52 protein-coding genes (1 of these 52 running past the window's edge) are annotated in these 56,495 nt (G+C 73.0%); 21 read left to right on the top strand and 31 right to left on the bottom strand.

Annotated features, from left to right (window positions below):
* The 3 genes in view from ABTZ99_RS25615 to ABTZ99_RS25605 are tightly spaced (at most 13 nt apart) and all read right to left on the bottom strand, a layout consistent with a single transcriptional unit that may run on beyond the window.
* Positions 1-645: the 5' portion of a class I SAM-dependent methyltransferase gene (locus ABTZ99_RS25615; RefSeq protein WP_499614615.1), read on the bottom strand. 120 nt of this gene lie to the left of the window's left edge; 645 of the gene's 765 nt are visible here — the first part of the coding sequence; the start codon lies at positions 643-645; the stop codon falls past the left edge of the window.
* A gap of 13 nt (positions 646-658) precedes the next feature.
* Positions 659-1,015, bottom strand: coding sequence for a hypothetical protein (locus ABTZ99_RS25610; protein WP_498777492.1), 357 nt, complete (start codon positions 1,013-1,015; stop codon positions 659-661).
* Entirely contained in the window at positions 1,012-2,178 is a 1,167-nt protein-coding gene (locus ABTZ99_RS25605; protein ID WP_499614612.1) for a beta-ketoacyl synthase N-terminal-like domain-containing protein, read from the bottom strand. The genes ABTZ99_RS25610 and ABTZ99_RS25605 overlap by 4 nt, the downstream gene beginning before the upstream one ends.
* A gap of 306 nt (positions 2,179-2,484) precedes the next feature.
* On the opposite strand from ABTZ99_RS25605, the gene ABTZ99_RS25600 reads away from it, so the two are divergent.
* Both ABTZ99_RS25600 and ABTZ99_RS25595 read left to right on the top strand, forming a co-directional pair.
* Entirely contained in the window at positions 2,485-5,424 is a 2,940-nt protein-coding gene (locus tag ABTZ99_RS25600) for an AfsR/SARP family transcriptional regulator (protein ID WP_498777488.1), read from the top strand.
* Positions 5,425-5,728: 304 nt separating this feature from the next.
* Positions 5,729-6,433, top strand: coding sequence for a G1 family glutamic endopeptidase (locus tag ABTZ99_RS25595; RefSeq protein ID WP_498777486.1), 705 nt, complete (start codon positions 5,729-5,731; stop codon positions 6,431-6,433).
* Positions 6,434-6,467: 34 nt separating this feature from the next.
* Here ABTZ99_RS25595 and ABTZ99_RS25590 read toward each other — a convergent pair whose 3' ends face one another.
* The 6 genes from ABTZ99_RS25590 to ABTZ99_RS25565 form a co-directional block, all read right to left on the bottom strand.
* Positions 6,468-7,403 carry a PDR/VanB family oxidoreductase gene (locus tag ABTZ99_RS25590; protein WP_499614609.1) on the bottom strand — a complete coding sequence of 312 codons (936 nt, stop codon included), beginning with the start codon at positions 7,401-7,403 and terminating at the stop codon, positions 6,468-6,470.
* Positions 7,404-7,414: 11 nt separating this feature from the next.
* Positions 7,415-7,657 (bottom strand): hypothetical protein, encoded by a 243-nt coding sequence (locus ABTZ99_RS25585; protein WP_499614606.1) that lies wholly within the window; start codon positions 7,655-7,657, stop codon positions 7,415-7,417.
* Positions 7,654-8,706: an aromatic ring-hydroxylating dioxygenase subunit alpha gene (locus ABTZ99_RS25580; protein ID WP_498777480.1), complete on the bottom strand. Its 1,053-nt coding sequence runs from the start codon at positions 8,704-8,706 to the stop codon at positions 7,654-7,656. The genes ABTZ99_RS25585 and ABTZ99_RS25580 overlap by 4 nt, the downstream gene beginning before the upstream one ends.
* A 156-nt stretch (positions 8,707-8,862) precedes the next feature.
* Positions 8,863-10,389: an acyl-CoA synthetase gene (locus ABTZ99_RS25575; RefSeq protein ID WP_499614603.1), complete on the bottom strand. Its 1,527-nt coding sequence runs from the start codon at positions 10,387-10,389 to the stop codon at positions 8,863-8,865.
* Positions 10,390-10,399: 10 nt separating this feature from the next.
* Positions 10,400-10,537: a hypothetical protein gene (locus tag ABTZ99_RS25570; protein ID WP_498777476.1), complete on the bottom strand. Its 138-nt coding sequence runs from the start codon at positions 10,535-10,537 to the stop codon at positions 10,400-10,402.
* Between the two features lie 131 nt (positions 10,538-10,668).
* Positions 10,669-14,631 carry a CHAT domain-containing protein gene (locus tag ABTZ99_RS25565; protein WP_499614600.1) on the bottom strand — a complete coding sequence of 1,321 codons (3,963 nt, stop codon included), beginning with the start codon at positions 14,629-14,631 and terminating at the stop codon, positions 10,669-10,671.
* A gap of 240 nt (positions 14,632-14,871) precedes the next feature.
* On the opposite strand from ABTZ99_RS25565, the gene ABTZ99_RS25560 reads away from it, so the two are divergent.
* From ABTZ99_RS25560 to ABTZ99_RS25535, 6 genes are all read left to right on the top strand, one after another.
* A complete protein-coding gene (locus tag ABTZ99_RS25560) occupies positions 14,872-15,627 on the top strand; it encodes a protein-L-isoaspartate O-methyltransferase family protein (protein ID WP_499614653.1) in 756 nt (251 codons plus the stop codon).
* Between the two features lie 397 nt (positions 15,628-16,024).
* Positions 16,025-19,642: a nitrate reductase subunit alpha gene (locus tag ABTZ99_RS25555; protein WP_499614651.1), complete on the top strand. Its 3,618-nt coding sequence runs from the start codon at positions 16,025-16,027 to the stop codon at positions 19,640-19,642.
* Positions 19,642-21,291: a nitrate reductase subunit beta gene (gene narH / locus ABTZ99_RS25550; protein ID WP_498777473.1), complete on the top strand. Its 1,650-nt coding sequence runs from the start codon at positions 19,642-19,644 to the stop codon at positions 21,289-21,291. The genes ABTZ99_RS25555 and narH overlap by 1 nt, the downstream gene beginning before the upstream one ends.
* A complete protein-coding gene (gene narJ / locus ABTZ99_RS25545) occupies positions 21,288-21,962 on the top strand; it encodes a nitrate reductase molybdenum cofactor assembly chaperone (protein ID WP_498777471.1) in 675 nt (224 codons plus the stop codon). Before narH ends, narJ begins: the two co-directional genes overlap by 4 nt.
* Positions 21,959-22,684 carry a respiratory nitrate reductase subunit gamma gene (narI, locus tag ABTZ99_RS25540; protein WP_498777469.1) on the top strand — a complete coding sequence of 242 codons (726 nt, stop codon included), beginning with the start codon at positions 21,959-21,961 and terminating at the stop codon, positions 22,682-22,684. Before narJ ends, narI begins: the two co-directional genes overlap by 4 nt.
* Positions 22,685-22,964: 280 nt before the next feature.
* Positions 22,965-24,566, top strand: a complete 1,602-nt coding sequence (locus tag ABTZ99_RS25535; RefSeq protein WP_499614596.1) for an ABC-F family ATP-binding cassette domain-containing protein — start codon at positions 22,965-22,967, stop codon at positions 24,564-24,566.
* 72 nt (positions 24,567-24,638) lie between these two features.
* On the opposite strand, the gene ABTZ99_RS25530 is transcribed toward ABTZ99_RS25535, so the two are convergent.
* Entirely contained in the window at positions 24,639-25,100 is a 462-nt protein-coding gene (locus ABTZ99_RS25530; RefSeq protein ID WP_499614594.1) for a DoxX family protein, read from the bottom strand.
* A 123-nt stretch (positions 25,101-25,223) separates the two neighbouring features.
* Here ABTZ99_RS25530 and ABTZ99_RS25525 point away from each other — a divergent pair, with 123 nt between their 5' ends.
* From ABTZ99_RS25525 to ABTZ99_RS25515, 3 genes are all read left to right on the top strand, one after another.
* A complete protein-coding gene (locus tag ABTZ99_RS25525; protein WP_498777463.1) occupies positions 25,224-25,727 on the top strand; it encodes a universal stress protein in 504 nt (167 codons plus the stop codon).
* Between the two features lie 71 nt (positions 25,728-25,798).
* Positions 25,799-26,152 (top strand): GntR family transcriptional regulator, encoded by a 354-nt coding sequence (locus ABTZ99_RS25520; protein WP_498777461.1) that lies wholly within the window; start codon positions 25,799-25,801, stop codon positions 26,150-26,152.
* Positions 26,149-27,135, top strand: coding sequence for a hypothetical protein (locus tag ABTZ99_RS25515; RefSeq protein WP_498777459.1), 987 nt, complete (start codon positions 26,149-26,151; stop codon positions 27,133-27,135). Before ABTZ99_RS25520 ends, ABTZ99_RS25515 begins: the two co-directional genes overlap by 4 nt.
* A 298-nt stretch (positions 27,136-27,433) precedes the next feature.
* Here ABTZ99_RS25515 and ABTZ99_RS25510 read toward each other — a convergent pair whose 3' ends face one another.
* From ABTZ99_RS25510 to ABTZ99_RS25500, 3 genes are read right to left on the bottom strand one after another with little or no spacing between them, the layout of a single operon-like run.
* Positions 27,434-28,090, bottom strand: coding sequence for an ESX secretion-associated protein EspG (locus ABTZ99_RS25510; protein ID WP_499614590.1), 657 nt, complete (start codon positions 28,088-28,090; stop codon positions 27,434-27,436).
* Positions 28,090-29,295, bottom strand: coding sequence for a WXG100 family type VII secretion target (locus ABTZ99_RS25505; protein ID WP_499614587.1), 1,206 nt, complete (start codon positions 29,293-29,295; stop codon positions 28,090-28,092). Before ABTZ99_RS25505 ends, ABTZ99_RS25510 begins: the two co-directional genes overlap by 1 nt.
* Complete coding sequence (locus ABTZ99_RS25500) at positions 29,295-29,600, bottom strand: hypothetical protein (protein ID WP_498777453.1); 306 nt, start codon at positions 29,598-29,600, stop codon at positions 29,295-29,297. The genes ABTZ99_RS25505 and ABTZ99_RS25500 overlap by 1 nt, the downstream gene beginning before the upstream one ends.
* A gap of 132 nt (positions 29,601-29,732) precedes the next feature.
* On the opposite strand from ABTZ99_RS25500, the gene ABTZ99_RS25495 reads away from it, so the two are divergent.
* Both ABTZ99_RS25495 and ABTZ99_RS25490 read left to right on the top strand, forming a co-directional pair.
* Complete coding sequence (locus ABTZ99_RS25495; RefSeq protein WP_498777451.1) at positions 29,733-30,488, top strand: FHA domain-containing protein; 756 nt, start codon at positions 29,733-29,735, stop codon at positions 30,486-30,488.
* Positions 30,489-30,597: 109 nt separating this feature from the next.
* On the top strand, positions 30,598-32,361 hold the full coding sequence (locus ABTZ99_RS25490) for a serine/threonine-protein kinase (RefSeq protein WP_499614583.1): 1,764 nt from the start codon (positions 30,598-30,600) through the stop codon (positions 32,359-32,361).
* Positions 32,362-32,430: 69 nt separating this feature from the next.
* On the opposite strand, the gene ABTZ99_RS25485 is transcribed toward ABTZ99_RS25490, so the two are convergent.
* Positions 32,431-33,951: a chondroitinase-B domain-containing protein gene (locus ABTZ99_RS25485; protein ID WP_499614581.1), complete on the bottom strand. Its 1,521-nt coding sequence runs from the start codon at positions 33,949-33,951 to the stop codon at positions 32,431-32,433.
* A gap of 386 nt (positions 33,952-34,337) precedes the next feature.
* Here ABTZ99_RS25485 and ABTZ99_RS25480 point away from each other — a divergent pair, with 386 nt between their 5' ends.
* The 6 genes from ABTZ99_RS25480 to ABTZ99_RS25455 all read left to right on the top strand — a co-directional run bounded on the left by ABTZ99_RS25480 (position 34,338) and on the right by ABTZ99_RS25455 (position 39,870).
* A complete protein-coding gene (locus tag ABTZ99_RS25480) occupies positions 34,338-34,616 on the top strand; it encodes a hypothetical protein (RefSeq protein ID WP_498777444.1) in 279 nt (92 codons plus the stop codon).
* 13 nt (positions 34,617-34,629) lie between these two features.
* Positions 34,630-36,426 (top strand): S8 family serine peptidase, encoded by a 1,797-nt coding sequence (locus tag ABTZ99_RS25475; RefSeq protein WP_499614578.1) that lies wholly within the window; start codon positions 34,630-34,632, stop codon positions 36,424-36,426.
* 91 nt (positions 36,427-36,517) lie between these two features.
* Entirely contained in the window at positions 36,518-36,913 is a 396-nt protein-coding gene (locus ABTZ99_RS25470) for a hypothetical protein (protein ID WP_499614575.1), read from the top strand.
* Between the two features lie 182 nt (positions 36,914-37,095).
* Positions 37,096-37,806 carry a ThuA domain-containing protein gene (locus tag ABTZ99_RS25465; protein WP_498777438.1) on the top strand — a complete coding sequence of 237 codons (711 nt, stop codon included), beginning with the start codon at positions 37,096-37,098 and terminating at the stop codon, positions 37,804-37,806.
* Positions 37,776-38,882 (top strand): Gfo/Idh/MocA family protein, encoded by a 1,107-nt coding sequence (locus tag ABTZ99_RS25460; RefSeq protein WP_499614572.1) that lies wholly within the window; start codon positions 37,776-37,778, stop codon positions 38,880-38,882. Before ABTZ99_RS25465 ends, ABTZ99_RS25460 begins: the two co-directional genes overlap by 31 nt.
* A 127-nt stretch (positions 38,883-39,009) precedes the next feature.
* Positions 39,010-39,870: an alpha/beta fold hydrolase gene (locus ABTZ99_RS25455; protein ID WP_499614569.1), complete on the top strand. Its 861-nt coding sequence runs from the start codon at positions 39,010-39,012 to the stop codon at positions 39,868-39,870.
* A gap of 110 nt (positions 39,871-39,980) precedes the next feature.
* Here the strand turns inward: ABTZ99_RS25455 and ABTZ99_RS25450 are convergent, their stop codons facing one another.
* From ABTZ99_RS25450 to ABTZ99_RS25385, 14 genes are read right to left on the bottom strand one after another with little or no spacing between them, the layout of a single operon-like run.
* Positions 39,981-40,355: a MerR family transcriptional regulator gene (locus ABTZ99_RS25450; protein WP_498777432.1), complete on the bottom strand. Its 375-nt coding sequence runs from the start codon at positions 40,353-40,355 to the stop codon at positions 39,981-39,983.
* A gap of 34 nt (positions 40,356-40,389) precedes the next feature.
* The gene (locus tag ABTZ99_RS25445; RefSeq protein WP_499614566.1) at positions 40,390-41,280 is read right to left on the bottom strand and encodes a carboxymuconolactone decarboxylase family protein; all 891 of its coding nucleotides are present in this window, start codon (positions 41,278-41,280) and stop codon (positions 40,390-40,392) included.
* Between the two features lie 34 nt (positions 41,281-41,314).
* Positions 41,315-43,084, bottom strand: coding sequence for an acetyl/propionyl/methylcrotonyl-CoA carboxylase subunit alpha (locus tag ABTZ99_RS25440; RefSeq protein WP_499614564.1), 1,770 nt, complete (start codon positions 43,082-43,084; stop codon positions 41,315-41,317).
* A 47-nt stretch (positions 43,085-43,131) separates the two neighbouring features.
* Positions 43,132-43,326 carry an acyl-CoA carboxylase epsilon subunit gene (locus ABTZ99_RS25435; protein ID WP_498777425.1) on the bottom strand — a complete coding sequence of 65 codons (195 nt, stop codon included), beginning with the start codon at positions 43,324-43,326 and terminating at the stop codon, positions 43,132-43,134.
* Positions 43,327-43,337: 11 nt separating this feature from the next.
* Entirely contained in the window at positions 43,338-44,885 is a 1,548-nt protein-coding gene (locus tag ABTZ99_RS25430) for an acyl-CoA carboxylase subunit beta (RefSeq protein ID WP_499614561.1), read from the bottom strand.
* A gap of 25 nt (positions 44,886-44,910) precedes the next feature.
* Positions 44,911-46,452, bottom strand: coding sequence for a class I adenylate-forming enzyme family protein (locus ABTZ99_RS25425; protein ID WP_499614649.1), 1,542 nt, complete (start codon positions 46,450-46,452; stop codon positions 44,911-44,913).
* A 13-nt stretch (positions 46,453-46,465) separates the two neighbouring features.
* Entirely contained in the window at positions 46,466-47,383 is a 918-nt protein-coding gene (locus ABTZ99_RS25420; protein ID WP_498777421.1) for an MBL fold metallo-hydrolase, read from the bottom strand.
* Between the two features lie 11 nt (positions 47,384-47,394).
* The gene (locus tag ABTZ99_RS25415; protein WP_499614558.1) at positions 47,395-48,297 is read right to left on the bottom strand and encodes an aromatase/cyclase; all 903 of its coding nucleotides are present in this window, start codon (positions 48,295-48,297) and stop codon (positions 47,395-47,397) included.
* A gap of 14 nt (positions 48,298-48,311) precedes the next feature.
* Complete coding sequence (locus ABTZ99_RS25410; protein WP_498777417.1) at positions 48,312-49,106, bottom strand: SDR family NAD(P)-dependent oxidoreductase; 795 nt, start codon at positions 49,104-49,106, stop codon at positions 48,312-48,314.
* Positions 49,096-49,344 (bottom strand): acyl carrier protein, encoded by a 249-nt coding sequence (locus ABTZ99_RS25405; protein ID WP_498777414.1) that lies wholly within the window; start codon positions 49,342-49,344, stop codon positions 49,096-49,098. Before ABTZ99_RS25405 ends, ABTZ99_RS25410 begins: the two co-directional genes overlap by 11 nt.
* An 11-nt stretch (positions 49,345-49,355) precedes the next feature.
* Positions 49,356-50,570 (bottom strand): beta-ketoacyl synthase N-terminal-like domain-containing protein, encoded by a 1,215-nt coding sequence (locus ABTZ99_RS25400; protein WP_499614553.1) that lies wholly within the window; start codon positions 50,568-50,570, stop codon positions 49,356-49,358.
* The gene (locus ABTZ99_RS25395) at positions 50,567-51,838 is read right to left on the bottom strand and encodes a beta-ketoacyl-[acyl-carrier-protein] synthase family protein (RefSeq protein WP_498777410.1); all 1,272 of its coding nucleotides are present in this window, start codon (positions 51,836-51,838) and stop codon (positions 50,567-50,569) included. Before ABTZ99_RS25395 ends, ABTZ99_RS25400 begins: the two co-directional genes overlap by 4 nt.
* A 37-nt stretch (positions 51,839-51,875) precedes the next feature.
* Positions 51,876-52,289 carry a nuclear transport factor 2 family protein gene (locus ABTZ99_RS25390; protein WP_499614550.1) on the bottom strand — a complete coding sequence of 138 codons (414 nt, stop codon included), beginning with the start codon at positions 52,287-52,289 and terminating at the stop codon, positions 51,876-51,878.
* Positions 52,277-52,720 carry a nuclear transport factor 2 family protein gene (locus ABTZ99_RS25385; protein ID WP_499614547.1) on the bottom strand — a complete coding sequence of 148 codons (444 nt, stop codon included), beginning with the start codon at positions 52,718-52,720 and terminating at the stop codon, positions 52,277-52,279. Before ABTZ99_RS25385 ends, ABTZ99_RS25390 begins: the two co-directional genes overlap by 13 nt.
* Before the next feature lie 594 nt (positions 52,721-53,314).
* Between ABTZ99_RS25385 and ABTZ99_RS25380 the strand changes: the two genes are divergently transcribed.
* On the top strand, positions 53,315-54,178 hold the full coding sequence (locus ABTZ99_RS25380) for a helix-turn-helix domain-containing protein (protein ID WP_498777404.1): 864 nt from the start codon (positions 53,315-53,317) through the stop codon (positions 54,176-54,178).
* A gap of 15 nt (positions 54,179-54,193) precedes the next feature.
* On the opposite strand, the gene ABTZ99_RS25375 is transcribed toward ABTZ99_RS25380, so the two are convergent.
* A complete protein-coding gene (locus ABTZ99_RS25375; RefSeq protein WP_498777402.1) occupies positions 54,194-54,658 on the bottom strand; it encodes an anthrone oxygenase family protein in 465 nt (154 codons plus the stop codon).
* Between the two features lie 34 nt (positions 54,659-54,692).
* Complete coding sequence (locus ABTZ99_RS25370) at positions 54,693-55,022, bottom strand: hypothetical protein (RefSeq protein WP_498777400.1); 330 nt, start codon at positions 55,020-55,022, stop codon at positions 54,693-54,695.
* Positions 55,023-55,094: 72 nt separating this feature from the next.
* On the opposite strand from ABTZ99_RS25370, the gene ABTZ99_RS25365 reads away from it, so the two are divergent.
* A complete protein-coding gene (locus ABTZ99_RS25365; RefSeq protein ID WP_498777398.1) occupies positions 55,095-55,547 on the top strand; it encodes a MarR family transcriptional regulator in 453 nt (150 codons plus the stop codon).
* Between the two features lie 179 nt (positions 55,548-55,726).
* Here ABTZ99_RS25365 and ABTZ99_RS25360 read toward each other — a convergent pair whose 3' ends face one another.
* Positions 55,727-56,293 carry a hypothetical protein gene (locus ABTZ99_RS25360; RefSeq protein WP_499614542.1) on the bottom strand — a complete coding sequence of 189 codons (567 nt, stop codon included), beginning with the start codon at positions 56,291-56,293 and terminating at the stop codon, positions 55,727-55,729.
* Positions 56,294-56,495: the final 202 nt, after the last annotated feature.

Genomic DNA, 56,495 nt, shown 5'->3' with positions numbered 1-56,495 from the left:
GCGGCCGCCCGCCTGCTCGCCGAGCGTCCAGTGCGAGCGCCACAGGTCGCACCACGCCTCGGCGTCGAGGTCGTAGACGGTCCGGCCGGAGATCCGCACGGGCCCCTCGAACAGCCCGCTCTCCTCGATCACCGTGCCCTGCTCGGACCGCCGCACGCCGTACCGGAAGTCCGGCACGTGCGACTTGATCAGCTCCTCGATCCGCGCCTGGAGCGGGTCGTCCAGCTCGCGGTGGTTCCACAGGCACACGAAGTGGCCGCCGGCGCGCAGCAGCCGGGCCGCCTCGCGCAGCGCGACCCCGCGGTCGGTGTGGTCGAACGAGCCGCCGTAGCTGACCAGCGCGTACCGCCCGGCCGGCCGTCCGGTGTCCTCGCCGACGCCGGTGTGCCAGCTCACCGAGCTGTAGTCGGCCGTGCGGCGCTGGCCGAGCACGCGCATGGCGTCGTTCGGCTCGACCGCGTCCACCAGCAGGCCGCGGTCCAGCAAGGGCTGGGTGAGGTGCCCGGAGCCGGCGCCGATGTCGCACGCGATGTCCCCGAAGCCGACACCGGCCACCCGGACCACCGCGTCGATCACGGTGGTGACGTACTCCGGCCGACCGCTGTAGGTGGACGCGTACTTGCCGAAGTCGAACTTGATCGGCATGGGAGGTCTCCTGTCACGTTGGCGTGCAGCGGCGGACGCGCACGGGTAGGGGTCGGAGGCGGTGGCCCAGCCGGGCGGCGGTGTCGACCGGGTCCGGCTCGCGGAAGCGCGCGGCGAGGTCCTCGTCGTCGATCCACTCGCGCCACTGGCCGACCTCGCCGCGCCGGTTGACCCGCGGCCCGTCCCCGGCGACGCGCGCCTCGTGCGCCCGCATGGCCTCGAAGGAGCCGCGCGCCACCGCCCGTTCCAGCTCGGACCGGTCCACCGCGGACCGCGGGAACCGGGGCAGCGCGCCGAGCAGGCGGAGGTCGGCCCGGTGCCGTTCGACGGCTTCCCGGTCGGCCCTCGACGTGGTCGACTGCCCGGTCATCGGCTGCTCCCGGTGTGCGGTTGGAGGACGGCCGCCGCGACGTTGCCGCCGAACCCGAGGCCGAGCTGCACGGCCGGTCCGCCGGGGTGCAGGAAGTGGCCCTCGGCGAGCTGCGGGTGGCGCTGCTCGGTTACCGCGCGCGGTGCGGGCACGACGCCCTCCACGACGGCTCGCGCCAGCGCCACCAGCTCCAGCAGCGGCGCGGTGCCCATGGTGTGGCCCAGGAGCGGCTTGAGGCCGTACGTGACGGCCTTGTCGCCCAGGTGCGCCAGCACCCGCTCGTCGGCGGTGTTGCAGGCCACCGTGCCGGTCGCGTGCGCGACGTACAGCCCGATCGCGGCCTTGTCCACGCCGGCGGCGGTCAGGGCCTGGTCGACGGTGCGCACCAGGTGCTCGCCGGACGGCTCGATCGACGTCGGGTGGTGGGCGTCGTTGCCCAGCGCGGTCGACAGCACGCGCAGGTAGCCCGCCGGGTGCGGCGCCGCGGTCAGCACTACCGCCGCCGCGGCCTCGCCGATGACGAACCCGCGCGTGCCCTCCTGGAACGGGCGGCAGACGTCGTCGGGCGGGCTGTCGTGCACCAGCGCGCCGAGGTCGGCGAACAGCCGGATCTCCTCGCCGTCGTAGCCGACGTCGGCGGACGTGACGACCACGTCGGTGGCGTCGCCCCAGCGCAGCAGCCGGTGGGCCAGCGCGACGGCGTGCAGGCCGGACGAGCACGCGGCGCTGAGCACGGCGCTCGGACCGAGGAACCGGTTCTTGATCATCACCTGGCCGGGCGGCGTCGTCCGCACCCGCTCGACGAACCGGCGGCGGTTCGTCGCGCCCGGGTACCGGTCGCGCCACAGCTCGCGGTCCGCGCCGGTGGTGGCGTGCAGCACGGCGACCCGCTCGCCCGGTTCCCAGCCGTGCGCGCGGGCGTCGGCGACGGCCTCCTCGGCGACCTCGGCGACGGCCCGCGCGTACCGCGTCGTCCCGCCCGACGCCTCCGGCCGGTCCGGCACGCGGGCGTACCAGCAGGGGTCGGGGAAGGCGTCGCCCAACCCGCGGTGCGGCCTGGCCGAGGAGACGCCGCCGACGAGCCCGTCCCACAGCGCGTCGACGCCCCAGCCGTAGCCGGTCGCCGCGCCGGCACCCACGACGTCGATCACCCCGTCGGACATTGCCGCCCTCTCTGGTCCGAGGCGCATACGCCCCCTCGGAGTCCGGCTGGGCGGAGCCCCTCGTGTCCGCCCAGCCGAAATCCGATTGCCGCGTCCGCTCGGCTCGCCGGCGGACGGCACAACTCTTCTCGGAGGTGGGCAAGTACCGCTGTCACAGCGCTTTAGCGCCAGCTCAAGGGCGGTGCGATGACGTGTGGCGCGGCGAGTGCCGCATAACGCCGACGTCGAATTCCCTCAACCGGCCGCTGGCCGACGCCAATTCCGGCAACTACGCTGGACGCCTTGGGGGAAAGGGTGGGGGACGCAATGCTCTCGGGTATTCGCTATTCCGCACTGGGGCCGCTGTCGGCCTGGCGGGCGACGGAGAAGATCGAGCTGGGCTGGGCCAAGCAGCAGGCCGTGCTGGGCGTGATGCTGCTGGAGATGAACCGGCCGGTGCCGGTGCGCAAGATCGTCGACGGGGTGTGGGGAGAGCAGGGGCCGCGCGACGCGCGCAACGCCGTGCAGACCTACATCAGCCGCCTGCGCCGGGTGTTGCGCGGGCCGGGCGAGTCGCTGGTGCACACCGAGGCCGGGTACCTGCTGCACGGCGAGCCGACGAACCTCGACGTCGTGGTGTTCGAGCAGCACCTCGACGCCGCGCACGAGCGCTACCGCGACAGCGACGTGGCGGGCACGGCCGAACAGGTGGATGCCGCGTTGGCGCTGTGGCGCGGCGAGCCGTTCAGCGGGCTCGACGGCCCGCTGCTGGAGGCGGAGCGGCAGCGGCTGGCGGAACGCCACCTCAGCGCGCAGGAGCTGCGGGCCCGCATCGGGATCGAGCTCGGCCGGGCCGGCGAGAGCGTCGCCGGGCTGACCAGGCTGGTCGCCGAGAACCCGTTGCAGGAACGGCTGCGCGCGCTGCTCATGCTGGCGCTGTACCAGTCGGGCAGGCGGGCCGCCGCGCTGGACGTGTTCCAGGAGACCAGGCGGCTGCTGGCGGACGAGCTGGGCGTGGACCCCGGCGAGGAGATCCGCGACCTGCACGAGCGGATCCTGCGCGGCGACCCCGGCCTGACCGCGCCCGGCGGGCAGCCGGCCACGCGCAACACGCTGCCGCGCGACGTCGCGGACTTCACCGGCCGGGCGGGCGAGCTGGCGCGGCTGCTGGCCGACCCGCCGCCGTCCACCGCGGCGGTGGTGGAGGCGGTGGACGGCAGCGCCGGGGTGGGCAAGACGGCGCTGGCCGTGCACGCGGCGCACCAGCTGGCCCACCGCTATCCCGACGCGCAGCTGTTCGTCAACCTGCACGGCCACTCGCCGGGCCGCACGCCGGTCGAGCCGCTGGCCGCGCTCGACACGCTGCTGCGCGCGCTCGGCGTGCCCGGCGAGCGGATCCCGGCGAAGCTGGACGCCCGCGCGGGCCTGTGGCGGGCCGAGCTCGCCGACCGCGCCGCGCTCGTGGTGCTGGACGACGCGACGGACGCCGAGCAGGTCCGCGCGCTGTTGCCGGGCACGGCCCGCAGCCTGACCCTCGTGACGAGCAGGCGCAGGCTGGTCGACCTGGAGGCCGCGCACGCGCTGTCGCTGGACGTCCTGCCGCACGACGACGCCGTCGCGCTGTTCGGCCGGATCGTCGGGGACCGCCGGGCCGACGACGAGGCGGACACGGTCGCCGAGGTCGTCGAGCTGTGCGGCCGCCTGCCGCTGGCGATCCGGATCGCCGCGGCCCGGCTGCGCACCCGTCCCGCGTGGACCGTCCGGTACCTGGCCGACCGGCTGCGCCAGGACCGGCCGCTGGCCGAGCTGGAGGCGGGCGACCGGGGCGTCACGGCGGCGTTCTCGCTGTCCTACCGGCACCTGACCGGCGGGCAGCAGCGGGTGTTCCGCATCCTGGGGCTGCACACCGGCCCCGACCTCGACGCCGACGCGGCCGCCGCGCTGGCCGGCCTGGAGGTCGGCGCGGCGCGCCGGGTGCTGGAGGACCTGGTCGACGTGCACGTGCTGGAGCAGCCGACGGCCGGGCGCTACCGGTTCCACGACCTGGTGCGGCACTTCGCCCGCGACGTGGTGGAGGGCACCGAGCCGGAGCCCGTGCGGTGCGCCGCGCTGGACCGGCTCGGGGACCACTACCTGCACACGGCCGCCGCGGCCATGAACACCATCGCGCCGCACGAGCGCTCGCGCCGTCCGGACCTGCCCGCGCCGGCCGTGCTCGCCGAGTACGACGAGGCGTTGGCGTGGCTGGACGCCGAGCGGCCGAACCTGCTGGCCGTGGCCGCGCGACCGCGGTACGCGACGCCGCTGGCCGACGTGCTGCACCGCTACCTGCACCTGCGCAACCACATCGACGACGCCCTGGCGCTCGACTCGCTCGCGTTGGCGGCGGCGACCGACCGCGACGCTTCGGGGCGTGCCCTGCACCGCCTGGGCCTCGGCCACTACCGGTCGGGCAACCAGGCGGCGGCGCGGTCGTTCCAGGAGCGGGCGATGGAGGTCTTCCGCACGTCCGAGGACCGCCAGTGGGAGGCGGACGTGCTGCGGGCGACGGGTGTGCTGGACGGCCTGGCCGGCAGGCACCGCGACGCGATCGACACGAACCTGCGGGCGTTGACGATCATCCGCGAGGTCGGCAGCGTGGCGTGCGAGACGGCGGCGCTGTCGAACATCGGCGTGGCCTACCAGCGCCTCGGCCGGTACGACGAGGCCTTGGAGCACCTGACGGAGGCCGCGTACCTGGCGCGCACCATCGGCCACGAGGTCGCCGAGGGCTACGCGTTGTGCGAGACGGGCGTCGTCCACCGCCGGCGCGGGGAGTACGCCGAGGCGCTCGACCACCACCGCCGGGCGTTGGCGAAGGCGTGCGCCAACGGCCACCGCGTCGGCGAGGGCTACGCGCTGGCCAGGCTGGGCGAGGTGCACGGCCTGATGGGTGACGAGGCGCAGGCCCTGGACCACCTGGACCGGGCGCTGGCCGCGAGCCGCGGTGCGGTGCACCGGGTCAGCGAGGGCGACGCGCGGTGCGCGTTGGGAGAGCTGCACTTGCGCGCCGGTCGTCGGGCGGAGGCGGCGGCGGAGTTCGGCCTGGCCTTGGCCATCGCCGTCGACACCGGTGACCGGGGGCAGGAGGCGCGGGCGCAGGAAGGACTGGGTGACGCGGCGGACGATCCCGAGGTGGCGCGGCGGCACTGGTTGCGGACGTTGGAGGTGTACGCGGTGATGGACGTGCCGGGCGCGGACGCCGTGCGGGACAAGCTGGGGAGTTAGCGGGCGCGACCCGCGTCGGCCGCCCCGGCGCCGAGGCTGCGACCGTTCTCCGGGCCGGGCGGCCCGACCGGCTTCCCGGCCAGGCGGACTTCGCAGCCAGGCGGACTTCCTGGCAGGGCACCGCACTTGGGCGTCGTCCCCCGCTCGAACGCCGGAACCCGTGTCGGCAAGCACCTCCCGCCGCGGCACCGCACGCCCGGTGTCGGCCGCCCGTGACCGGTGCTCTTTCGGGTGTACTTCACCTTCGGCGGCGCGAACCGGGCCGACACTGGTCGCTGAACCGGCTCCTCCAGAAGGTTGGACCATGCGCCGCATCCCCGCTCTGCTCGCCGCGCTGGTGCTGATGGTGGCGGTCACGCCTCCAGCATCGGCCGAGACCCGGGATTCACCGCACTGGGTCGGATACGGGGCACGCGACCCGGAGGGTTTCCGATCCGTGAGCGCCAGGTGGACCGTGCCGGCGTACGTGGGCGAATGCAGCGGGAACCGGTGGGCGGCGTACGCGGTGTGGGTCGGGATGGGCGGCCAGGACGGCGGCGCCACCGACACCGTCGAGCAGACCGGCACGATCGCCGAGTGCCGGGACGGGACGGTGGAGCACTGGGCCTTCGTCGAGGCGTACCCGGCCGAGGCCGAGCTGTTGTTCGAGGTGCAGCCCGGAGACGTCGTGGATGCCCAGATCACCATGAGGGAAGGGGTCTTCGACTTCCTGGTGGCCGATTCGACCTCCAAGAGGTGGGAGGACGGAACCCGGGCGACCACCGGGCTGGGGCGGACCGCGGAAGTGGTCGTCGAGAGCCCGGACGGCGAGTACTTCGGGAAGTTCGACCCGGTCCACTTCAGGAAGGCGAAGATCAACGGTCGGTCCATCGGCCTGCTGGACCTCACCCGCTGGACGTTGGTCGACTACGACGGCGACCACCCCACCGAGCCGCGCGTGGTCCGCGCCTGGGCCACCCACTTGTTCAACGCCGGAACGGCGTTCGACGTCCACTGGCTGTCCGAGTGACAGCGGCGCCCGCACGGCGCCGCAGGGGTCCCGGTCACAGGTCGAGGACGAGTCGTGGGCTTCGGGACCGCGACACGCAGATCATCATCACGTCGCAGGCCGCCCGCTCCCCCTCGTCGAGCACGGAGTCCCGGTGGTCCGGGACTCCCGCCAGCACACCCGTCTCGCACGTGCCGCACGTGCCCTCCCGGCACGACGACAGCACCGCGATCCCGGCCTCCTCCACCGCGTACAGGACCGACTCGCCCTCCGGCACGACCAGGGTCCGACCCGACCGCGCCAACTCGACCTCGAACGACGTGCGCGGGCCTTCGACGGCCCTGGGCGTGAAGCGCTCGACGTGCAGCCGAGCGGGAGAGCGCTGTTCGACGGCGGCCAGCAGCGGTTCCGGCCCGCAGCAGTAGATCTCGACGTCCGCCTCCAGGAACGAGTCCAGCTCCAGCAGCCCGGTCTCGTCCTGCGGCCGCACGACCACCCGGTCGCCGTACCGGTCGCGCAGTTCTCCGGCGAACGCCATGGACGAGCGCGTCCGCCCGCCGTACAGCAACCGCCACGACGCGCTCCGATCCGCGACAGCCCTGATCATGGGCACGATCGGCGTGATGCCGATGCCGCCCGCGACGAACAGGTAGCGCTCCGCCGCCACCAGCGGGAACTGGTTGCGCGGCCCGCGAACGCGCACCGCGGACCCCTCGCCGAGCGTCGAGTGCACGTACCGCGAACCCCCGCGGCCGGCGGGCTCGTGCAGCACCGCCACCTGGAGCGCCGAGCGGTCCGCCGGGTCGCCGCACAGCGAGTACTGGCGGACGAGGTCCGGCCCCAGCACGAGGTCGACGTGGGCGCCGGGTTCCCAGGCGGGCAGCGGTTCGCCGGCCGGGTGGCGCAGGGTCAGCCGCACCACTCCGTCGGCGATGAACTCCTTGCGCTCGACCAGGACGTCGAACTCCACGTGCTCGGCGGACGCGGTCATCGGGCTCCTGTTCACCGGTGGGCTTCGACCGGCCGCCGCTCGACCGGCGGCGGTGACCCGGCCGTCGGCGGTGACCCGGCCGTCGGCGGCGCGTGGCCCTCCGGGTGGGCCAGCAGCCAGTCCCACAGTCGCACCGGGTCGTCCGAGTCGTGCTCGGCTCCGCAATGGCACACGCCGACCAGCAGGTCGGTGCCCGGTTCCCAGTGGACGCGGTAGACCGTGCCGCCGCGCAGCATCGCCACCCGGTCGCTCATGTCGCGGTCGCCTTCGCGGGTTCGCCGGCCGCCGAGACCATGCGCTTGAGGATGCGCCGCGCGGCCAGCCCGCCGGTGTCGATGTTGATCGACAGTTCCTGGTAGCCCTCGGGCTCGGACCGGATCACGCGTTCCAGGACGTCCAGCGCGGTGACGTCCTGGAGGACGACCGTGCGGTTGCTGTCACGCAGGAAGTCCGACACCTCCTGGTCGTCCAGCGCGAAATCCCGTGCCACGGCCCAGAAGTCGTGCGTGCTGTGCTCGGTCTCCGGTGTGATGGCGTAGACGACCTCGACGTGGAAGCCGCGCGGGTCCGAGCCGTCGGCCTCGGGCAGCACGCCGACCGGCGCGACCCGGCTGTGCAGCAGGTACAGGCACGGCGGGTGGTACTCGATGTCCTGCCAGCGCGTGATCCGGCCTTCGATCCCGGTGGACCTGGCGTAGAACGGCGGGCAAGCCGCGTCGGCCATGTGCCGGCTGACGTAGATGATCCCGTTGTCCTCGTCGACCTCGGTGGTGATCGGCGTATTGGCCACCTCGGGCGTGCCGATGTACCCGCCGTGCAGGTAGGTCTCGTGCGACAGGTCCATGAGGTTGTCCACCAGCAGCTCGTACCGCGCCGCCAGCGGTTCCATCCCGCACACGGTGGTGTAGGCGGGGTCGGCGAGCCACGGCGCCCGGGGGATCAGCGCCCGGTCGGCCCGGTCGCGCTCGCCGATCCACACCCAGACGAACGAGTCCTGCTCCACCACCGGGTAGGACGGCACTCGCGCGGTGCGCGGGATCCGCTCCTGACCCGGCACGAACACGCAAGTGCCGGCCTTGTCGTAGGTGAAGCCGTGGTAGCCGCAGACGATCGTGTCGCCCTCCAGCCTGCTTTCCGAGAGCGGGTAGCGCCGGTGCACGCACCGGTCCGCCAGCGCCACCACCTCGCCCGCCTCGCTGCGGTAGAACACCAGCGGCTCGCCCAGGATCGTCCTGGCGAACAGCTCGTGCCCGATCTCGCGGCCGTAGGCCGCCACGTACCACTGGTCACGCGCGAACGTCATGATCTGGCAACCTCCTGCGGTGCACGGTCCGGGCACGAGACAGATCGCGGCCGGGCACGGGGCGGTCGGCCGACGTGCCCGCCGCGGACCTCTGATGCGTCCGTCGCCGCCCCATGCGGTGATCTTCGAGCGATTCGTCTCCTGTGGACGGTCGGGTCAGGTCGCGCCGTAACGGGCGCGCACGAGTTTCTTGAGCAGCTTCCCGGTGGCGCTCTGCGGCAGTTCGTCCACGAACACCACGGACTTCGGGATCTTGTAGCCCGCCAGCCGGTCGCGCAGGAACGCCAGCACGTCCAGCTCGCTCGTCGCGTCCGCACCGGGGTTGACGGTGACGACCGCGCGGCCCACCTCGCCCCACCTGGGGTCCGGCACGCCGATCACGGTGCACTCGGCGATCGCCGGGTGCTCGTGGAGGACGCCCTCGACCTCCGCCGGGTAGATGTTCTCCCCGCCCGAGATGATCACGTCCTTGAGCCGGTCGACCACGGTGATGTAGCCGTCCTCGTCCGGCGTGGCGACGTCGCCGGAGTGGAACCACCCGTCGGGGCCGAAGGCCACCGCCGTGTCCGCAGGCCGCCGCCAGTAGCCGCGCATCACGTTCGGACCGCTGATCACGATCTCGCCCTTCTCACCGGGCCCGACGTCGGCCAGGTCTGGCCCGACCACGCGCACGTCGGTGAAGAAGTGCGGCACACCGGCGGTTCCCGCCTTGGCCTCGCTCATCTCCTTGGTCAGGTACAGGGCGCCGGGCGAGGTCTCCGTCATGCCGTAGCCCTGGCTGAAGGACAGCCCGCGTCGCTGGTAGGTGCGGATGGTCGACTCCGGCACGGGCGCGCCGCCGCAGTTGACCTGCCGCAGGCTGGACAGGTCGGCCTCCTCCCAGCGCGGGCAGGCGGCGATCGCGTTGTACATGGTGGGAACGCCGAACATGTAGGTGACGCGGTGGGTCTCGATCTGTTCGAGCACCCCGGCGGCGTCGAAGGCGGACATGAGGACGACCGTGCCGCCCTTGATGAGCGTGGGCAGGCAGGTCATGTTGAGCCCGGCGGTGTGGAACAGCGGCGCGACGACCAGCGTCACCTCGTCACTGGCCAGGTCGACGTCGACCAGCACGTTGACGGTGTTCCAGGTGAGGTTGCCGTGGGTCAGCATGGCGCCCTTGGGCCGCCCGGTCGTGCCCGAGGTGTACATGATCAGGCACAGGTCGTCGAGCGTGACCGGCTCGTCGATCGGATCGGCCTCGGAGGCCGCGATCAACTCCTCGTACGAGGACTCACCCGCGGCGGGGTGGTCGAGCGCGATGACCCGCAGCGGACCCACGGCCGCCCGGACCGCCTGGACGACGGATGCCTGCTCCGGCGCGTACACCAGCACGTCACTGCCGGAGTCGGTCAGGACGTGGGCCACCTCCGCCGGCGCCAGCCGCATGTTCAGCGGGACGAACACCGCGCCGAGCACGCCGACGGCGAACAACGCCTCCAGGAAGGCGGGGTGGTTCGGCCCCAGGTACGCGACCCGGTCGCCCCGGCCCACCCCGGCCCGCCGCAGGCCGTGCGCCAGCCGGAGGACCCGCTCGTGCAGCTGCCGATAGGTCGAGCCACGACCTTCGTGGACCACCGCCACCTTCTCCGGCGTCTTGCGGACCCGCCGTGCGGGCCACGAGCCGATGCCCTGGTTGCGCATGACGACCCCTTCAGTCCTCGACCAGACCCGGCGGGCGGGCCGCGCGGTCCTCGATGATCTCCGGCCGGACACCGTGCTCCCCCGCCGGCCTTCGCGCGCCGACCCGGCCACCACCGATGACCACCGCGACCTCGCCCGGCAGCTCCATCGCGCATCCCCTCCCGCCGACCCGCGCTCGAACCGGTCCCCACATGAAGCTAGGCACATCCATGTCGGCCGTCAAGAATTTGCCCAACGTTCGGTGCGGGAAGAGCCCTGGAGACGACGCCTGGCTCGGTTTCAGGGTCCGACGTGGATGTACGGGACCCAGGCGGAGGGCAGCGTGTCCCAGCCCCGGGCGCGGAGGTCGTGCACGGCGTGGTGCAGCGCGTAGGCGGCTCGGTCACCGGCCGTCGTCGTGCCGAGGCGTCGGTAGAAGCCGCGGGCGACCTCGGCGGCGGTGGTGTCGTGGATCGGCCACAGGGTGGCCACGACGTTGCGGTAGCCGGCCAGGTGGAGCGCGGCGCCCAGGTGCAGCGATTCGTCGGGCAGGTCGCCTCCGCTCGCGGTGTCGCACGCGGAGAGGTAGGCCAGTTCACCGCTGAGGTGCAGGCGGGAGACGTCGGCGACGGTCAGCCGTTCGTCGTGCAGCACCAGTCCCGAGGCCGACGGGTGTCGGGCGTCGGCCACGCCGTGGCAGGCGAAGTGCACGTGGGTGTGCCGTCGCAGGTCGGCGAGCACCCGGTGGCGCGCCGCGTCGGCGGATCGGCGCACGGTGCACCGGCCTCGCGACAGCTCGGTGAGCACGGCGACTTCCGGGTCGACGTCCAGCGCGACGGCGTCCGCCGCGTCGGGGACCGCGACGACGAGCGTGCCGTCGCGCCCGGCCGGTTCGTCCTTGCGCGCCAGGGAGAGCGCTCTGATCGTGGGTGTGTAGGAGGACACCGTGCGGTGGGGCACGGAGGCGGACGTGCCGGGGATGCCGGCCGCGTGCAGCGGCAGCCTGGTCATGGCGCCGGTCGGGCACCACCACAGCCGGGGCGTCGGGCCGAGGTGGTCGAGCACGGGCCGTGCCACGGCCTGCCACAGCCACGCCAGCACGTCGTTCAGGACGGTGTTGTGCGCGATGACCCCGGCGACGCCCTGGGCGGCGTGCGCGGCCGCGGCGAGTTCGTCGGCCCGTTCGGCCGCGGTGGCCGCCGTGAGGTCGGGCAGGGGCACCACGTCGACACCACGGGTGGTCAGGACCAGGGCGTCGCAGCGCAGTGGGCTCACGTTGACGATGACGACCGGTCCGCCGGCCGCGGCGGTGAGCAGCTCGGTGAACGGCGGCGGGCGCAGGAAGCCGGCCAGCCCCGGCAGCCCGCGGACCTCGTCCACCGCCTCGTCCCACTGCCGGGCCAGCGCCATGCGGCGGTCGCGCGCGGCGGGTGCGGGATCGGTCGCAGGAGCCTCGTCGAGGCCGTCGCGCAGTTCGACCAGCCGCCGCGCGAGGTCGGGGCGCACGTCGTGCAGCGCCAGGAAGTCCGTGCGCAGGTCCAGGACCTGCGACCAGAGCACGGACCGGCCCTGCTCCAGCAGTTCGACGGCCCGTTGCGGACGACCCGCCGCGAGCGCGGTGGCGGCGGCGTGCGAAGCGACCCCGACCATCGCCAGCAGTTGCCGTTGCTGGTCCTCGCGGTGCAGGCCGCGCCAGGCGAACACCGGCAGCAACGCCACCACCTGCTCGTACCCGGCGAGCGACGACTCCACGTCGTGGCCGGCCGCCGCAACGGCCCACCACGACGCCGCCTGGATCCGGTCGAGCGCGGGCGACGCGACCGAGCCCGCCGCGACCGCCAGCGCGGCGAGGGCCTCGGCGAGGTCGGCCGGGTCGTGCCCGGCCCGGTGGCGGCGGATCAGCGCGGTGGCGAGGTTGTACGAGTGCACCGCGTGCCGCGTTTCGCCCGACGTGGTGCGCGAGACGCATTCCCGCATCAGGACGACGGCCTCGTCCAGGTCCCGGGCCTGGCCGGTGGACCCGAACCGGTCGGCGAGCGCGCCACCGAGGTTGGAGAGGTACCGGGACCGGCCGGGGTCTTCTGGGCGCGTGGCCGCCAGGACGTCACGATAGATCCCGATGGCGCGGTCGAGGTCGGCCGGGTCGCGCCGGACGCGGAAGCGCGTCGCGTACGCGTTCGCGAGGTTCGTCGAGTTCCGGGCGTGGCGGGTCGTGCCCTCGATCCCGGTGACCGACCCGATGCCCGCCTCCACGGCCGCGTCCAGGTGCGCGGGGTCACCGGTGAGGTGGTACAGGTTCCCCAACCCCTCGCACAGGCCGGCGAGGATCTCGGGCCGCAGCACCTCGGTCGGCCCGACGGTGGCCAGCGCCTCGTGGAAAGCGTTCACCGCGTCCACCGCGTCCGCCGCGGCGCCGGTCCGCTCGAAGCGGCGGAGCAACGCGCCGCCAAGCTGGTCGACCAAAGAGGGATCCGGACGGACGCCACCCGCGATCCCGCGCCGGATCACCGCGATCCCGTCGTCCAGGTCGCGCGCGGAGCCGAAGAGCTCGTACGCGGTCAGCAGGGCGTGTCCGACCGCCCCCAGCTGGACGACCGCCATGCCCGGCGGCAACTCGGGCGCGGTGATCTCGCGGGCGATGGCCAGCGCGCGCGTGGCCGAGTCCTGGTCGCCGTGCCGGTGGTAGCGGGCGAGGTGCGCCCGCACCAGGTTGGCCTGGTCCAGCAGGTGCTCGGGATGCCCGTCCGGCCTGGCTGCCGCGGCGGCGGCGTACAGCTCGATCGCTTCGTCCAGGTCCTCGTCGCTGCCGAACCTGCGGGAGCGGTCGGACAGCGCGACGGCCAGGAGGTTGAGGTGGTCGACGTAATGCGGCCGGTCCGGCGGGACGTGGTCACCGGCCGACCTGTGCCACCGCACCGCCTCCTCGATGGCCGCGCGGTCGCCGGTCTCGTCGAACAGCAGTCGGTATGCGGTGCCGAGCTGCACCCTGGCCCGACCCTTGAGGTCGGTGCTGCTGCTGTCCACCACGGTCAGCAGCAGCTCGATCGACTCGGCCAGCGCGCCCGGCACGCCACAGAGGTGCGCCGGCACCAGCGCGTTCGCCAGGTTGACCACGCAGTAGTCGGTCAAGGGCTGCTCGCCCCGCGCCGGGCCGAGTGCGGCGCGCCCGGCCGCGACGCCGTGCTCCACGTCGAGCGGGTCCTGGAACCGCTCGAAGCGCGCGAGGTAGGTGAGGCACAACCGGGTGTGGGCCAGCGCCTGCGGCACCCCCAGCGCGAGCTGCTCCGCGAGCGGCACGGCGCGGCGCAACACCTCGACCGCCTCGTCGAGGCCGACGGTCGTGGTGTCGCTCTCGGCGCGGGAGACGAGGGCGAGGCCCAGTTCCAGCAGGGCGTGGACGTGAGCCGGGTGGCCAGGCTCGGTCGCCGCCACCCCGAGGCGGTAGAGGGCGATCATGCGGTCCGGCTCGTCGGTCCCCACGTGTTCGCCCAAGCCGGCGAGCAGGTCGGCGGTCAGCGCGGCGACGTGCGCCCGGACGTCGTCGTCCGCGTCGGGGTCGTGCCACGTCCGCGACATCACCTCGACCAGCAGGTCGGCCCGCTCCGGCCCGGGTCGCTGCACGTACTGCGTCGCCCGCAGGTCGACCAGGTTCATCAGCGCGACGGGCCGGTGCCGCCAGCCGGGCCGCGCCGCCGCGAGGCAGGCGTCGAGGACGCGGGCGGCTTCGGCGCCGTCCGGGCTGTCGGGGCCGTCCACCCGGAGCCGGAGCGTCAGGAACCCGCCGAGCCGGCACAACGCGGTGCCGTGGAACTCCTCGCCCTCCGGGAGCCTGGCGGCGCACGCGGTCGTCGCAGCCACCGCGCGGTCGAGGTCCGACCGATCCCCGGTCACCTCGAAGCGGGAGGCGAAGCCGCCGCCCAGGCTGTAGAGGAAGAACGGGTCGAACTCGCCCTCCCCCGCGCCGCCTGCCTCGACCAGGTCGAGCGCGGCCGATAACAGGACCGGCAGCACCTCGGGGTGCGCCTGCCGCAGCGCGAGGAACCGGTTCAGGTAGGCCGACACGGTGTCCAGGTCCTGGTCACCGGCGAGGAACCGGCACCAGCAGAGGTACGCCACGGCCACGACCGCGTCCGGATCGGTCGCGTCGGCGAGCGCGTGGGCTTCCGCGAGCGCATCGGGCGCCAAAACCGCGTCGACGTCCTGGTCCTGGAAGAAGGCGGCGACGCGCCGGAAGAGCGAGGCGGCCAACTGCTCGGTCTCCACAACACCTGCCTCGCACGGCGTCGCCCTCGCGTTACCGCCGGGATCGTCCGACACCGTGGCCCGCACCCGCCGGGCGCGGTGGAACTCGTTGCGGGGTGGGGAATCCGCCGACGTGGGCCGACCCGATCCCACCTTCCTGGTGGTGGACGGAATCCTTCCGATGCCCGACGCTGTCGCGTGACGTGAGCGCGCGCACCGGCGCTGCCGTGCCGGGGAAGCCGGAGGAGGACTCCCGTGGAGATGGCGGACCGCTTGGCCGGCTACGCGAAGGCGTTGCGCGAGCAGGGGGCGATCCGGACCGACGCGGTCGAGCGCGCCTTCCGCTCGGTCAGGCGGGACCGGTGCGTGACCCACTTCTACCCCGGGCCCGGTTCGCGCGTCGACGTCGGGCCGGACGGGCCGCCCGGAGCGGTGCTGGATGTGATCTACCGGGACACCCCGTTACCCGTCCGGCGGCCCGGGACGGGGCCCACGGCCCGGTGCTCGTCCGCGCGGCCGAGCCTGGTCGCCCGGATGCTGGAGGCGCTCGACCTGCGACCGGGGCACCGGGTGTTGGAGATCGGCACGGGCAACGGCTACACCGCCGCGCTCATCGCGGCCGTCACCGGGACCCGCGTGTTCTCCCTGGACTGCCGGCTGGACGTGGTGCACGACGCCCAGCGGGCGATGCGCAGGCTGGGGCGGGCCGACGTCACCGTGGCGTGCGGCGACCTCGAACGCGGCGTGCCGAGCCAGGCCCCGTTCGACCGGGTGATCGTCACCTTCCCCCGCGACCGCGTGTCGCCCGCGTGGCTCGACCACCTCGGCGCGGACGGCGTGCTCCTCGTCCCGATGAGCCTCGCCGACGCCCATCCGGTGCTCGCGGTTCGCGTCAATCGCGACGCCGCGTTCGGCACTCCCGCGATGTGGACGTCTCCCCGGGATTACGACTGGGCGCTCGCGGCGGAGGAATTCGACCGCCCGAAATCACCGATCCCGATCCCGACCCGCCGGTGACTCCGCACCGCCACCACCCGACCGGTGTGACTTGGATGTTAAAGATGGGTGTGAACCTGCCGGTCGACGCCCGTCACGCAGTGTGCCATCAGGACACACGACGGCATATCGTCGCAGGTAACACTGCGTAAGTCGGTCCAGGTCCGGACGTGAGCCGCAGCACGGTCGTAAACGTGACGTTACGTCGTGCTCACCACCCGCGGCACGTTAAAGTGCGGATTCGAATCCTTTCTTGTAGGCACCCCTGCGGCCCCCTAAGGTGACCCAGCGAGGCCATTGACGGTGGCCGTCGATTTAGCGATTCACTATTACTTCGGAGGTGATCGCCGTGTCGAATTTCTCCGCCGGTAGCGTTCGTCCGGACGCCGCGGAGCCCGATTCCGAGCTCGGTGACTCGCTGCTGCGCCTGGCCAGGCACTTCCAGCGGGGCGAGACCTCCGCGGACGGGCGCACGTTGCACCAGATCGGTGGACGCGGCGCCGACGTCTTCTACCGGGACCGGTGGGCCCACGACAAGGTGGTGCGGTCCACCCACGGGGTGAACTGCACCGGCTCCTGCTCGTGGAAGGTCTACGTCAAGGACGGCGTGATCACCTGGGAGTCCCAGCAGACCGACTACCCCTCGATCGGGCCGGACAAGCCGGAGTACGAGCCGCGCGGCTGTCCGCGTGGCGCGTCCTTCTCCTGGTACACCTACTCCCCCGCCCGCGTGCGCTACCCGTACGTGCGCGGTGTGCTGCTGGAGTACTACCGCGAGGCCAAGGAACGGCTGAAGGACCCGGTGCTCGCCTGGGCCGACATCGTCGAGGACCCGGAGAAGTCCCGCAAGTACAAGGCCGCCCGCGGCATGGGCGGCTTCGTGCGCGCCGAGTGGTGGGAGGCCGCCGAGATGGTCGCCGCCGCGCACGTGCACACGATCAAGCGCTACGGCCCGGACCGGGTCGCGGGCTTCTCGCCGATCCCGGCGATGTCCATGGTCAGCCACGCGGCAGGCGCGCGGTTCGTCTCGCTGGTCGGCGGCTCGATGCTGAGCTTCTACGACTGGTACGCCGACCTGCCGGTGGCGAGCCCGCAGGTGTTCGGCGACCAGACCGACGTGCCGGAGTCGGCGGACTGGTTCGACGCCGGCTACCTGATCATGTGGGGCTCGAACGTCCCGGTCACCCGCACGCCCGACGCGCACTACATGACCGAGGCGCGCTACCGGGGCCAGAAGGTCGTCGTGGTGTCCCCCGACTACGCCGACAACACCAAGTTCGCCGACGAGTGGCTGCCCGCGCGCCCCGGCACCGACGCGGCGCTGGCCATGGCGATGGGGCACGTGATCCTGCGGGAGTTCTTCGTCGAGAAGAGCACCCCGTACTTCACCGACTACGTCAAGCGCTACACCGACCTGCCGTTCCTGGTGACCCTGACCGAGACCGACGACGGCCACGTGCCGGGGAAGTTCCTCACCGCCGCGGACCTCGGCGACACCGGCGAGGGCGCGGAGTCCAAGACGGTCCTGCTGGACGCGCGCGGTGAGCCCGTGGTGCCGCCGGGGTCGCTCGGGCACCGGTTCACCGACTCGGGCCAGGGCAACTGGAACCTCGACCTCGGCGACGTCGACCCGCTGCTGTCCGCGCGCGGCGGCGAGCCGGTCACCGTGGCGCTGCCGCGGTTCGACACCAGCGAGCCGGGCGTGCTGCGCCGGGGCGTGCCGACGCGGATCGTCGCGGGCCGCCGGGTGACCACGGTGTTCGACCTGCTGCTCGCCCAGTACGGCGTGCGCCGCGACGACCTGCCCGGCGAGTGGCCCACCGGCTACGACGACGCCACCCAGCCCTACACCCCCGCCTGGCAGGAAGCGATCACCGGCGTGCCCGCCGCCGCGGCCGAGCGGATCGGCCGGGAGTTCGCCGACAACGCCGAGCGCTCCAAGGGCCGGTCCATGATCCTCATGGGCGCGGGCACCAACCACTGGTTCCACTCCGACCAGATCTACCGCTCGTTCCTGGCGCTGACCATGCTCACCGGCTGCCAGGGCGTCAACGGCGGCGGGTGGGCGCACTACGTCGGCCAGGAGAAGTGCCGCCCGGTCACCGGGTGGTCCACCCTGGCGTTCGGGCTGGACTGGCAGCGCCCGCCCCGGCAGATGCAGGGCACGATCTTCTGGTACCTGGCCACCGACCAGTGGCGCTACGACCCGTTCACCTCGGACGTGATGTCCTCGCCGCTGGGCACCGGGCGCTTCGCCGGGCGCACCGCGGCCGACAACATCGCGCTCGCGTCACGGCTCGGGTGGATGCCGAGCTACCCGACGTTCAACCGCAACCCGCTGGACCTGGCCGACGAGGCGGAGCGGCTGGGCAAGCCCGCCGCGGACCACGTGGTGGACGGGCTCAAGTCCGGGCACCTGCGGTTCGCCTGCGAGGACCCGGACGCGCCGGAGAACTTCCCGCGCGTGCTCACCGTGTGGCGGGCGAACCTGCTCGGCTCGTCGGCCAAGGGCAACGAGTACTTCCTCAAGCACCTGCTCGGCACCGACACCAACCTGCGCGCCAAGGACTCCGACGGGGTGCGGCCGCAGGAGGTGACCTGGCGCGACGAGGCGCCGGTCGGCAAGCTGGACCTGCTGCTGTCGCTGGACTTCCGGATGACGTCGACGACGCTGTTCTCGGACGTGGTGCTGCCCGCGGCGACCTGGTACGAGAAGCACGACCTGTCCTCCACCGACATGCACCCCTACGTGCACGCCTTCTCGCCCGCGATCTCCCCGCCGTGGGAGACCAAGACCGACTTCGAGGCGTTCCACCGCATCGCCCGCGGGTTCTCCTGGCTGGCCGAGAAGCACCTGGGCAAGCGCAAGGACATCGTGGCGGTCGCGCTCACCCACGACACCGTCGACGCCACCGCGCAGCCCGGCGGGCAGGTGCTGGACTGGAAGAACGGCGAGTGCGAGCCGATCCCCGGCAAGACCATGCCACGGCTCGTGGTCGTGGAGCGGGACTACCCGGCGATCGGCGACAAGATGGCCGCCCTCGGACCGCTGGTCGAGAAGGTCGGGCTGACCACCAAGGGCGTCACCTACCACCCGGACGAAGAGGTCGAGTACCTCAAGGGCGCCAACGGCACGGTCCCGTCCGGCGTCGCGGCCGGTCGGCCGTCGCTGGCCAAGGACACCCACGCCGCGGAGGCGATCCTGGCGCTGTCCGGCACGACCAACGGCCGCCTGGCCACGGAGGGCTTCCGCGCCCTGGAACGCCGGACCGGCACCCCGCTGGCCGACCTGGCCGCGGAGAGCGAGGGCAAGCGGATCACCTTCCCGGACACCCAGGCCCGGCCGGTGCCGGTGATCACCTCGCCGGAGTGGTCGGGCAGCGAGACCGGCGGCCGGCGGTACTCCCCGTTCACGATCAACACCGAGCGGCTCAAGCCCTGGCACACCCTCACCGGGCGCCAGCACTTCTTCCTCGACCACGACTGGATGTTCGAGCTGGGCGAGCAGCTGCCGGTCTTCCGACCACCGCTGGACATGACGGCGCTGTTCGACGAGCCGGCCGTCGGCGCGCTGGACGGCGGGGTGACCGTGCGCTACCTGACCCCGCACTCGAAGTGGTCGATCCACTCGGCGTACCAGGACAACCTGCACATGCTCACGCTGTCGCGGGGCGGTCAGGCGATCTGGATGTCCGACCGGGACGCCGCGAAGATCGGCGTCGAGGACAACGACTGGATCGAGGCGGTCAACCGCAACGGGATCGTGGTCGCCCGCGCGATCGTGTCCCACCGGATGCCCGAGGGCACGGTGTTCATGTACCACGCGCAGGACAAGGCCGTCGGCGTGCCGCGGACCGAGGCGACCGGCAAGCGCGGCGGCATCCACAACGCGCTGACCCGGTTGATGATCAAGCCGTCGCACCTCATCGGCGGCTACGCCCAGCAGTCCTTCGCGCTCAACTACCACGGTCCCACGGGCAACCAGCGCGACGAGGTCACGACCATTCGCCGCCGCGGCCAGGAGGTGCAGTACTGATGCGCGTGATGGCACAGCTCGCCATGGTGATGAACCTGGACAAGTGCATCGGCTGCCACACGTGCAGCGTCACCTGCAAGCAGGCGTGGACCAATCGCGGCGGTGTGGAGTACGCGTGGTTCAACAACGTCGAGACGCGGCCCGGGCAGGGCTACCCGCGCCAGTACCAGGACCAGGACAAGTGGAAGGGCGGCTGGGCGCTCAACAAGCGCGGCAAGCTGACCCTGCGCACCGGCTCGCGGCTCAAGCGGCTGCTGAACATCTTCGCCAACCCGGACATGCCCACGGTGGCGGACTACTACGAGCCGTGGACCTACGACTACCAGAACCTGCTCTCCGCCCCGCCCTCGGACACCACGCCCACCGCCAAGCCGAAGTCGTCGATCACCGGCGAGGACACGAAGGTGACGTGGGGCGCCAACTGGGACGACGACCTGGGCGGCGGACCGGCGCAGATCGGCAAGGACCCGTTGCTGGGCAAGCTCTCCGAGCAGGTCAAGCTCGAGTTCGAGCAGACGTTCATGTTCTACCTGCCCCGCATCTGCGAGCACTGCCTCAACCCGTCGTGCGCGGCGTCCTGCCCGTCCGGCGCGATCTACAAGCGCGCCGAGGACGGCATCGTGCTGGTGGACCAGGACAAGTGCCGCGGCTGGCGGCAGTGCGTCACGGGCTGCCCGTACAAGAAGATCTACTTCAACCACAAGACGGGCAAGGCGGAGAAGTGCACGTTCTGCTACCCGCGGGTCGAGGTGGGCATCCCGACGGTGTGCTCCGAGACGTGCGTCGGCAGGCTGCGCTACATCGGCGTGCTGCTCTACGACGCGGACAAGGTGGGTGAGGCGGCGTCGGTCAAGGACGACAAGGACCTCTACCCCGCGCAGCTCGACGTCTTCCTCAACCCGCACGACCCGCGGGTGGTCGCCGAGGCCGAGCGGGCGGGCATCTCCCCCGAGTGGATCGAGGCCGCGCAGAACTCGCCGGTCTACCGCCTGATCGTCGACTACCAACTGGCGCTGCCGCTGCACCCGGAGTACCGCACCATGCCGATGGTCTGGTACGTGCCGCCGCTGTCGCCGGTGGTCGACGTGCTGTCGGAGACCGGTCACGACGGCGAGGCCGTGGGCAACCTGTTCGGCGCCATCGACGCGTTGCGCATCCCGGTGGAGTACCTGGCCGAGCTGTTCACCGCCGGTGACGTGGGGCCGGTGCGGGCCTCGTTGCAGCGGTTGGCCGCGATGCGCGCGCACATGCGCAAGGTCAACCTCGGCGAGGACGTGGACGACTCGATCGCCGCGTCGGTGCGGCTCGCGCCCGGCGAGATCGAGTCGATGTACCGGCTGCTGGCCATCGCCAAGTACGAGGACCGCTACGTGATCCCCGCCGGCGCGGGGTCGGACGCGCACCGGCTGGAGGCCCTGACCACCGGGTGCAGCCTGGACGGCGACGGCGGTCCCGGCATGACCGCGTTCGAGGTGATGGCGGAGAAGTTCCAGCTGACCGACACCAACGGCGCGGCGCCGGCCGACAAGGCCAAGCGCATCAACCTGCTCGACTGGGACGGGGTCGACACCAAGGGCCTGTTCCCCGCCGGTGGCAACGGCAACGGCAACGGCGCCGCGACCGCGCACGAACCCGAGGCCATCGCATGAGCGTGCTGCGCAAGCGCGACAAGAAGGTCGCGGAGGCGCCGGACCGCGAGAGCCGGCTGGTGTGGCGGATCGCCGCGCTCCTGATCGACTACCCGGGCGAGGCGATGACGCGCCTGCTGCCCGACCTGCGCGCGGCGGCCGGGTCGCTGCCCGCGCCCGCCGGACCCGCGCTGGCGTCCTTCATCGACCACGCGGCGTCCTCGACGGGCAACGCGCTGGCGCAGCACTACGTCGAGACCTTCGACCTGCGCAAGCGCAACTGCCTGCACCTGTCGTACTACGCCTACGGCGACACCCGCAAGCGCGGCATGGCGCTGCTGCGGTTCAAGCACGCCTACCGCGCGGCCGGTGTCGAGCTGGGCGAGCACGAGCTGCCCGATCACCTCTCGGTCGTGCTCGAGTTCGCCGCGACCGCCGATCCCGCCGCCGGGCGGCGGCTGCTGGTGGAGCACCGCCCGGTGCTGGAGATGATCCGGCTGTCCCTGGCCGACGGCGGGTCGCCGTACCTGGCCGTGCTGGACGCGGTGTGCGCCACGCTGCCGGAGATCAGCGCCGCGGACCTCCGCAAGATCGCGACCCTGGCCGCGGAAGGGCCGCCAGAGGAGGACGTGGGGTTGGAGCCGTTCGCGATGGACCCCGCGCTGCACGCCGAAGCGGGAGGACGACGATGAGCACGTTGCTGTGGCTGGCCCTGCCGTACATCGCGCTGACCTCGTTCCTGGTCGGGCACGTCTGGCGGTACCGGCACGACCAGTTCGGCTGGACGACCCGGTCCTCGCAGATGCACGAGAGCAGGCTCCTGCGCATGGGCAGCCCGCTGTTCCACTTCGGGCTGCTCGCCGTGATCGGCGGCCACGTGCTGGGCCTGCTGGTCCCGAAGAGCTGGACCGAGTTCTTCGGGATCAGCGAGGGCATGTACCACCTCGTCTCGGTGACGGCCGGGACGCTGGCGGGCGTGGCCACCGTGGCGGGCCTGGCGATCCTGCTCTACCGCCGGTTCACGGTGTCCGCGGTGCGCCAGGCCACCACGCGGGGCGACAAGGTCATGTACGCGCTGCTCGCGGCGGCGATCGTGACCGGGATGTTCAACACCGTGGGCGAGAACCTGATCGGTGGCGGCTACGACTACCGGTCGTCGGTGTCCGTGTGGTTCCGAGGCCTGTTCACGTTCTCCGCGCGGCCGGAGCTGATGGCGGGCACGCCGCTCAGCTTCCAGGTGCACAACGTGACCGTGCTCGTGCTGCTGGGCATCTGGCCGTACACCCGCCTGGTGCACGTGTTCAGCGCGCCGCTCGGCTACCTCGTGCGGCCGTACGTCGTGTACCGCAGCCGTGACCCACAACGCCCCGACGCCAACCGCTACGCCCGCGCGTGGGGCGACCAGCACGAGTAGGAGCGGTCACCCGCACCGGCCGAGTCGGCCCCACCTGCCTCGCGGTAGGTGGGGCCGACTCCGTCGTGCACCCCTCGTGAAACCCCGTCCGCGTGTCGGCAAGCCCACAGGCCCGCACGGCGAAATCCCGGTGCGGCGGGTCCGGGCCTTGACCTACCCTGGTCGACGTGATGCAGCAACTGCTCTTCCTCTGAGGGACGACGCCTCCACCGGTACCGCGGTTTCGCGCTACCGGGTCTCGTCCTTCCTGCTCATCACCTTCACCGGAGGCAGTCGTCCCATGTCATCCCAGCTCTCGCCCGCGCTCGTGCGCGCGGCGCACGTCCGCGCGTCCGACGTGCACCTCTCCTTCGGCGGACGGCCCGTGCTCGCCGGGGTCGACCTCGTCGCCGCCGCCGGTGACCGGGTCGCCGTGGTCGGCGAGAACGGCCGCGGCAAGACCTCCCTGCTCCGGGTGCTCGCCGGCGACCTGCCCGCCGATCGCGGCGACGTGCGCCGCGCTGGCTCGGTCGGCGTCGCCGACCAGCAGCTCCCGCTCGGACCCGCCGACACCGTCGGCGACCTGATCGACCTCGAACTGGCCGCCGTGCGCGGCGTCCTGGCCCGCCTGGAGCGCGCCACCGACGCGCTCGCCGACGGCCGTCCCGGCGCGGACGACGCCTACGCCGCCGCGCTCGCCGAGGCCGAGGCGCTCGACGCGTGGGACGCCGACCGGCGGGTCGAGGTCTCGCTGGCCGCGTTGGGCGCCGTGGACGACCGGACCCGACCGCTCGGCGCCCTGTCGGTCGGCCAGCGCCACCGCGTGCGGCTCGCGTGCCTGCTCGGCGCCGGGCGCGCCGTGCTGCTGCTGGACGAGCCGACCAACCACCTGGACGCGGGCGGGCTCGACCACCTCACGGAACGGCTGCGCGCCCACCCCGGCGTCGTCGTGCTGGTCAGCCACGACCGGGCGCTGCTCGCCGACGTGGCCACGACGGTGGTCGACCTCGACCCGTCCAGCGACGGCCGGCCGCGGGTGTACGGCGGCGGCTACACCGCCTACCTCGACGCCCGCCGCGCCGAGCGGGCCCGGTGGGAGGCGCTGCACGCCGAGCAGGTCGCCGAGCGACAGCGCCTGGCCGACGACCTGTCCGCGGCGCAGAACCGGCTGCGCGACAACTGGCGGCCCGGCAAGGGGCACGGCAAGCACAGCCGCGCGACCCGCGCGCCCGGCCTCGTGCGGGCCGTGCACCGACGGCAGGAGGAGCTGAACGCGCACGTGGTCGAGGTCCCGCCGCCGCCGGCCAGGTTCGCCATGCCGGAGTTGCCCGAGCACGAAGGAGCGACCCTCCTGCGCGCGGACGGCGTCACCGTGGCCGGGAGGCTCGACCACCCGGTCGACCTGGCGTTGGACTCGGGCGACCGGCTGGTGGTCACCGGGCCCAACGGCGCGGGCAAGTCGACGCTGCTGTCCGTGCTGGGCGGAGCCCTGGAGCCGACCACGGGGACGGTCACCCGGGCCGCGGCGGCGCGAATCGGGCGGTTGGGCCAGGAGTCCGACCCGCACGGTCGGCGCACGGCCGCGGAGCTGTACGACGAACGGCTCGCGCGCTCGGGCGTGCCGGGGCCGGGTCTGGCCGAGTTGGGCCTGCTCGACGGCTACGACCGGCGTCGACCGGTGGACGAGCTGTCGGTCGGCGCGCGGCGGCGGCTCGACCTGGCGCTGGTGCTGGCGGCCCGCCCGCACGTGGTGCTGCTGGACGAGCCGACCAACCACCTCTCGGCCGCGCTGGTCGACGAGCTGACCGCCGCGCTCGGCGCCACCCCGGCCGCGGTGGTGATCGCGACGCACGACCGGCAGCTGTTGCGCGACACGGGATCGTGGCCACGACTGGCCGTGTGAGCGGTCGGAGGAGGACCGGTTCCGGCGGCGGGCGACCGTCGCCGGAACCGGTGACTCCACGACGCGGTGGTGTCAGGTGTCCGCGGCACGACGGCGCAGCACGGCGTCCAGCGACCAGCGGCCCGGTCCCACGACGAGCAGGAACGCCAAGCCGAGCAGCATCGCCCAGTCGGTGCGCGACTCGTGCGCCAGGTCCCAGAGACCGTCCGCCTTGGGTTTGTCGGCCGAGCCGCCCCAGAGGATGGGCACCTTCGTCAACGCCAGCGCCAGCACCATGTTCACCAGCATCGGCAACGCGGCCAGGCGGGTGAGCAGACCGACCAGCAACAACGCTCCGCAGGCCGTTTCCGCGACGGCGGACAGCGGGCCGAAGAACTCCGGCGCCGGGATCCCGATCGTCGCGAACCGCCCGGCGGCCTGCTCGTCCGGGTACCGGAACTTGCCGATGCCCTCGGACAGGAACACCGCGCCGACCGCCAGCCGGATCAGGATCACCGCGGCGGGCCCGTCCGCCTTCAGCCATGCGGTCTTCACGCGCGTTCACCCCCACGCGATCCGTGCGACGTCGGATCACGGTAGCGCACGGTGCCGTGCCGCCGGGACGTTCCGCGACGGCTCCAGGCTGCGATCGCGGGCGGCCGGCGCGATCGTGGTGTGGTGAGTGCGAAGGACCCCGACGAACGCCGGCTGACGCTGCCCGCCGTCCGTTCCGACGAGCGCGGCGCGGCGCCGGTGCTGGTGGTCGGCTTCGACGGTCGAGCGGCGAGCCTGGCCGCGTTGCGCACGGCGGCGGACCTCGCGCGTCGCCTGGGCGCGGACCTGCACGTGGTGCACGGCGTGGACGTGCGCGACTACCCGGTCGACCCCGACGTCGCGGTCGAGGTCTGGGAGGGCCACGCGCGCGAGGCGCTCGAACACCTGCACGTCCAGGTCCGCGCGGCGCTGGCCGACCACCCCGGGAACTGGACCTACCACGCGTCGGACGGCGACCCGGTGCGGCTGCTGGTGACCGTGGCCGAGGAGCAGGACGCCCTGATGGTCGTGGTGGGGACGCACCGGCACCGGTCGCTGAGCCGGGTGATGCGCCGCTCGGTCAGCCACCACCTGCCCAAGGCCGCCCACCGGCCCGTGCTGCTGGTCGCCGACCCCGCCGATCGCTGACCTGCGCCGTCCTGCCGGGATGGACGTGGAGCCGGTTGACGAATCACGACTTGTTCTATAAGAATTAGAACATGCTCTTCCGGGTCGACCCCACCAGCAGCACCCCGCTGGGAGACCAGATCGCGGCCTGCGTGCGAAACGCCCTGATCAGCGCCACCCTGAGCCCGGGCGAGCGGCTGCCGCCCGCCCGGGAGCTCGCGTCCTCGCTCGGGGTGAACATGCACACCGTGCTGCGGGCCTACGCGACCCTCCGGGACGAAGGGCTGATCGAACTGCGACGAGGGCGCGGCGCGGTCGTCACCTCGGCCGCGACCGAGGAGCGGGCACGGCTGGCCGACGCGGTGCGGGAGGTCGCGGCGGCGGCCCGGCGGATCGGCATGGACGCCGACGAGGTCGTCGTCCTGATCAGGAAGGCGTTCACATGAGCCAGGTGCTGCGGTGGCTGACCGGCCTCGTCCTCTTGCCCGGCGCGGTGCTGGGCACCACCGCCTTGCTGGTGTCGGGCTGGGTCGGCAGACTGCCGGAACGGATTCCCAACAAGGGCGGGGGCGGGCGGCCGGTGCTCAGCACGCTGGCCACCGAGCCCTTGATCACCGTCGGGCTGGGTGCGATCGCCGGGCTGTGGCTGCTGGGCGTGGTGGTGTTCTTCCTGGCCAGGCTGCTGCCCGCGCCGGCCGTGCACTGGGCGCGCGCCGTGACGCAGCTCGTGGTGGCGGTGCTGGTCACCGCGTTGTGCGGCGCCCTGGTCCTCGTCCTGGTCCCGGCCTTGGACGCGCGCGGCCCCGAGGACGTGGGGACGCCGCCGGTGCCCCTCGCGGTCGGGCTGCCGGTGGCGGTGCTGGTGGTCGGCGCGCTCGCCTTCGCGGTGGCCGGGCGGCGTTCCTCGGGACTGCCCCTGGCCGGTTCGCCACCCGCGGACGTCGTCCGGATCCCGTTGGCCGACGGGGAGCGGGTGTTGTGGAGCGAGCAGCGCGTGCTGCGCTTCGTGGTCTGGGCCGCCGCCGCGCAGGCGCTGATCGGGGTGGTCATGGTGGTGGTGTTCGGGCTGTGGCTGGGTGTCGAGTTCGCGCCGGTCGGCCTGGTCGCCGTGCTCACCGCCGCGGTGACGCTGGCGGGCAGCCGGTACCGGCTGGCGGTGGACGAGCACGCGGTGCGCGTGGCCATCGGGCTGTTCCGGCGCGAGTTCCCCCTGACGGCCGTCGAGCACGCCACGAGTTCCCCGCTGTCCACCGACGACTGGCTGGTGGCCGGCGTGCTCCACGGCTACGGCACCATGATGGCCCCCGCCCCGGGCCCGGCCGTGCGACTGGTGTTCGCCGACGGCAGCAGGTTCACGGTGGGCAGCGAGGACGCCGACACCCTGGCCGCCCTGATCAACGGCCTGCGTCACCGCCGGCACCCGGCCTAGCCTCGACTTCGCCACCCGATCGTGTGACATCGGCGAACGGGCCGTTCGCGGAAAGGCCACGGCCGCAGGCCTTCCGTCCCGCCGGGATCGACGCTCTGCACGCGAGGTGGTCGTCGAGCCGGAGGCCGGGTGCCGTCGCGCGGCGGGCGGCCGGGATCGCCCGCGCGCACCCAGGCCGTCCGCGGCTCGCGGACTTCCAGCCCGTGTCACCCGGCGGGCCGGGGTGGGACCGGCCCGGACGAGGTGGACGACTCGCCGGCGGCTCGGCGTCCGCCGGCCCGCTGCGTCGCGGTCCCGGTCAGTCGCCGATCCGGCGGAGCCACTCCCTGATGATCGGCCGTGTGGCGGGCGTGGCGTGCACCCAGCCCTGGCCGCGGGCGTCGGTGTAGCGGACGACCAGCCAGCGGCCGTCCGGGCAGTCGAGCGTGGTGATGAACGACTCCGAGCGCCGGCGTCGCCCGTACCGGTCGCGGGTGGCCGCGAAGAGCTTCGCGACGCCGGCGCGCGGGCGCTGCATCAGCTCGACCAGCGGCCGTGACGTCGACGCCTCCTCGGCGCGGGCATTGATCGACGAACCCCGGCCGGCCCGCAGCTCCGGCAGGCACGACACCAGCCGGTCCGACGGGTCGCCGCGCAGCGCGTCGATCCGCACGTGACCGTTGTCCCGCAACGCGAAGACGCCGTGCCGCCCGGCCGTGGCGACGACGACCGGCAGGGTGACCTCGCGGTTGAACGCGATCCAGCCGAAGCACTCGAAGTCCGCGAACGCGAGCAGCCGCAACGCCTCCAGCGCTTCGTCGACCCGCACGCCGTCGCGGTACAGCGCCTGCTCGACCTCCAGGGTGTTGGCCTCGGCGGGCGGCACGTGCAGCACGGTGTGGTGCTCGCCGATGTCGTCGTGGTGCCACAGCACGTCGAACTCCGCGTCGGACAGGACCACCGGTTCGCGCAGCATCAGTCCTCCCCGATCACGGGCGTCACGCTGTCGGGCATCGGGCCGACGAGCGCGTCCGCGTCCTCCTCGAGGTACACGGTGCGCTGGTGCTCCCGGTCGTCTTCCTCGCGCGCGTACGGGGCGTGCGGCGCGAAGCCGCCCATCCCCGCCATCCCGACCTTGCCGGCCGCGCCGCGGGCGCCGGCCCCCGCGGGGACGTTGGGCGGCGGCGTCCTGCCGAGCACGCCGGAGCGGTCGCCCGCGTCGAGGGCGCCGCGCTGTCCCCTGGTGCCGGTGGGGTCGGCGATGCCGATCCCGCCCGGGAGCACCGGCGCGCCACCGGCCAGGTGGTCGCCCTTCGGGAGGTTCGACGTGTGCGCGGTGTCGTGGGCGGACGGCGGGCGTGACGCGATCGGCACGCCGCCCGGCACACCGGCGGACCAGTCGGCGACCGCCGTCCGGTCACCCGGCGGCAACGGCGCGGTGGGCCGCTGGACGGTGGGCGCCCGACCGCCGAGGTCCCCGTCGCCACCGCCGGCCTCGCTGGCCGACGTCCGGCCGCCGCCACCGCCACCGCCCACCGAGGGCGGCGCGGAGGTCCGGTCACCGCCGGCCGTTCCCGCCGACGACGGCGACGTGCCGCCCGCGTCGCCGACCTGTGGAGGTGCGGAGGTCGCCGACCGCACAGTGGGGCCGCCCGCGGCCTGCACGGCGGTGTCCGCACCCGCGACGCCCGCGGCCTGGGGCGTCTGCGGCAGCATCGCCTGGTTCTGGCCCGTCGCCGTGGCGTACTCGGCGTAGACGCGGCGGTTGTTCGCGTCGGCCTTGAACCACTCCTTGCGCGCGAGCTCGTTATCGGTGTCCCACGGCGTGATCTCGTCGAAGAGGGTCAGCTCCGGCGGGTGCTCCGTCGCCATCGGCATCACCACTTGCCGGAGCCGGCTGTAGCTCTGCGCCTGGGTCCGCAACGAGGCGTCGGCCTGGTGCAGCGTCTCCTGCGCGCGCTGGAGGGCCTCCTCGATCGGCCGCACGGCCTGCGCCGCCCGGTCCGACGCCTTGCCCTGCCAGGTGGTCTGCATCTCGGAGGTGAGCCGGCGCAGTTCGTCGCCGAGGGCCTGGATGCGGGTGCCCGCGTCCTTCGACACGTCCGCCGCCTGGTTCAGCCCATCGGGGCCCGCGCCCTGGGACACCATCTGGTAGATCTGGTAGCCGTTGAGTTCCGCCATCACCCGGTCACCGCCCAGCGTCCTTCGTTGCCCTGTTCGGTCTTCGCGTACTGCTCGACCGAGGCCTTCAGCTCCTCGATCCGCGCCTGCAGGTCCCGCTCGATCGCCGAGACCGAGTCGAGGTGCGCCTGGCCCGCCTGGCAGGCGGCGGTGATGAAGGAGGTGGTCGCCGGGTCCTCCATCGGGGGTGGGATCTGCGCGAGCAACCGGCTCTGCCGGTTGGTCGCGGTCAGCTCGTCACGCACCTTGCCGTGCCTGCCGACCACTGCGTGGAGGGTGTCGATGGTCACTTCGAAATCGCCCATGAGCGCAGCGTGGCGAACGCGGTCGGGGACCCCTCCCCGTCGGTCGCGGCGGACGGCGAGGTGTCCCTCCCGTGGTCGGGAGGGGTCCCGGGGCGTTGCGGGGACACTGCGCGGCAACAGGAGGAGGCCGGCATGAACAGCGAGAGCCTGGCGCGCGACGTGCCGCGCGCCGCGCCGGGAGCCGTCGTCGCCCTGGCGCTGAGCGGGAAGATCAGCGTCAGCCCGGTCGAGGGGCGCCGGGTGCGGTTCGGCCGCAACCGGCCGGACGTCGACCTGTGCGTCGGCGAGACCGACCCGCGGGTCAGCCGCCTGCACGGCCTCCTGACCCGGCACGCCGGCCGGTGGTGGGTCACCAACACCGGGCGGCTGCCCATCCGCCTGCCCAAGACCCGGTGGCTGTTCCGCGACGAGGACCCGGTGCCGCTGGCCGACGGCTACACGCCGCTGTTCATCCGCGGCTCCCACGACCGCGAGCACCTGCTCGAGCTGTACGTCGCGGGCGAGGACGGCAGCCACCCGGCGACCCGCCACGCCGCCGTGACCCAGCCGCCCAAGCGGTGGCGGCTCACGCCGGACGAGCACCTGCTGCTGGTCGTGCTGGGGCAGCGCTACCTGCTGCACGAGGCCAACCCGCAGCCGGTGTCGCGTCAGCACGTCGCCCAGGTCCTCGACGAGCTCCAGCCGGACGCCGGGTGGAGCGTCAAGCGGGTCGAGCACATGGTCGCCGACGTCCGGGCCAGGCTGTCCGCGGCGGGTGTGCACGGCCTGCTGCGCGAGGAGGTCGGCGAGCCGGTCGGCAACGCGCTCAACGACAACCTGCTGCGCGAGCTCGTCCTGTCGACCACGCTCGTGCCGCCGGACCTGGCGGTGCTGGACTCCCTGTCCTGACGTCCGGTGGCCGCCTTTCGGGTGAAAGTCCGGCCTGACGGCCGGTTCACCCGCGTCGGCCGGACGAAGCTCATGACGGCGTCCCAACGTGGTCCCTACACTACGCACCGTGCGCACGGGGGATGTGGTCGGCGGGCGGTACGAGCTGGAGGACGCCCGCGGCTCCGGATCCGGTGGTGTCGTCTGGGGCGCGTTCGACCGGAAGCTGAAGCGGCGGGTGGCGCTCAAGCGCCCCCACGCGGCGGCGGACCGGACCGATCGGACCCGGTTCCGCCGGGAGGCCGAGACCGCCGCGCAGGTGCAGCACCCGAACGCCGTCTCGATCTTCGACACCGTCGACGCCGACGACTGCTGGCTCGTCATGGAGTACCTGCCGGCGGAAAGCCTCGACAAGACGCTGGCGAAGGGTCCGCTGCCGCCCGAGCGGGTGGCGCGGATCGGTGTGCAGATCGCGGGCGCGCTGGCCGCCGTGCACGCGAAGAACATCGTGCACCGCGACGTGAAGCCGGGCAACGTCCTGGTCACCGACGACGACCTGGCCAAGCTGACCGACTTCGGCATCTCCATCTGGCGTGACGTGACCCGCACCGACGACGGCAGGGTCACCGGCACGCCCGCGTACACCTCGCCCGAGGTGGCCGGCGGCCACCCCGCGAGCCGTGCCTCGGACGTCTTCTCCCTCGGCGCCACGCTGTTCGCCGCGGTCGAGGGCACGCCGCCGTTCGGCAACGGCGAGCCGCACGAGGTGCTGAAGCGCGCGCGGCGCGGCGAGACGCTGCCGATGCGCCAGGCGGGTCCGCTCGCCCCGCTGATGGCGGAGATGCTGCGACCGCGGCCCGACCAGAGACCTACCGCCGACGAGGTCCGATTACGGCTCAAGGACGTCGTCGGCGACTGGGAGCCGCCACCGGCGCCGGTCGAACGCCCGATCCGGGCCGCGGCACGGCGCCGTCCGTCACTCCGGGCCGTCGCCGGGCTCGCGTTCGTCCTGGCGCTCAGCGCGATCGTGTTCACCTGGCAGTACCAGGCGCCGGCGGCGCAGCAGCCGCCCGCGGCCGGCGGTCTCGTCGGCGACGAGCGCTCCGCCGACCCCTGCGCGTTGATGGACGAGGAGGCGCTGCGCCGGTTCGGCCCGACGCTGCTGTTCACCACCTACGGCAACTTCAACCGCTGCGACGTGGTGGTCGACATCGGCGCGAAGGCGTCGGTGGACGTCGAGGTCCAGCTCATCACGCGCGCGTCGCGCACGGTCCAGGGGAAGCCGTTCGAGGTCCTCGAAGGCCCCTTGCAGAGCGGCGAGTGCGACCGCACCGTGGTGGTGGACGACGTCTACGCCGTCCGGGTGGCGGCGAAGCTGCCGAACCCGCCGCTGGACCTCTGCGTCGTGGCCCGGGTCGCGACGGACACCGTGCTGGAGGTGCTCCGGAGCGGTCCGATCCCCCGGCGGACCACCCCGTTCCCCGTCGGCTCGCTCGCCCACGCCGACGCCTGTCGGGTGCTGGACGACGAGACGCTCACCGAGGTGGCCGCGGTCGACGCCGACACGGCCGTGAACGTGTTCGGGAACTGGGCGTGCAAGTGGTTCAGCACGGTCGGCGGACCAGGCATCAACCTGCGCTTCGACCAGCACCCGGCGCAGAAGCTGATCGAGGGCGAACTGGTCGATCTCGGCGGTCAGCCCGGGTACGTCAAGGTGGACGCCGATGCGAGCACGAGCTGCACCGTCAGGGTTCCCCACCAGCCGCCGGACGTGCCGCAGCCGGCGCACATCGGCGTGGTGGTGCTGACCGTGACGGGTGACCGGGCGGGCGCCGAGTACTGCGCCCGCGCCATGCGCCTGGCGGAGGTTGCCGCCGCGAGGCTGCCCCCCTGACCGCGCCGGGGTCGACGGGCCGGACCGCACCCGCCGACCCCGGTGTCGAACGTCGTCGTGCGGGCCGCCCTACCGGGCGTGCGGGCCGACGTCCCACGCGCGGAGCGGTCCTCGGACGACCGCGGCGGTCGACCTCTCGTCCGCGCCGACGTCGGTGACCCCGACCCGCGGCTGGCCGTCCATGTCGTCGGTGACGAACGCGTGGCCGCCCGTGCCGGCGTCGATCGCCGGGCTGCCCGCGCCGATGCGGTGCACGGGTCCTTCGCGCCGCAGCAGCGGGTCGACCGGGCGGATCGCCTCGGCGGGCACACTGACACCGACGGTCGCGGTTCCGGTCGCCCATGCGACGTTCCCGGCGTAGGTCAGGTTCACGGGCGTCTTGAGCTCGTTGAACAGCTTGCCCCGCGCCCCGGTCACGATGTTGTCGGCGATGGTGGAGTCGACCGGGGGGAACGTGTAGTTGGCGCCGATCTCGATGTTCGACGTGTTGTCCACGAAGGTGTTGTTCACGACGACCGCCCGGTAGACGCGCCAGTGCGCGTTCAACGCGCCCGAGGTGTCCACGTCGCCGCCGTCGAGCTGGAGCGCGGCGTCGTAGCCGGATCCGGTCAGACCCTCGAAGTGGTTGTTGTAGACCTTGTGGTCCTCGCCGTAGAGCCGGATCCCGCCGGTTCCCTCCTTGCCCTCGCCGAGGAAGAAGTTGCCGTGCAGGGAGCCGCGGTTGCCGTGGCGGTGCGATAGCGTCCCCTGCGAGGACCGGAAGGTGTTGTAGCGCACGGTGTTGTCGTTGCTCTTCACGGAGATGATCTCCGGGTCGCCGTCGCAGTCCTCGAACAGGTTGGACTCGGCCACGGTGAACCCGCTGGAGCGGGAGATCGTGCTCCGGCCGACCCGGATGGCCTCCATCTCGTTGACCGCGCGCGGGCCGATGTCGCGGAAGTGGTTGTGGTCGATGCGGTCGTGCCGCGACTGCTCGGTCTCCGAGCCCTCGATGGTGATGAAGTTGCCCAGTTGGCGCTTCTGCTCGAACAGGTTGTGGTCGATCCGGTTGTGGTGGCTGTTCTCGCCGTCGACGAGCACCCAGTTCGTCTTCGCGTCCTCGGTGAGCCGGAAGTGGTTGCGGGTCAACCGCACGTGGTGGGAGCCGGTGATCCGCAAGGTCGAGCGGTTGGTCCACCGGAAGCCCTCGAAGGTCACGTGCGAGGAGCCCGCCACCTCCAGCTGCCCGTCGTCCACCACCACCCCGCCGCGGTGGGCGGCCACGACGGTGATGGGCTTGGCCGCGGTGCCGTGCTTGCCGGTCATCGCGCCGATCGAGTACCGGCCGTCGGCGACCACGATCCGGTCACCGGCGCGGGCGTCGGCGAGGGCGTCGCGCAGTCGGGTCGAGTCCGTGACGTGGACGACGCGGTCGACGCCGTGGTCGCCGTCGACCGCGTCGGGCGGCATGTTCCCGGCGTCCGAGGCGCCGGCGATCGGCAGCGGCGAGGCCGCCCCCGACGTGCTGGGCCGCGACACGGCGGAGACGCCCGCCACGAGCAGCACCGCCACGAGCAGCACCGCCAGGAGCACACCAACAGTCCGTGACATCGGGATCCTCGCTCTTGACCGGGGAAACGACATCCGAACAGCATGTCCGACCACCTCCGGGACCAGTCCCGACGACCGCGACCCGGCACGGTCACGCGTCGGCACGGGATCGGGTGGCCGGGGCACGCTGATCACGCGGTGGTCCCGCGGCCCCCGTGGTCGAGGTCGTGCAGTCGGCGTTCGACGCGGGCGGTGTCGGTGGCGCGTCCCTGGTCGCGGTAGACGGTCAGCGCCTCCTGCCAGGCCGCGCGGGCCTCGGCGGGTTCTCCTGGCGCCGCATGGGACGGGCCGCGGTGCCACCACCATCGCCCATTCGGGTGCTAACGCCCGCTCCGAACGGCCGATACCACCGGTAGAGGTGCACGCGGGGAGGTAGCGTCGCCGACGTGGAGCCCAGGCGCGGGGTCGTCACCCCGGAACTGGAGCGGTGGAGCCGGGACGCCGAGGACGGCGACCGGCGGACCGCCCTGGTTCGGCTGCGCGGCGGAGCGGAGGTCGGGCAGGCGACCGAACGGCTGACGTCGCTCGGCATGGAGGTCACCAGCACCGGTCCCGGCTCCGTCATCGGCACCGTCTCACCCCCCGCGCTGCGCCGGATCGCTCAGGAGACCTGGGTGCTCGCCGTCGAAGGGCCCCGAACCCTCAGGTCGCTGCGGCACGACTGAAGGGGTGGGGGCAGTGGAACCCAGACGTGACACGGTTCTGGACGCGCGGTTGCGCAGGGCGGCGGCGTTCGCGGACCTGGACCTGCCGCCGGGTGCGAGCATCGGGGCACGAGCGCTCGCCGTGGGAGGACGGGCCACCGACCCGCGCCGGACGACGGTGAAGCTGCTGGTCCGGTCTGCGGAGTCGAAGGTGGTCGAGGGCTGGCTGGCGAAGGTGGGCGGCCACGTGGTGTCCGCGCCGCCGGACCCGGCCTCGTCCGGCCAGGTGGTGGTGCTGGCGGTCGTCCCGGTCGCCGCGCTGTCCTCACTGGACGGGCAGCCCTGGCTGCTGCGCGCCGAGGCGCCGAAGGAGATGTTCACCCGCATGGACCGGGCGCGCGGCCCGGTGACCGGCGTGGACGCGCTCCAGGCCGCGCACGGCGACCTCACCGGCGCCGGTGTGCTGGTGGCGGTGGTGGACACCGGGATCGACTGGGCGCACCCGGACTTCCGCCACGACGACGGCACCACCCGCCTGGAGCGGTTCGTGCACGCCCACGTCCGCGAGGGCTCGGACGAGTCCACGTTCGCCGTGTTCGACGCGACCGCGATCAACAAGGCGCTCAACGGCGGTCCGCCCATCCCGACCGGCGACCCGGGCGGCCACGGCACGCACTGCGCGTCCATCGCGGCCGGCAACGGGCGCGGCACGTCCGACCGCAGGTTCCGCGGCGTGGCGCCCAAGGCGTCGCTGATGGGCGTGCGCGCCGAACCGCTGCTGGACGTGCACGTCATCGAGGGCATCCGCCAGGCGTTCGACCTGGCCGGCGACCGCCCGGCGGTGGTGAGCCTGAGCCTGGGCGGCCACTTCGGCGCCCACGACGGCACGTCCGCGATCGAGAACGAGATCGCGCGCTCCACCGGGCCGGGCCGGATCGTGGTCGCGGCGGCCGGCAACGAGGGCGACGACGGCGTGCACGCCCAAGGCCGCCTGGTCGTCGGCGAGGAGCTGTCGTTCACCGTGCGGGTGCCCGACACCGGCCTCGTGTTCTGCGACGTGTGGATCCCGCGCGGCGACCAGGTGGACGTGTTCGTGGAAACGCCCAGCGGGACCAGGTTCGAGCCCAACACCGGCGAGACGTCCACCCCGGACGGCGTCTTCGTCGCGGACTTCGTGGAGAACCCGGTCAACCACGAGCAGAACCTGACCTTCCTGATGATCGACGGCACGGTCGACGAGCGCTGGACCATCCGCATCACACCGCTCTCCGTGGCGCACGGTGAGGTCCACGCGTGGGCCGGCTCGGTGGACGGCGGTCGGCTGATGTTCCCCGGCGCGCCCTTGGAGGGCTACTCGATCGGCATGCCCGCGACCGAGGAGCGGGTGGTCGCGGTGGGTTCCCTCACGTCCCGCAACAAGTTCGAGGGGCCGCAGGGCGACTCGACCCTGCCGGGCCTCGTGGTGGACACCCTGTCGTCGTTCTCCAGCCAGGGGCCCACGCGCATCGGCGTGCAGAAGCCGGACGTCGTCGCGCCCGGCCAGGTCGTGACGGCGGCCTTGTCGGCGGGCTCGGAGATGGCCACGTCGCCCCGGTTGGCGGCGCGGCGGCACCCGTCGGGCAAGTACGTCACCATCCAGGGCACCAGCATGGCGACGCCCTTCGTCGCCGGCGTCGTGGCCCTGATGCTGCAACGGGAACCGAGGTTGACGCCGGAGGAAGTCCAGCAGCGCCTGCGCATCACGGCCCGGCGGGACGCCACGACGGGTCCGGTCTGGAACCCGCGCTACGGCTGGGGGAAGCTGGACGCCGAGGCCCTCTTCCGCCCCTGACCCACACCTCCCGGCGACGTGCGAGCACCGCGGTCGACCCATCGCCCCGGCGATCGACTAAACTCATCGCACGTTGAATTGAGAGGGTGCCATGAACTTCGCCAGGCTGCTCGTCGCCCACGGCATCGTCACGCTGGCCGCCGGGATCGTCCTGGTCGTCGCGCCCGCCGCCATCCCGGCCGCGGTCGACGTCCGGGTGCCCGGCGACGCGTTCCTGGTCCCGTACCTGCTGGGCGCGGCGGAGGTCGCGATCGCGGTCCTCTCGTTCGGCGCCAGTCGGCTCACCGACACCCGGGCGCTGCGCCTGGTCGCCGTCACCTTGATCGTGTTCCACCTGACGACGGCGGCCGTCGAGGCGTACGCGTTCTTCCAGGACCGGGCCGCCGCAGGGGTGTGGGTCAACGTCGGCGTGCGCCTGGCCGTGTCGGCGCTCCTCGCCGTCCAGTCGCCGCCGGTTGTGGCGGGAACTCGCCACGTGGTCGGGTAGTGCCTGGTCAGGGCCCCGGTAGCCGGCGCACGACGTCGTGCCGGACCGCCCTGCGCGCAGCCTGGTGTCGACATCCGGGTGGGGATCACGGATACGATCAAGTCAGGTGGGCCGAGTCCGGTGCCGACCCGTCGCCGCCGCGGACCTCGGCGGCGTCGAAGAGCGGTTTCCCGGGGGTGGGCGTGAGACAGCCGAAGGCGCTCGTGGTCCGTGGCGGGTGGGAGGGTCACCGGCCGGTCGAGGCGACCGGGTTGTTCATCCCGTTCCTGGAGCGCGAGGGCTACGCCGTGCGGGTCGAGGAGTCGACCGGGGTGTACGCCGACGCCGCCGGGATGGCCGACACCGACCTGGTCGTGCAGTGCGTGACGATGTCGCAGATCACCGGCGAGGAGGTGGCCGGGCTGCGGGCGGCGGTCGAGGCGGGCACCGGTTTCACCGGCTGGCACGGTGGCATCGCGGACTCGTTCCGCGCCTCGTCGGACTACCTGCACCTGGTGGGCGGCCAGTTCGCGACGCACCCCGGCAAGCCGCCGGCCGAGCGCGTGGGCGGGCAGGAGGACAACTACCTGCCGCACACCGTCGCCATCACCGCCCTCGGCCGCGAGCACCCGATCACCGCGGGCATCGAGGACTTCGAGCTGGTCACCGAGCAGTACTGGGTGCTGCACGACGACCTGATCGACGTGCTGGCCACCACGACCCACCCCGCGCCGGCGTGGCAGCCGTGGCACCGGCCGGTCACCTGTCCGGCGATCTGGACCCGCCGGTGGGGCGCCGGGCGGATCGTGGTGACGACCCCGGGGCACAGCCTGGACGTGTTGGAGCACCCCGACGTCCGCACCGTCATCGAGAGGGGGATGCTGTGGGCGACCCGCACCGCGTCGGCATCGTAGGTCTCGGGGTCATCTCCCGCGCGTACCTGGACACGCTCGCCACCCACCCCGCCGTGCGCATCACCGCGGTCGCCGACCTCGACGCCGAACGGTCGGCCGCGGTCGCCGCCGGGCTGCCGGGCGCCGAGGCGGTGGGCGTCGAGGACCTGCTCGACGGGTCGGACGTCGACACCGTGCTCAACCTCACCACGCCCGCGGCCCACGCCGGGATCGCGCTGCGCGCCATCGACGCGGGCAAGAACGTGTTCGGCGAGAAGCCCCTCGCCGTGACGTTCGCGGACGGCCGGACGATCATCGACCGCGCCGCCGCGGCCGGTGTCCGGGTGGGCTGCGCGCCGGACACCGTTCTCGGCACGGGCACGCAGACCGCGCGTGCGGCGATCGACCGCGGGCTCATCGGCCGCCCGCTGTCCGCGTCGGCCGTGATGGTCACGCCGGGGCACGAGCGCTGGCACCCCAACCCCGACTTCTACTACACCGCGGGCGGCGGTCCCCTGCTGGACATGGGTCCGTACTACATCGCCGCGCTGGTCCACCTGCTCGGCCCGGTGCGCGCGGTGATCGGCGCGGCGGGCCGCCTGCGCGACGAGCGCGTCATCGGGTCCGGACCGCGGACGGGTCAGCGGATCCCGGTCGAGGTCGCCAGCCACGTCTCCGGCGTGCTCGAACACGTCGGCGGCGCGCTCTCCACCATCACGACGAGCTTCGACGGCGTGGCCACCACCGCCGTGCCGATCGAGGTGCACGGCGAGACCGGCACCCTCGCGGTGCCGGACCCCAACCACTTCGACGGCGAGACCCGGCTCTTCGCGCTGGGCGGCACCGAGTGGCGGGCACTGCCCCCGAGCGCGGGCTACGCCGGGGCCGGCCGCGGCATCGGCCTGCTCGACCTCGTGACGGCCGGTGGACAACGACTCCCGCGCGCGGGTGGGGACCTCGCCTTGCACGTGCTCGAAACCATGACCGCCGTGCTGCGCGCGGCGGAAGAAGGACGGCGGATCGAGCTGACGACCACGGTCGAGCGACCGGCACCGGTCCCGCTCACGCCCGCGGCGGAGTGGTCCGCCAACCGCTGACGCGGGCGAACCCGGCTGCGAACCGCTCCCGCGCCGGGTGCGATGCGGTTGCCGGCACCGGTATCGCGGCGCGCCCGGCGGGTCGCCGGGTCCGTTGTGGTCGGACGGGTGCTTGCTACCGTGACGCATGCTTTCATTGCGCGCCAACGGTGTCGAGCTCGGTGTGGAGTGCTTCGGCCGTGAGGGTGATCCGCTGGTGCTGCTGGCCGGTGGCACGACGATGCTGTCCTGGCCGGACGCGTTGTGCGAGCGGGTGGCGGCGGGCGGGCGCCGGGTGGCGCGCTACGACCTGCGCGACTGCGGTGGCTCCACGACCGTCGACCCGGAGGCGCCCGGCTACACGCTCCGCGATCTCGCCGCGGACGCGGTGGCGCTCGTCGACGCGCTCGGGGCCACCACCGCGCACCTCGGCGGCATCGGCGTCGGCGGCATGGTCGCCCAGGTCGCCGCGCTCGACCACCCCGAGGCGTTCTCGGCGCTGACCCTGGTCGGGACGCGCCCGGTCGCGCCGGGCCCCGTCGACGAGGACCTGCCCGACCACGACCCGGCGGCGATGCGTGCGCTGTTCTCCCTGCCCAGGCCCGACTGGAGCGACCGGGCGGCGGTCGCCGCGTTCGGCGCCGAGCGGGCCGAGCTGCTCGGCGACGACCCGGAGCAGGCGCGCGCGACCGCCGCGCGGATCTGGGACCGGACACCGTCGAGCACCCCTGCCGCGCACGAGGCGAACCAGCTCGGGATGGTGTTCGCCCGACTCGACTGCGCGCCGCGGTGGCGCGAGCGGCTCGGCGACCTGACCGTGCCGACGCTGGTCGTGCACGGCCGCGAGAACCTGTTCTTCCCCGTCGGCAACGGCGAAGCGCTCGCCGCCGAGATCCCCGACGCCCGGTTGCTCGTCCTGCCAGGCACGGCCACCGCCCTCCCCGACACCGCCGCCGACCAGGTCGCCGCCGCGATGCTCGACCTGCCGACCACCCGTCCGGACGCGTGACCGCCGAACACCCACGAGCACTGCCACTCCGCTTTACGAGCCGGCGCACCACCCGAGGCGGCCACCCCCGGCTCGGGAGTGCGCGGTGCCTGCCCGCCGATCCGCGCGGGTCAGTGGTCGCTCAGCGCCCGGTAGTGGTCGATCTTCGCGTCCAACGACGTCAGGCAGTCGGAGAGTTCGGCGATCCGCCTCCGGACCGCGTCGCGGTGCCGTTCCAGCAGCTCCAAGCGCTCCGGGACGGTCACGTCGCCCCGCCTGCGCAGCTCGGCGAAGCGCCGCATGTCCCGGATGGGCATGCCGGTGGTGCGCAGGCGGGTGAGGAAGCCGAGCCAGGCCAGGTCGGCGCTGCGGAAGCGACGCCGGCGGTCCGGGCCGCGGCCGACCGGGTCGAGCAGGCCGATCCGCTCGTAGTAGCGCAACGTGTGGGCGGTCAGGCCGGTGACCTCGACCGTTTCCGCGATGGACAGCACGCTCGTGTCGTTCACGCGGTCGACGGTAGGAGTTGGAGCGCGCTCGAAGTCAACCCGGCAGTTGCCCGAACACGTCCCTGGCCACGGTCACGGCGTTGAGCACGCGGGGGAAGCCGGCGTAGGGCACGACGTGGATCAGCGCCTCGACCACCTGGCCCCGGCTCAGCCCCACGCGCAGCGCGGCGCCCAGGTGCACCCGCAGCTGGGGTGCGGTGTCGCCGGACGCGGTCAGCGCGCCGATGGTCACCAGCTGCCGCTGCGGCGTCGTGAGCCACGGCCGGTGGTACACGTCGCCGAACGCGACCTCGACCACGTAGCGGCCGAGGTCGGGCGCGATGTCCCGCAACGACTCGATCACGTCCAGCCCGTGCTGCCCGTCGACCTCCACCAGGTTCTCCACGCCGCGCGCGTAGCGGTCCCGCTCGTCGGTCTGCACCGGCGGCTCGAACGCGATCCCCCGGTCGGCGAACACCTCCCGGGCGGCCTGCACCGCGTTGAGCGCCCTCGGGAAGCCCGTGAACGGGACGACGTGGATCAGCGCCTCCACGACCTCGACGGGGCTCAGCCCGACCCGGAGCGCCGCGTCGAGGTGGAACCGGAGCTGCGGCGCCGTGTCGCCCTGCGCGGCCAGGGCGCCGATGGTCACCAGCTGCCGCTGCCGCAGGTCCAGTCCCGGCCGGGCGTAGACGTCGCCGTAGGCGAACTCGACGACGTAGCGGCCGAGGTCCGGCGCGATGTCCGACAGCGACTCGACCACCTCGGCGCCGCGGTCGCCCGAGACCTGCCGCAGCACGGCCAGTCCCCTGGCGTACCGGCCGGAGGACGCCTCCGGCGCCGCTGATGCTCCCGGCGCGGTCGCCACCCCGGAGGCCCCGATCAGCGCTCCGGCGGCCAGCAGCGAACGTCGGTTGACGGCGGTGCCGTGATCTGACTTGGTCATGGCGGCGACGCTAGGTCTTCGCGCGCGCTCGAAGTCAACCCTCACCGCTCCCGAGTTGCGCCAGCACGGTCCCCTGGGTGACCGACGCACCCGGCTCCGCGGTCAGCCCGGTGATGACGCCGGCCTTGTGCGCGGTGACCGGGTTCTCCATCTTCATCGCCTCCAGCACCAGCACGAGGTCGCCGGCCTCGACCTGCTGCCCCTCGGACACCGCGACCTTCACCACCGTGCCCTGCATCGGCGCGACGATCGCGTCGCCGGACACGAGGGTCATGCCGCCGCCTCGCCGGCGCGCGGTCGGGCGGGGTTGGCCCGCGGGCGTCGCCGCCGGTGTCGCGCCGTCCACCAGCGCGGTGAAGTCGGCCGGCAGGGACACCTCGACGCGCCGGCCGTTCACCTCCACGGTCAGCCGCCGGCGCGGGAGTTCCTCGACGGTGGCCGGTTGGGCCTGCGGCTCGACCGGGTTGTGCCACTCGGTCTCGATCCACTTGGTGTGCACGTCGAAGGAACCCGGCCCCGCGAACGCCGGGTCGTCCACGACCTGGCGGTGGAAGGGCAGCACGGTGGCGATCCCCTCGACGTCGTACTCGCGCAGCGCGCGCCGCGCTCGCCGCAGGGCCTGCTCGCGGGTGGGACCCCACACGACGAGCTTGGCCAGCATCGAGTCGAACTGGCCGCCGATCACGCTGCCCGCGACCACGCCCGAGTCGACCCGGACGCCCGGACCGCCCGGCTCGCGGTAGCGGGTGATCCGGCCGGGCGTGGGCAGGAAACCCCGGCCGGCGTCCTCCCCGTTGATCCGGAACTCGAACGCGTGCCCGCGCGGCGCCGGGTCACCGGTCAGGTCGAGCGGGTGGCCCTCGGCGATGCGGAACTGCTCCAGCACCAGGTCGACGCCGGTGGTCTCCTCGGTGACCGGGTGCTCGACCTGCAACCGGGTGTTGACCTCCAGGAACGACACGGTCTCGCCCTGGACCAGGTACTCCACCGTGCCCGCCCCGGAGTACCCGGCCGCCAGGCAGATGGCCTTGGCCGAGTCGTGGACCAGTCGACGCTGCTCGTCGGTCAGGAACGGCGCCGGCGCCTCCTCGACCAGCTTCTGGTGCCGTCGTTGCAGCGAGCAGTCACGCGTGCCGAGCACGACGACGTTGCCGTGCCGGTCGGCCAGCACCTGGGCCTCCACGTGCCGCGCGCGGTCCAGGTACCGCTCGACGAAGCACTCGCCGCGGCCGAAGGCGGCGACCGCCTCGCGGGTCGCGGACTCGAACAGCTCCGGGATCTCGTCGAGGGACCGGGCGACCTTCAGACCCCGCCCGCCACCGCCGAACGCGGCCTTGATGGCGACCGGCAGGTCGTGCCGCTCGGCGAACTCGACGATCTCCCGCGCGTCGCCGACCGGACGCCCCGTGCCGGGGACGAGCGGTGCGCCCACGCGCTCCGCGATCCGCCGCGCGGTCACCTTGTCGCCCAGGTCCCGGATGGCCCGCGGGCTCGGCCCGATCCAGGTCAGGCCGGCGTCGAGGACGGACTGGGCGAAGTCCGCGTTCTCCGACAGGAAGCCGTAGCCGGGGTGGACCGCGTCGGCGCCGCACCGCCGCGCCACCTCCAGGATCCGGTCCCCCGACAGGTAGGACTCGGCCGCGGTCCGACCGCCCAGCGCGAACGCCTCGTCGGCCAGCGGCACGAACGGCGCGTCGGCGTCCGGTTCGGCGTACACCGCGACGGAGGCGATCCCCGCGTCGCGCGCCGCCCTGATCACCCGGATCGCGATCTCGCCCCGGTTGGCGATGAGAACCTTGTGCACCTGCGACTCCCTCTCTGTTGCTCGGGTCGGTCCGCTCGGGCCGACCGCTACCCGGCGTTGCGCCAACTGTTGGGCGGCACGAACACCGCGGCCCGCTCCGGGTACAGCCACCGGGGCGCGGCCAAGGGCCGCGCGTCGTCCGGTGGTCGCCGGGCGGCCAGGCACAGCACCGCCAGCAGGGCGCCCAGCTCGGGCTCGTCGAGCGTGCCGGACTCGATCCGCAGGACCGTCTCGTCGACCATGACCGCTCCCCCTACAAAGGTGTGTTGCCGTGCTTGCGCAGCGGCAGGTCGGCGTGCTTGGAACGCAGCATCTCCAGGCCGCGGATGAGCACCGGTCGGGTGTCGGCCGGGTCGATCACGTCGTCGACGAGCCCGCGCTCGGCGGCGTAGGACAGGTGCATGAGCTCGGCGCGGTACAGGTCGATCTTCTGCTGCCGGACCGCCTCGCGGTCGCCGTTCGCGGCGGCGATGTCGCGCCGGAAGATGATGTCGACGGCCGCTTCCGGTCCCATGACGGCGATCTCGTTGCCCGGCCACGCCAGCACGAGGTCCGCGCCGATCGAGCGGGAGTCCATGACGATGTACGCGCCGCCGTAGGCCTTGCGCACGATCACCGACATGCGCGGCACCGTGGCGTTGCAGTAGGCGGCCAGCAGCTTCGCGCCGTGCCGGATGATGCCGTCGTGCTCCTGGCCGACACCGGGCAGGAAGCCGGGCACGTCCACGAACGTGACGATCGGGATGTTGAAGCAGTCGCAGGTCTGCACGAACCGCGCCGCCTTCTCCGACGCCGCGATGTCCAGGGCGCCGGCCAGCACGGACGGTTGGTTGGCCACCACGCCCACGACGTGACCGCCCAGCCGGGCGAACGCGCAGATGACGTTGGTCGCCCAGCCCTCCTGCACCTCCAGCACGAACCCGTCGTCGACGACCTCCTCGATCACCGCCCGCATGTCGTAGGGCCGGTTGCCGTCGGCGGGCACCAGCTCGTGGAGCCCCTCGGCGCGGCGGTCGACCGGGTCGGTCGACGGCCACGCGGGCGGTTGCTCCCGGTTGTTGGCGGGCAGCATCGACAGCAGCAGCCGGACGTCCTCCAGGCACGACCGCTCGTCGTCATAGGCGAAGTGCGCGACCCCGGAGAGCCGGTTGTGCACGTCCGCGCCGCCGAGCTCGTCCATGGTGACCCGCTCGCCGGTCACCGTCGCCACCACGTCCGGCCCGGTGAGGAACATCTGGGAGATGCCGCGGACCATGAACGTGAAGTCGGTCAGCGCCGGGCTGTACGCGGCGCCGCCGGCGCACGGACCGAGCATCACGCTGATCTGCGGGATGACGCCGGACGCCTTGGCGTTGCGCCGGAAGATCCCGCCGAACCCGGCGAGCGCCGTGACGCCTTCGTGGATGCGGGCGCCCGCGCTGTCGTTGAGCGACACCAGCGGCGCGCCGGCCGCCACCGCGAGGTCCATCACCTTGTGGATCTTCTCCGCGTGCGCCTCGCCGACCGCGCCGCCCAGGATGCGGAAGTCCTGGGCGTAGACGAAGACCGTCCGCCCGAGCACGGTGCCCCAACCGGTCACCACGCCGTCGGACAGCGGGCGGTGGTCCGCCCGGCCCAGCCCGGCGTGCCGGGCCCGGCGCAGGCCCTCGACCTCCTGGAACGACCCCTCGTCGAGCAGCAGCGCGATCCGCTCGCGGGCGGTCAGCTTGCCCTTGTCCCGCTGCCGCCGTGCGGCTTCGTCGTCGTCGTCGAGCAGTGCGCGCTTCAGCTCGACGACCTTCCCCAGCGCGTCGTGCGCCATGCTTCCCCCCTCTTGGTGACCGCCGTCAGGCGGGCAACCGCTTCTGCTGTGCGAGTGCGACGAGCGCCGCCTTGTCGACCTTCCCGTTGGCCAGGCGGGGCAGGGACTCGACCACGGTCAGGACGTCGAGGTCCGCGGTGGGCAGGTCCGGTGCGCTGTCGGTGGCAGTCCGGACGAACCCGGCGAGCCGGGCCGGGCCGCCGTCGGTCGCGGGCACCCCCACCACGGCGCACTCCACCACGTCCGGGTGGGCTTCGAGCGCCCGGCGGACCGACGACGGCGAGACGACCTCGCCGCCCCGGCGGACCAGGTCGCCGATGCGGTCGACCACGGTCAGCAGGCCGTCCGGGGACAGCGAGCCGTAGTCGCCGGTCGGGAACCAGCCGGGCGCCACCGGGGTCACGCCCGAGCCGTCGAGGTAGCCCTGCATGACGCTCGGGCCCGCGACCCAGATCTGCCCGGCCACCCCCGTCGGCACCGGCTCCGCGGTCGGGTCGTCCAGCGCCGCGATCCGGACCGCGACGTCCCGCACGGGCGCGCCCACCGAGCCGACCCGGTCGTAGCCGGCGCGTTCGGTGCTGACCAGCGACGTGGTCTCGGACAGCCCGTAGCCCTGCCGGCACGGGATGCCCAGCGTGGCGCCGATCCGGGTGGCCGCCTTCTCCGCCAGCGCGGTGCTCCCGGAGCCGACCATGCGCAGGTGCCGGACCCGCGTCGAGCCGAACGCCGGGTCGGCCGCCAGCTGCTCCAGCCGCACCGGCAGGGAGTACAGGTGGGTCGCCCGCGCCTCGTCGGCGGCGAGCACCGAGTCGAGCACGCGCCGGTGGCCGACCAGGACCTGCCGGACGCCGGCCAGCACCGACGCGTTCATGTGCATCGGGTAGAAGATCGGCCTGCTGTGCGCGAGCCCGCCCGAGGCGGCGAGCCCGTGGGCGTCGGCGAGCTGGGCGGCGTTGGTCAGGACGTTGCGGTGGCTGTAGGCGACCGCCTTCGCCCGGCCGGTCGACCCGCTGGTGAACATCAGCGCGGCGGTGTCGTCCGGCAGCACCGGCGCCGCGCCGGTCCGCAGCCGGAGCAGCCGGCCGAACTCGACCCGGACCTCCTCCCGGACCAGGTCTAGCATCCCCTGCTCGGCCAGCTTGGCGCGCAGGGCGTCCGACCCGGCCTCGGACACCAGCACGGCCGAGGGCATCGCCAGCCGCAGCACGTGGGCCACGGCCGGCGCGGGCAGCAGCGGGTTGATCGGCGCGACGACGTTGCCGCTGCGGATCGCCCCGTAGTAGTAGGCCGGGAACACCGGGTCGAGGTCGGCCACCAGGCCGACCACCCCGCGCCCCGGTGCGGCCGCGCCCAGCGCCCTGGCCACCGACGAGGCCACGTCGTCCCAGTCCCGGAAGGTCAGCGCGTCCGCGCCGACCTGCACCGCCGGCCGGTCGGCGCCGGCGCGGACGGCCTCGGTCAGCAAGGTGTCCACCGCGGCGGGCCGCGGGTCGGCCAGCGGCCCGGCCGCCACCCAGGACCGCCCGGCTTCCGGCCAGCGCATCGTGTCGTCCATGACGTCCCCCATCACCAGTTCGTCCTCATGCGAAGCACTCCGGCAACCCGCCGTTGAGCGCGACCATCTCCGCGAACACCGCGACGACGTCCAGCGGCGCGCCCGGCGCGGCGCCGTCGAGTTCGGCGTAGGCGCGGTGCAGGTTCGCGACCAGCCGTTCCGGCTCGCCCCACCGGGCGAACTCGTCCGGGTCCGCCCGCTGCGCGGCCTCGGCGGGGGTCAGGCCCTCGCGCCGCCCGGCCGTCGCGACCCCGTCCAGCCAGTCCAGGTACCGCTCGGTGTCGTCCAGCAGCCCGGCGCCGCCGACCGGTCCGTGGCCCGGCACGACCACCCTGGGCCGCAGGTCCCGCAGCGACGCGACCGCGGCGCGCATCCCGGACACGGACCCCATCAGCAGGAACGGGGTGCGGCCCGACATGATCACGTCACCGGCGAACAGCACGCGTTGCTCGGGCAGCCACACGACCGTGTCGCCGCGGGTGTGCGCCGGCCCGACGTGGAACAGCTCGACCGTGCGGCGGCCGTCGTGCAGGACGAGCCGGTCCTCGTAGGTGCAGTCGGGCAGCCGCACGGCGGGCTCCCCCCACCGGACGTCCGGCCACAGGCCGGTCAGCCCCAGGCCGCTCGCCGCCATCTCCCGGGCGGCCTCCACGTGCGCGAGGACCCTGGTGCCCGCCGGGAAGCGGCACCCGCCGAAGACGTGGTCACCGTGGAAGTGCGTGATGACCAGGTGGTCGATCGGCTGCGGGGCCAGGGCCCGGACCGCGGCGAGCTGCGCCTCGGTCCGGTCCCGGGTGGCGCACGTGTCGATCACGGTGGTGCCCTCCGCCCCCACGAGGACACCGCTGTTGTTGACGCACCAGCCGCCGTGCTCCTGCAGGTAGGCGAACACCCCCGGCGCGAGCTCCACCGGCGTCGGCGCGGGTGGCAGGTCGATCCGCACGCGTGACACGGTCAGACCCCCTCCAGCAGCGACTTGGCGATCAGCATCGTGGCCATGCTGTTGGCGCTGAGCGCGTCGCGCGCCTTGGCCAGGTTCGCCGCGGTGCTCGCCTGGTCGCGGGCGACCTCCGGGCGCAGCCGGATGGTGTGCTCGGAGGTGAGCACGGTCTCGCCCTGCCCGGCTCGGATGGTCCAGTTGCCCAGGTGCAGGTCGAGCAGCGGCGGCAGGTCGAGCTGCTTGTAGCCGATGCGGCCGGTGCCCTCCGTGATCCGGATGGACATCGTCTCGTGCTCGCCCACCTTGGACAGCGTCGTCATCCGCAGCGACTGGACGTCGTGCGTGCCGTAGTCGTCCAGCCGCACGGCCGCGACGTGCGGCAGCCGGTCGGTCCAGTGCTCGGCCTCCCACAGGAACGCGTGCACCGCGTCCGCCCCGGCGGCGATCCGGACCGAGTCGGAGAACGTCCGGACCTCGCCCCCGCCCCGCTCGGCGACGGCCTTGACGTTGGCCAGTTCGGTCCGGCTGTTCTCGTCGGTGACCTTCTCGATCCAGGCGAACGCCTCGGGGTCGTCGTCGACCGCCGAGAACGTGTGCAGCAGCCGGAGGTGGGTCCGCCCGGGGCCGTCCTCCTCGACGACCCAGGTGCCGCTCATGGTGGCGATCGGCGGCGCGGGCACCGCTTGGCGGAAGGTGATCCGGTGCGCCACGGGGTCGAGCTCGCGCACCGAGGTCCACGATTTCACCTCCTCGCCCGCGCTCGCCCAGATCCGGAAGGTCTCCGTCGTGCCGCGGCGCTCGACGTGCGTGACCTGGATGGTCGGTTCGAACAGCTCGGGCCAGCGCTCGGCGTGGGCGAGCAGGGCGTAGACGTCGCGGGGATCGGCGTCGATCGTGATGTCGTGCGTGGTGTCCATTGCGTGCCCTCGCGTCAGTAGTTGCCCAGCCCGCCGCAGACGTTGAGCGCCTGCGCGGTGATGGAGGCGGCCAGTGGGGTGGTGAGGTACTCGACGAGGCCCGCGACCTCGTCCGGCGTGCTGTAGCGGCCCAGCGGGATCTTGGCCTCGAACTTGGTCAGCACGTCGGCCGCGGACACGTCCCAGATCCGGGCGTAGTTCTCCCGGACGTGTTGCGCCATCGGGGTTTCCACGTAGCCGGGGCAGACCGCGTTGACCGTGATGCCGGTGCCGGCCAGCTCCAGGCCGAGGGCCTTGGTGAAGCCGACCACGCCGTGCTTCGAGGCGCTGTAGGGCGCGCCCAGGACGACGCCCTGCTTGCCGCCCGTCGAGGCGATGTTGATGATCTGGGCGGCCTCGCGCGTGGTCATCCCGCCGGTCGTCAGCACGTGCCGCGACATCAGGAAGACGCTGCGCAGGTTGGTGTTGACGACGTTGTCCCACAGCTCGGTCGACAGGCCGCTGGTGACGCCCCCGCCGGGGATGCCCGCGTTGTTCACCAGGGTCGTGACCGGGCCGAACGCCGCGACGCCCGCGGCCACGAAGGACTCGACCTGCGACTCGTGCCGCACGTCGCACGACTGGCCGTCGGCGGTGATGCCGAGCTCGGCGAGGTCGGCGACGGTCTCCTTGACCCGCCGCGCGTCGCGGGCGCCCAGGAACACCCGGTAGCCGGCCGCGCCCAGCCGCTTGGCGATGGCCAGGCCGATCCCGCTCGTGCCGCCGGAGATCAGCGCGACCCGGTCGTCGGTGGTGTGCTCAGGCAGCATCGCGCTCCTCCTCGATCACGTCGAGCAGGGCGGCCGGGGTCTTGGCGTGTTCCAGGACGTCGTCGTCGAGCTGGACCCCGTGCTCGCGCTTGAGGACGTTCAGCACCTCCAGCAGCGCGATGGAGTCGAAGCCGATGTCGTCGAAGGAGGTGTCCGGGTCGACGTGGGTCGCGAGGTCGAAGGTCTCGTCCTCGCCCGCCACCTCGCGGAGCACCGCGGTCAGGGTGTCGATGTTCATTGCGTTCTCCCTCAGTCGGAGTCGAGTTCGGTGTGCGGCTTCGTCAGCACCATCGCCGAGTTGAAGCCGCCGCGGCCCCTGGCGAGCACCAGGGCCGTGTGGACCCGGCCCGCGGCCGGGTGGTCGACGACGTGCAGCGCGCTCGCCGCCTCGGAGAGCTCGTAGCGCGGTGTGGGTGGGACGACCTGCTTGGCGATCGCCAGGCACGCCGTCGCGACGTCGAGCGCGCTGCCCGCGCAGCCGAGCCGGCCGATGCCGGTCTTCGGCACGGTCACCGGGACGCCTCCCGAGCCGAACACGGCGGTGATCGCCCGCGCTTCGCGGTCGTCCATCTCGCGGGTGCCGAACCCGTCGGCGAACACCACGTCGACGTCGCCCGCGTCCACCTCGGCGTCGTCCAGCGCGACGCGGATCGCGCGCTCCAGGCCGCGGCCGTCCCGCGCCACACCGTCGAAAGTGGACGCGAAGCCCGCGATCGCGGCGTAGGCCGCGCGGGAACCGGTGCGGTCGGGCCGTTCCACGGTCATGATCGCCCCGCCCTCGCCGGACACGAAGCCGTCGGCGTGCGGCGAGAACGGCCGGTACGCCGTGCGCGGGTCGGGGTCGGTCGCCATGAGCCCGGCGCTGGTGTAGGCCGACCAGCCCCACGGGCAGAGGTTGGTGTCCACGGCGCCGGCGAGCACGAGCTCGCAGTCGTGCCGCAGCTGCCGCCGCGCCTGGCCGACCGCCTCCATGCCACCGGTGTCGTCGGTGACCAGCGCGCGGGCGGCTCCCCGCAGGTTGTGCCGGATGGAGATCTGGCCGGTGTTGACCGCGTAGAACCAGGCGAACGACTGGTACGCGCTCACGTGGGCCGGGCCGCGCGACCACAGCGCCTGCATCTCCTTCTGCGCGAACTCGAACCCGCCGCCGTTGTTCGCGGTCACCACCGCCGAGGCGTGCTCGGCGTAGGCGCCGTCCGGGATCGCCGCGTCGTCGAGCGCGTCGCGGGTCGCGACCAGCGCGAACTGGGTGACGCGGTCGGTCTGCGGCAGCAGCCGGGCGGGCAGGTGGTCCCTCGGGTCGAACCCGGGGTGCTCCCCGGCGATCCCGGTGGCGTACCGGCCGCCGTCGAACCGGGTGATCGGGCCGATCGCGTTGGCCGACTCGAGCAGCGCGCTCCAGTACGGGTCGACGCCGATGCCGAACGGCGTGACGACGCCCAGGCCGGTGATGTGCGGTCTCATCGCGTCGCACCCGCCTTCGAGATGATCATGGCGCTCTGGAACCCGCCGAACCCGCTGCCCACGCTGAGCACGTGCTCCGGGGCCGCTTCCCGCGCGTGGACCGGGACGTAGTCGAGGTCGCACTCGGGGTCGCGCTCGGTCCAGTTGGCGGTGGGCGGCAGCAGCCGGTGCTGCAGGGCCAGCAGGCAGGCCGCGATCTCGATGGAGCCGATCGCGCCCAGCGAGTGGCCGACCATGGACTTGATCGAGCTGACCGGGGTGCGGTAGGCGTGCTCGCCGAGCGCGAGCTTGAACGCCGCGGTCTCGTGCCGGTCGTTCTGCTTGGTGCCCGACCCGTGCGCGTTGACGTACCCGATGTCGGTGGGCGCGAGGCCCGCCTGGTCCAGGGCCGCGGTGATCGCCGCCGCCATCTCCACGCCGTCCGGCCGCAACCCGGTCATGTGGTAGGCGTTGCACCTGCTCGCGAAGCCCGAGAGCTCGCCGTAGATCGGCGCGCCCCGCCGCCGGGCCGACTCCAGCTCCTCGATGACGAACATCGCCGCGCCCTCGCCGAGCACGAACCCGTTGCGGCTCTTGTCGAAGGGCCGCAACGCCCGTTCCGGCTCGTCGAGCCGCGGCGTCGTCGCCTTGATCGCGTCGAAGCAGGCGATCGTGATGGGCGAGATCGGCGCGTCGGACGCGCCGCACACGGCCCGGTCGACCGTACCCTCCCGCACGAGCTCGACCGCGTGCGCCACGGCGTCGAGCCCGGAGGTGCACCCGCTGGACACCACCGAGACCGGCCCTTCCGCGCCGACCTCGACGGCCAGCTCGGCGGCGATGGAGCTGGGGATGTAGTAGTCGTAGTAGTGCGGGCTCGCCAGGGACTCGTCCACTTCCCAGGCGGTGCCGCGCCCGCTCATCCGCACGTACTCGGACTCCAGGGCCGGGGTCGACCCGACCGCGGTCCCGACCACGACGCCGGTCCGCCCCGGGTCGCCCTGGCCCAGGTCGATCCCGCTGTCCTCGATCGCCTCCCGCAGGGCGACCAGCGCGAACTGCCCGACCCGGTCCAGCCGCGCCACCTCGGCGGCGCTCAGGCCGCACGACGCCGGGTCGAAGTCGACCTCGGCCGCGACCCGCGACCGGAACGGCGTCGGATCGACCAACGTCATGATCCGGGTGGCGGTGCGCCCCTCGGAGATCAGGTTCCAGAAGTTCTTCCGCCCTGGTGCGCCCGGCGCCACCACACCGATGCCGGACACCACGACCCTTCGAGTGCTCGTCATGCTCAACCCCACGTCCCCCCTTGAGATCAACGATTCGTCAGTTCGGCTTCGCGGTCCGCGACACGACCCGGTGCCCCGCGTTCCCCTCGACCCGGAGCACGTCCGCGAACTCGATCACCCCGGAGACGCGCGAGCCCTGGCCCACGACGGACTCCACGGTCAGCACCGTGCCCCGCACCCGGAGGCCGTCGCCGGTCGGCGTGATCGCGCAGTTCGACATGAAGTGCCGCTGCACGGCGCCGCGCGCGGACCGGGCGTCCCGGAGGACCCGGCTGTGCTCGACGATCCGGGCACGTCCCCGCAGCGTCCGCAGACCGTCGATCACGAACTCGGCGTCCGCGGCGAACGTGTCGCCGTAGGCGTCGAAGTCGCCGCGGTCGAGCGCGTGGACCTGCTCGGCGTAGAACCGCTCGACCGCGCTCCGGTCGCCCCCGCCCATCAGGACCGCCACGGCTTGTCGTCGCGGGTCACCTTGCGGGCCCGGACCTGCCAGCGGTCGTCGCGCAGCACCAGGACGTCCTCGCACAGCGTGCTGGCGTAGACGACGGGCGGCGTGCCCGCGCCGCTCTCCACGACGAGGACGTAACTGCTCGCCCGCGCCAGCGTCGCGGTGCGCGGCACGACCCGCAGCATCGACACCAGGTGCCGGTGGGTGATGCCGTCGCGGGCCCGCTGCTCGACGCCGGCCGCGGCCGCCGCCTCGATCGCGGCGCGCCCGTGCACGAGCCGGTCGAATCCGCTCGCCGCGAAGGTCGCTTCGGGCACGAAATCCGCGGCGAACGCGGCCGTGTCGCCCCGGTCGAGGGCGCCCAGGTGGTTCACGTAGAACCGGGACAGTTCCTCGTGCAGCGACACTTCCGCCCGGACGGGCGGTCGGATCATTTTCAAGGTCGTCATGAGCCACCGGATTCAGTCGTCGGTCGTTCGTGGCGGTAAGCCGGAGTGCCGGCTCGTCAATGTTGTCGGCGACGTTATGGCGCGGTGTCCGGCGGCGGCAATCGACTTGCACTGGAGTTCGTCAATCCTGCACTCCTGTTCACCCCGTGTATCGCGTCCCGGGCACCGAGGGGAGTCGACGCAGGTGAGAGGCCCGTGCGGGCACGCGCACGCGGGCCCGCACGAGGAGGTGGCGATCTTTGCCGACGGCCGTGCGAAGTGCGGTCAGCGACCGTTCCGAATAATTCTCATTATCTGCCGAGGCCGTCCGGACCACGACGGCCGGCGCACCGGAAACCGATCTTGGCGCAGTTCTCCGGTTCACCCGCGCTCGTCGCCCGTCCGCGGTTACCATGACCTGGTCCGATGCCACAGCGACACTGGTGCGGGGAGGTACCAATGCGCGAGGGAGCTTCTGGGGGGCAGGTCCCGGCGGAGCGTTCAAGATTCATCAGGATTCACAACCGGAACGCGGATCCGACCGACCGGCTCGACTATTGGAATGAGCTGACCGAGAGCACGCGGTACGGCAAGAGCGGGATGCCGTTGATTGTGGCCGACCCGACTTTCCAGGCCGATTACACCGGGCACTGGGTCGGCGAGGCGGGCGTGGTGGCCGGCCGGATGGACGCCGGCGCGTTCCTGGTCGACCGCAGCCGGGCGGACGGCATCGACGGCGGTCGCGTGCAGCTCATCCTCTCGGGCAGCAACGGGGCGCGGATCGACGCGCGGGGCTCCGCGCACGAGATCGGCCCCGGCTCGCTCTACCTCCAGTTCCACGACGAGCCGCGGCGCGTCCTGTGGGACAAGCCGGACCGGCAGCTGATCGTGGACATCGACTCGTCGCGGCTGACCGTGGACGTCGAGGTGCTCCGGCGGGCGATGTTCTCGCCGCTGCCCGTCGACCGGGACCTGGTGGACCTGTTCGTCCAGTCCGCGACCAGGATCCTCCACACACCGCGTTGCGCGACCCCGGCGGCCGGGCCGTTCCTGGTCAGCCTGGTCGAACTGCTGGTGCGCAGCGCGCTGGGCGACGACGTCGAGCTGACGGAGACCGGGCCCGCGCTCCGGGGCCGGGCACTGGCCGTCATGCGGGAGAACCTCTCGCGCACCGACCTCAGCGCGGAGGACGTGGCGGCGGCCCTGAACATCTCGCGCCGCAGCCTGTTCCAGCTCTTCGACGACGGGACACCGCCCATGACGGTGCTCCGCCGGATGCGCATCGCGCGCGCCCAGGAGATCCTCGGCGACGGCAGGCGGGACGACCTGACCATCGCGCAGGTCTCCCGGTTGTGCGGCTTCGGCACCTCGCGCGGGTTCAACAACGCGTTCCTGCGGGAAGCCGGCCAGCGCCCCACCGACTACCGCCGCAACCGCAGCGCGCCGTCGACCACCGAACCCTGAACCGCCCCGACCGGACTACCTCAGCTGCGCGACCGGCACGACGGCCGCCGCGGCGAACCCGGCCGCGGCCACGACCGTCCTGATCAGGTGGAAGCGGCGCCAGCTGTCGCGGTGCGCGGCCCACGAGTCCGGGATCGATCCGACCCAGCTGTCCGCCAGCACGTTCAGCGGCACCAGTGTCGTGACCGTGATGACGATGCCGGCCAGCATCGCCACCGCGGCGAGGATGCCGGCGACGAGCACGGTCGCGTCCTTCCGGTAGCTGAGCACCGCGACCGCGCTCGACGCCAGCATCCCCACCACGAACAGCGGCGGCATGAACCGCCCGTAGTCCCGGTTCACCGCCTGCCAGTACGACACGTAGGCGCTCGGACTCATGGTGGCGACGCCCGGGTTGAACGCGATGCCGAAGCACAACCCGGCGTACAGCCCGGTGGCGAGCAACGACAGCACGATGGAGATCGCGTAGACCGACTTCACCCCGGGCACCTTCCTCTCGGACCCGTCCAGTGCACTACAGGATGGCGATCCCGGCGACCGCATGGATCACCGCCAGCACCGCGCCGCCACCCATCAGCCCCTTCTCCTTGCGCCAGACGCCGATGGCGACGTCGATCAGCTGGATCGCGGCGGCGACGAAGAGCAACCAGGCGACCCCGGCGCCCCGTTCGAACCAGGGCAGGACCGCGGCGACGAGCCCGAGCGGCACGGCGCGCGCCGCGTACATGTAGGCGAAGAACCGCTCGGCGGCCTCGACGGTCGTCGAGCCGCTCATCGACGCCGGGCGGGCTCCGGCCGCCGCGGCGAACCCCACGCTGAGCAGCGCGGCCAGTGTGTTCAACACGAGTAGGACGGTCATTGTGTCACTCCTGCACTGTGTACTCACTCAACTGTTGAGTGATGCTACAGTACCGGTATGGAAGCGACAACGCACCCGGAAGAGCGACTCTCCGACTCGCTGGCGTTCCGGCTGACCGTGCTCGGCGCGGTCGTGCAGAAGGAGTTCGCGCTGCACCTGAAGGAGGCGGGGCTGACACCGAAGCACCTCGGCGTGCTCGACGTCGTCGACCGCGGGTTGGCCCGGACCCAGGACGACGTCGCCACGCTCATGCAGGTCACGCCCGGCATGGTCGTCCGCCTGGTCGATCACCTGGAGCAGCGCGAACTGCTCCGGCGCCGGCGGGACCCGATCAACCGGCGGCGGCACATCCTCACCGTCACCGAGGGCGGCGCCAAGGTCCTGGCCGAGGGCGCCGCCTTCGCCGCGACGGTGGACGCCCGCCTGGTCGCCACCACCGGTCGGACCCTGGCCGGTCGCCTCGACGAGGCCCTCACCGCCCTCATGCGCCCCCTCACCGGCGAAGGATGACGCCGGTGAGGGGGCGCCAGGCGGCCCGCTCCCACGAGGAACGCGGCCGGGCGTGATCCGAGCCGCGTGACGTTCGACAGCCGCCATTTCTCGGCGGTCGTCAATAACGAGCAATCACCGGAACGCGCTGTCAGGCGGACCGGTCGAATCGAGTTCCGGCCGCGTGCGACAAACCCGCGTCAGGTCAATTGGGTGATGACGATGTCGGCGGGGCCGCCGGAACTGGTGACGCCTTCCGGCGTGAGGCACTGCTGCGGCGTGGTGTTGAGCACCACCGCGTTCATGACGACCAGGGCTCCGGCGAACCGGCCGGCGGTCACCCTGCCCTGGTACACGACGACCGTCTCGTTGGCCGGACGCAGCACCACCACGCCGGCGGCGGCCACCGTGGTCGTCTCGCCGGTGTTCCAGGTGATGGTCACCGTGATGGAGACGCTCCCGGCCAGGCAGGAGATCAGGCCGGTCACCACGACCCGGTACCCGCCGGACGTGATCGCCGGCGACCCGCTGGACACGCACGGGCCGTAGTCCGCGCGCGAGGTGATCGTGACGGGCCTGATCTGCGCGGTCACCCCGGGCTCGTAGGTGTTGGCGCCGCTGCCCACGCACGACAGCAGCTCCGCGTCCGCGGCCTGCGCCGCGGGCACGGCGGCCACCAACCCGGCCGCGGCCGTCACCGCGACGACAAGACCCGCGACGGAACGCCGCAGCGCCGACCACGTATTCCTGATCCGACTCGTCCGCATCGGGGCGCCTCCGCGAATCCGCAACGGCAAAGGAATCGCCACTGTAACTCCGCCGCACCGCGCCATGAAGGTGAATTCAGATGCCACTTTCCGTGGGTGTCGCGAGCGGTGAAGCCGCAGATTTCGTTGTCCACGTCATCACGGCGAAGCGACACCTCGGCACCGGAGAGGCGGATTCGGCGCCCGGCCGGGTCCTCACCCG

The organism is Actinosynnema sp. NPDC002837, assembly GCF_040295345.1.
Taxonomy (GTDB): domain Bacteria; phylum Actinomycetota; class Actinomycetes; order Mycobacteriales; family Pseudonocardiaceae; genus Actinosynnema.
This window is presented reverse-complemented; position numbering and strand designations above follow the sequence as displayed.

Coding starts and splice junctions, on each gene's coding strand:
- ABTZ99_RS25395 (WP_498777410.1), bottom strand. CDS start 51,838: ATGACGAGCACTCGAAGGGTCGTGGTGTCCGGCATCGGTGTGGTGGCG.
- ABTZ99_RS25570 (WP_498777476.1), bottom strand. CDS start 10,537: ATGGAGCTGCCGGGCGAGGTCGCGGTGGTCATCGGTGGTGGCCGGGTC.
- ABTZ99_RS25605 (WP_499614612.1), bottom strand. CDS start 2,178: ATGTCCGACGGGGTGATCGACGTCGTGGGTGCCGGCGCGGCGACCGGC.
- ABTZ99_RS25360 (WP_499614542.1), bottom strand. CDS start 56,293: ATGCGGACGAGTCGGATCAGGAATACGTGGTCGGCGCTGCGGCGTTCC.
- ABTZ99_RS25575 (WP_499614603.1), bottom strand. CDS start 10,389: ATGCGCAACCAGGGCATCGGCTCGTGGCCCGCACGGCGGGTCCGCAAG.
- ABTZ99_RS25435 (WP_498777425.1), bottom strand. CDS start 43,326: ATGGTCGACGAGACGGTCCTGCGGATCGAGTCCGGCACGCTCGACGAG.
- ABTZ99_RS25535 (WP_499614596.1), top strand. CDS start 22,965: ATGTCATCCCAGCTCTCGCCCGCGCTCGTGCGCGCGGCGCACGTCCGC.
- ABTZ99_RS25430 (WP_499614561.1), bottom strand. CDS start 44,885: ATGGCGCACGACGCGCTGGGGAAGGTCGTCGAGCTGAAGCGCGCACTG.
- ABTZ99_RS25380 (WP_498777404.1), top strand. CDS start 53,315: ATGCCGTTGATTGTGGCCGACCCGACTTTCCAGGCCGATTACACCGGG.
- ABTZ99_RS25515 (WP_498777459.1), top strand. CDS start 26,149: ATGAGCCAGGTGCTGCGGTGGCTGACCGGCCTCGTCCTCTTGCCCGGC.
- ABTZ99_RS25520 (WP_498777461.1), top strand. CDS start 25,799: ATGCTCTTCCGGGTCGACCCCACCAGCAGCACCCCGCTGGGAGACCAG.
- narI (WP_498777469.1), top strand. CDS start 21,959: ATGAGCACGTTGCTGTGGCTGGCCCTGCCGTACATCGCGCTGACCTCG.
- ABTZ99_RS25470 (WP_499614575.1), top strand. CDS start 36,518: ATGAACTTCGCCAGGCTGCTCGTCGCCCACGGCATCGTCACGCTGGCC.
- ABTZ99_RS25455 (WP_499614569.1), top strand. CDS start 39,010: ATGCTTTCATTGCGCGCCAACGGTGTCGAGCTCGGTGTGGAGTGCTTC.
- ABTZ99_RS25590 (WP_499614609.1), bottom strand. CDS start 7,403: ATGACCGCGTCCGCCGAGCACGTGGAGTTCGACGTCCTGGTCGAGCGC.
- ABTZ99_RS25410 (WP_498777417.1), bottom strand. CDS start 49,106: ATGCTGCCTGAGCACACCACCGACGACCGGGTCGCGCTGATCTCCGGC.
- ABTZ99_RS25415 (WP_499614558.1), bottom strand. CDS start 48,297: ATGGACACCACGCACGACATCACGATCGACGCCGATCCCCGCGACGTC.
- ABTZ99_RS25500 (WP_498777453.1), bottom strand. CDS start 29,600: ATGGGCGATTTCGAAGTGACCATCGACACCCTCCACGCAGTGGTCGGC.
- ABTZ99_RS25560 (WP_499614653.1), top strand. CDS start 14,872: ATGGCGGACCGCTTGGCCGGCTACGCGAAGGCGTTGCGCGAGCAGGGG.
- ABTZ99_RS25595 (WP_498777486.1), top strand. CDS start 5,729: ATGCGCCGCATCCCCGCTCTGCTCGCCGCGCTGGTGCTGATGGTGGCG.
- ABTZ99_RS25600 (WP_498777488.1), top strand. CDS start 2,485: ATGCTCTCGGGTATTCGCTATTCCGCACTGGGGCCGCTGTCGGCCTGG.
- ABTZ99_RS25445 (WP_499614566.1), bottom strand. CDS start 41,280: ATGACCAAGTCAGATCACGGCACCGCCGTCAACCGACGTTCGCTGCTG.
- narH (WP_498777473.1), top strand. CDS start 19,642: ATGCGCGTGATGGCACAGCTCGCCATGGTGATGAACCTGGACAAGTGC.
- ABTZ99_RS25510 (WP_499614590.1), bottom strand. CDS start 28,090: ATGCTGCGCGAACCGGTGGTCCTGTCCGACGCGGAGTTCGACGTGCTG.
- ABTZ99_RS25425 (WP_499614649.1), bottom strand. CDS start 46,452: ATGGGGGACGTCATGGACGACACGATGCGCTGGCCGGAAGCCGGGCGG.
- ABTZ99_RS25385 (WP_499614547.1), bottom strand. CDS start 52,720: ATGATCCGACCGCCCGTCCGGGCGGAAGTGTCGCTGCACGAGGAACTG.
- ABTZ99_RS25365 (WP_498777398.1), top strand. CDS start 55,095: ATGGAAGCGACAACGCACCCGGAAGAGCGACTCTCCGACTCGCTGGCG.
- ABTZ99_RS25400 (WP_499614553.1), bottom strand. CDS start 50,570: ATGAGACCGCACATCACCGGCCTGGGCGTCGTCACGCCGTTCGGCATC.
- ABTZ99_RS25505 (WP_499614587.1), bottom strand. CDS start 29,295: ATGGCGGAACTCAACGGCTACCAGATCTACCAGATGGTGTCCCAGGGC.
- ABTZ99_RS25485 (WP_499614581.1), bottom strand. CDS start 33,951: ATGTCACGGACTGTTGGTGTGCTCCTGGCGGTGCTGCTCGTGGCGGTG.
- ABTZ99_RS25610 (WP_498777492.1), bottom strand. CDS start 1,015: ATGACCGGGCAGTCGACCACGTCGAGGGCCGACCGGGAAGCCGTCGAA.
- ABTZ99_RS25495 (WP_498777451.1), top strand. CDS start 29,733: ATGAACAGCGAGAGCCTGGCGCGCGACGTGCCGCGCGCCGCGCCGGGA.
- narJ (WP_498777471.1), top strand. CDS start 21,288: ATGAGCGTGCTGCGCAAGCGCGACAAGAAGGTCGCGGAGGCGCCGGAC.
- ABTZ99_RS25580 (WP_498777480.1), bottom strand. CDS start 8,706: ATGACGTTCGCGCGTGACCAGTGGTACGTGGCGGCCTACGGCCGCGAG.
- ABTZ99_RS25405 (WP_498777414.1), bottom strand. CDS start 49,344: ATGAACATCGACACCCTGACCGCGGTGCTCCGCGAGGTGGCGGGCGAG.
- ABTZ99_RS25585 (WP_499614606.1), bottom strand. CDS start 7,657: ATGAGCGACCGGGTGGCGATGCTGCGCGGCGGCACGGTCTACCGCGTC.